The sequence below is a fragment of the Pseudomonas sp. EL_65y_Pfl2_R96 genome, assembly GCF_963970905.1.
Classification (GTDB): Bacteria; Pseudomonadota; Gammaproteobacteria; order Pseudomonadales; family Pseudomonadaceae; genus Aquipseudomonas.
This window is the reverse complement of the sequence record NZ_CAXAQH010000001.1, coordinates 510,080-565,666: the sequence shown is the minus strand read 5'-3', so window position 1 is coordinate 565,666 and position 55,587 is coordinate 510,080. Positions and strand designations below refer to the sequence as shown.

57 protein-coding genes, 2 tRNA genes and 2 pseudogenes (2 of these 61 only partly in view) are annotated in these 55,587 nt (G+C 58.8%); 33 read left to right on the top strand and 28 right to left on the bottom strand.

Features of this window, described 5'->3' with window-relative positions; all coding sequences use genetic code 11:
- The 16 genes and pseudogenes from AACY49_RS02655 to AACY49_RS02580 form a co-directional block, all read left to right on the top strand.
- Positions 1-1,283, top strand: the 3' portion of a protein-coding gene (locus tag AACY49_RS02655) for a phage tail sheath subtilisin-like domain-containing protein (protein WP_339521540.1). It extends 214 nt beyond the left edge of the window; only the last 1,283 of its 1,497 coding nucleotides appear in the window; its start codon lies beyond the left edge, outside the window; the stop codon is at positions 1,281-1,283.
- Positions 1,284-1,350: 67 nt separating this feature from the next.
- On the top strand, positions 1,351-1,698 hold the full coding sequence (locus AACY49_RS02650; protein WP_018926973.1) for a phage tail tube protein: 348 nt from the start codon (positions 1,351-1,353) through the stop codon (positions 1,696-1,698).
- Positions 1,695-1,991 carry a phage tail assembly protein gene (locus AACY49_RS02645; protein ID WP_007907223.1) on the top strand — a complete coding sequence of 99 codons (297 nt, stop codon included), beginning with the start codon at positions 1,695-1,697 and terminating at the stop codon, positions 1,989-1,991. Before AACY49_RS02650 ends, AACY49_RS02645 begins: the two co-directional genes overlap by 4 nt.
- On the top strand, positions 1,937-2,122 hold the full coding sequence (locus AACY49_RS02640; RefSeq protein WP_105340307.1) for a hypothetical protein: 186 nt from the start codon (positions 1,937-1,939) through the stop codon (positions 2,120-2,122). The genes AACY49_RS02645 and AACY49_RS02640 overlap by 55 nt, the downstream gene beginning before the upstream one ends.
- Positions 2,122-3,621: a phage tail protein gene (locus tag AACY49_RS02635; RefSeq protein ID WP_339521539.1), complete on the top strand. Its 1,500-nt coding sequence runs from the start codon at positions 2,122-2,124 to the stop codon at positions 3,619-3,621. The genes AACY49_RS02640 and AACY49_RS02635 overlap by 1 nt, the downstream gene beginning before the upstream one ends.
- Complete coding sequence (locus AACY49_RS02630; RefSeq protein WP_339521538.1) at positions 3,608-4,846, top strand: DNA circularization protein; 1,239 nt, start codon at positions 3,608-3,610, stop codon at positions 4,844-4,846. The genes AACY49_RS02635 and AACY49_RS02630 overlap by 14 nt, the downstream gene beginning before the upstream one ends.
- 3 nt (positions 4,847-4,849) lie before the next feature.
- Positions 4,850-5,893, top strand: a complete 1,044-nt coding sequence (locus tag AACY49_RS02625) for a phage baseplate assembly protein (protein WP_339521537.1) — start codon at positions 4,850-4,852, stop codon at positions 5,891-5,893.
- 185 nt (positions 5,894-6,078) lie between these two features.
- Positions 6,079-6,588, top strand: a complete 510-nt coding sequence (locus tag AACY49_RS02620; RefSeq protein ID WP_339521536.1) for a phage baseplate assembly protein V — start codon at positions 6,079-6,081, stop codon at positions 6,586-6,588.
- Entirely contained in the window at positions 6,588-6,986 is a 399-nt protein-coding gene (locus tag AACY49_RS02615) for a phage GP46 family protein (protein WP_123719829.1), read from the top strand. Before AACY49_RS02620 ends, AACY49_RS02615 begins: the two co-directional genes overlap by 1 nt.
- Entirely contained in the window at positions 6,976-8,019 is a 1,044-nt protein-coding gene (locus AACY49_RS02610; protein WP_339521535.1) for a baseplate J/gp47 family protein, read from the top strand. Before AACY49_RS02615 ends, AACY49_RS02610 begins: the two co-directional genes overlap by 11 nt.
- On the top strand, positions 8,007-8,606 hold the full coding sequence (locus tag AACY49_RS02605) for a YmfQ family protein (protein ID WP_339521534.1): 600 nt from the start codon (positions 8,007-8,009) through the stop codon (positions 8,604-8,606). Before AACY49_RS02610 ends, AACY49_RS02605 begins: the two co-directional genes overlap by 13 nt.
- Before the next feature lie 11 nt (positions 8,607-8,617).
- A complete protein-coding gene (locus AACY49_RS02600) occupies positions 8,618-9,811 on the top strand; it encodes a hypothetical protein (protein WP_339521533.1) in 1,194 nt (397 codons plus the stop codon).
- Positions 9,808-10,344, top strand: a complete 537-nt coding sequence (locus AACY49_RS02595) for a tail fiber assembly protein (RefSeq protein WP_339521532.1) — start codon at positions 9,808-9,810, stop codon at positions 10,342-10,344. Before AACY49_RS02600 ends, AACY49_RS02595 begins: the two co-directional genes overlap by 4 nt.
- A 175-nt stretch (positions 10,345-10,519) precedes the next feature.
- A pseudogene (locus AACY49_RS02590) lies at positions 10,520-10,696 on the top strand (group II intron reverse transcriptase/maturase); the annotation flags it as partial.
- Between the two features lie 145 nt (positions 10,697-10,841).
- A complete protein-coding gene (locus AACY49_RS02585; RefSeq protein WP_339521531.1) occupies positions 10,842-11,405 on the top strand; it encodes a glycoside hydrolase family 19 protein in 564 nt (187 codons plus the stop codon).
- Positions 11,387-11,917, top strand: coding sequence for a lysis system i-spanin subunit Rz (locus AACY49_RS02580; protein WP_339521530.1), 531 nt, complete (start codon positions 11,387-11,389; stop codon positions 11,915-11,917). The genes AACY49_RS02585 and AACY49_RS02580 overlap by 19 nt, the downstream gene beginning before the upstream one ends.
- On the opposite strand, the gene AACY49_RS02575 is transcribed toward AACY49_RS02580, so the two are convergent.
- Together AACY49_RS02575 and AACY49_RS02570 are read right to left on the bottom strand one after the other, a co-directional pair.
- On the bottom strand, positions 11,905-12,870 hold the full coding sequence (locus tag AACY49_RS02575) for a hypothetical protein (RefSeq protein WP_339521529.1): 966 nt from the start codon (positions 12,868-12,870) through the stop codon (positions 11,905-11,907). The genes AACY49_RS02580 and AACY49_RS02575 overlap by 13 nt on opposite strands.
- Positions 12,858-13,871, bottom strand: a complete 1,014-nt coding sequence (locus AACY49_RS02570; protein WP_339521528.1) for a hypothetical protein — start codon at positions 13,869-13,871, stop codon at positions 12,858-12,860. Before AACY49_RS02570 ends, AACY49_RS02575 begins: the two co-directional genes overlap by 13 nt.
- A 622-nt stretch (positions 13,872-14,493) precedes the next feature.
- Here AACY49_RS02570 and AACY49_RS02565 point away from each other — a divergent pair.
- The 5 genes from AACY49_RS02565 to recX all read left to right on the top strand — a co-directional run bounded on the left by AACY49_RS02565 (position 14,494) and on the right by recX (position 18,140).
- On the top strand, positions 14,494-14,955 hold the full coding sequence (locus tag AACY49_RS02565; RefSeq protein WP_339521527.1) for a lysis system i-spanin subunit Rz: 462 nt from the start codon (positions 14,494-14,496) through the stop codon (positions 14,953-14,955).
- A gap of 59 nt (positions 14,956-15,014) precedes the next feature.
- The gene (locus tag AACY49_RS02560) at positions 15,015-15,863 is read left to right on the top strand and encodes an alpha/beta hydrolase family protein (RefSeq protein ID WP_339521526.1); all 849 of its coding nucleotides are present in this window, start codon (positions 15,015-15,017) and stop codon (positions 15,861-15,863) included.
- A gap of 164 nt (positions 15,864-16,027) precedes the next feature.
- Positions 16,028-16,528, top strand: coding sequence for a CinA family protein (locus tag AACY49_RS02555; RefSeq protein WP_339521525.1), 501 nt, complete (start codon positions 16,028-16,030; stop codon positions 16,526-16,528).
- Positions 16,529-16,611: 83 nt separating this feature from the next.
- The gene (gene recA / locus AACY49_RS02550) at positions 16,612-17,664 is read left to right on the top strand and encodes a recombinase RecA (RefSeq protein WP_008072704.1); all 1,053 of its coding nucleotides are present in this window, start codon (positions 16,612-16,614) and stop codon (positions 17,662-17,664) included.
- Between the two features lie 8 nt (positions 17,665-17,672).
- A complete protein-coding gene (gene recX, locus AACY49_RS02545; protein ID WP_258697309.1) occupies positions 17,673-18,140 on the top strand; it encodes a recombination regulator RecX in 468 nt (155 codons plus the stop codon).
- Positions 18,141-18,184: 44 nt separating this feature from the next.
- Here the strand turns inward: recX and AACY49_RS02540 are convergent, their stop codons facing one another.
- Entirely contained in the window at positions 18,185-19,303 is a 1,119-nt protein-coding gene (locus AACY49_RS02540; protein ID WP_258697308.1) for an LOG family protein, read from the bottom strand.
- A 490-nt stretch (positions 19,304-19,793) separates the two neighbouring features.
- Here AACY49_RS02540 and AACY49_RS02535 point away from each other — a divergent pair, with 490 nt between their 5' ends.
- Positions 19,794-19,988: a hypothetical protein gene (locus AACY49_RS02535; RefSeq protein ID WP_258697307.1), complete on the top strand. Its 195-nt coding sequence runs from the start codon at positions 19,794-19,796 to the stop codon at positions 19,986-19,988.
- Here AACY49_RS02535 and AACY49_RS02530 read toward each other — a convergent pair whose 3' ends face one another.
- Positions 19,989-20,414: a quorum-sensing-regulated virulence factor family protein gene (locus AACY49_RS02530; protein WP_258697306.1), complete on the bottom strand. Its 426-nt coding sequence runs from the start codon at positions 20,412-20,414 to the stop codon at positions 19,989-19,991.
- 204 nt (positions 20,415-20,618) lie between these two features.
- On the opposite strand from AACY49_RS02530, the gene AACY49_RS02525 reads away from it, so the two are divergent.
- The 3 genes from AACY49_RS02525 to AACY49_RS02515 all read left to right on the top strand — a co-directional run bounded on the left by AACY49_RS02525 (position 20,619) and on the right by AACY49_RS02515 (position 22,593).
- Complete coding sequence (locus AACY49_RS02525) at positions 20,619-21,362, top strand: tRNA-uridine aminocarboxypropyltransferase (protein ID WP_339521566.1); 744 nt, start codon at positions 20,619-20,621, stop codon at positions 21,360-21,362.
- 142 nt (positions 21,363-21,504) lie between these two features.
- On the top strand, positions 21,505-22,155 hold the full coding sequence (erdR, locus tag AACY49_RS02520; RefSeq protein WP_258697304.1) for a response regulator transcription factor ErdR: 651 nt from the start codon (positions 21,505-21,507) through the stop codon (positions 22,153-22,155).
- Positions 22,156-22,230: 75 nt separating this feature from the next.
- Entirely contained in the window at positions 22,231-22,593 is a 363-nt protein-coding gene (locus AACY49_RS02515; RefSeq protein ID WP_019580981.1) for a diacylglycerol kinase, read from the top strand.
- On the opposite strand, the gene AACY49_RS02510 is transcribed toward AACY49_RS02515, so the two are convergent.
- Entirely contained in the window at positions 22,590-23,516 is a 927-nt protein-coding gene (locus AACY49_RS02510) for a LysR family transcriptional regulator (protein WP_258697303.1), read from the bottom strand. The two genes, AACY49_RS02515 and AACY49_RS02510, sit on opposite strands and share 4 nt — an antisense overlap.
- A 151-nt stretch (positions 23,517-23,667) precedes the next feature.
- Between AACY49_RS02510 and fpr the strand changes: the two genes are divergently transcribed.
- Positions 23,668-24,447, top strand: a complete 780-nt coding sequence (fpr, locus tag AACY49_RS02505) for a ferredoxin-NADP reductase (protein ID WP_003443014.1) — start codon at positions 23,668-23,670, stop codon at positions 24,445-24,447.
- Between the two features lie 105 nt (positions 24,448-24,552).
- Here the strand turns inward: fpr and tsaA are convergent, their stop codons facing one another.
- The 6 genes and pseudogenes from tsaA to rimO all read right to left on the bottom strand — a co-directional run bounded on the left by tsaA (position 24,553) and on the right by rimO (position 29,122).
- Entirely contained in the window at positions 24,553-25,254 is a 702-nt protein-coding gene (gene tsaA, locus AACY49_RS02500) for a tRNA (N6-threonylcarbamoyladenosine(37)-N6)-methyltransferase TrmO (protein WP_339521524.1), read from the bottom strand.
- A 187-nt stretch (positions 25,255-25,441) separates the two neighbouring features.
- Positions 25,442-25,702 (bottom strand): annotated as a pseudogene (locus AACY49_RS02495) (SDR family oxidoreductase); the annotation flags it as partial.
- Positions 25,703-25,738: 36 nt separating this feature from the next.
- Positions 25,739-26,209: a YehS family protein gene (locus AACY49_RS02490; protein WP_258697301.1), complete on the bottom strand. Its 471-nt coding sequence runs from the start codon at positions 26,207-26,209 to the stop codon at positions 25,739-25,741.
- A 75-nt stretch (positions 26,210-26,284) separates the two neighbouring features.
- Entirely contained in the window at positions 26,285-26,995 is a 711-nt protein-coding gene (locus AACY49_RS02485) for an rRNA pseudouridine synthase (protein WP_258697300.1), read from the bottom strand.
- 191 nt (positions 26,996-27,186) lie between these two features.
- Positions 27,187-27,660: an acetyltransferase gene (locus tag AACY49_RS02480; protein WP_258697299.1), complete on the bottom strand. Its 474-nt coding sequence runs from the start codon at positions 27,658-27,660 to the stop codon at positions 27,187-27,189.
- Positions 27,661-27,784: 124 nt separating this feature from the next.
- Complete coding sequence (gene rimO, locus AACY49_RS02475; protein ID WP_258697298.1) at positions 27,785-29,122, bottom strand: 30S ribosomal protein S12 methylthiotransferase RimO; 1,338 nt, start codon at positions 29,120-29,122, stop codon at positions 27,785-27,787.
- A 289-nt stretch (positions 29,123-29,411) separates the two neighbouring features.
- On the opposite strand from rimO, the gene AACY49_RS02470 reads away from it, so the two are divergent.
- Complete coding sequence (locus tag AACY49_RS02470; RefSeq protein ID WP_320391955.1) at positions 29,412-31,313, top strand: potassium transporter Kup; 1,902 nt, start codon at positions 29,412-29,414, stop codon at positions 31,311-31,313.
- Positions 31,314-31,508: 195 nt separating this feature from the next.
- Here AACY49_RS02470 and AACY49_RS02465 read toward each other — a convergent pair whose 3' ends face one another.
- Entirely contained in the window at positions 31,509-31,835 is a 327-nt protein-coding gene (locus AACY49_RS02465; RefSeq protein WP_339521523.1) for a DUF3077 domain-containing protein, read from the bottom strand.
- Positions 31,836-32,405: 570 nt separating this feature from the next.
- Between AACY49_RS02465 and AACY49_RS02460 the strand changes: the two genes are divergently transcribed.
- Both AACY49_RS02460 and AACY49_RS02455 read left to right on the top strand, forming a co-directional pair.
- Positions 32,406-33,173: a MarR family transcriptional regulator gene (locus AACY49_RS02460; RefSeq protein WP_339521522.1), complete on the top strand. Its 768-nt coding sequence runs from the start codon at positions 32,406-32,408 to the stop codon at positions 33,171-33,173.
- Between the two features lies 1 nt (position 33,174).
- A complete protein-coding gene (locus AACY49_RS02455) occupies positions 33,175-33,873 on the top strand; it encodes a hypothetical protein (protein ID WP_339521521.1) in 699 nt (232 codons plus the stop codon).
- Positions 33,874-34,663: 790 nt separating this feature from the next.
- On the opposite strand, the gene AACY49_RS02450 is transcribed toward AACY49_RS02455, so the two are convergent.
- The 4 genes from AACY49_RS02450 to AACY49_RS02435 all read right to left on the bottom strand — a co-directional run bounded on the left by AACY49_RS02450 (position 34,664) and on the right by AACY49_RS02435 (position 39,249).
- Positions 34,664-35,956 (bottom strand): virulence factor family protein, encoded by a 1,293-nt coding sequence (locus tag AACY49_RS02450; RefSeq protein ID WP_339521520.1) that lies wholly within the window; start codon positions 35,954-35,956, stop codon positions 34,664-34,666.
- Complete coding sequence (gene mprF, locus AACY49_RS02445) at positions 35,956-38,598, bottom strand: bifunctional lysylphosphatidylglycerol flippase/synthetase MprF (protein WP_339521519.1); 2,643 nt, start codon at positions 38,596-38,598, stop codon at positions 35,956-35,958. The genes AACY49_RS02450 and mprF overlap by 1 nt, the downstream gene beginning before the upstream one ends.
- A gap of 277 nt (positions 38,599-38,875) precedes the next feature.
- Positions 38,876-38,952 (bottom strand) — tRNA-Met (locus AACY49_RS02440).
- 220 nt (positions 38,953-39,172) lie between these two features.
- Positions 39,173-39,249: transfer RNA gene (locus AACY49_RS02435), tRNA-Met, on the bottom strand.
- 301 nt (positions 39,250-39,550) lie between these two features.
- Between AACY49_RS02435 and dinB the strand changes: the two genes are divergently transcribed.
- Entirely contained in the window at positions 39,551-40,612 is a 1,062-nt protein-coding gene (gene dinB / locus AACY49_RS02430; protein ID WP_339521518.1) for a DNA polymerase IV, read from the top strand.
- A 116-nt stretch (positions 40,613-40,728) separates the two neighbouring features.
- On the opposite strand, the gene AACY49_RS02425 is transcribed toward dinB, so the two are convergent.
- The 4 genes from AACY49_RS02425 to AACY49_RS02410 all read right to left on the bottom strand — a co-directional run bounded on the left by AACY49_RS02425 (position 40,729) and on the right by AACY49_RS02410 (position 45,513).
- Positions 40,729-41,682, bottom strand: a complete 954-nt coding sequence (locus AACY49_RS02425) for a hypothetical protein (protein WP_339521517.1) — start codon at positions 41,680-41,682, stop codon at positions 40,729-40,731.
- 17 nt (positions 41,683-41,699) lie between these two features.
- The gene (locus AACY49_RS02420) at positions 41,700-43,415 is read right to left on the bottom strand and encodes a proline--tRNA ligase (protein WP_339521516.1); all 1,716 of its coding nucleotides are present in this window, start codon (positions 43,413-43,415) and stop codon (positions 41,700-41,702) included.
- A 140-nt stretch (positions 43,416-43,555) separates the two neighbouring features.
- Entirely contained in the window at positions 43,556-45,115 is a 1,560-nt protein-coding gene (locus AACY49_RS02415; RefSeq protein ID WP_258697285.1) for an AmpG family muropeptide MFS transporter, read from the bottom strand.
- 44 nt (positions 45,116-45,159) lie between these two features.
- The gene (locus AACY49_RS02410; RefSeq protein WP_339521515.1) at positions 45,160-45,513 is read right to left on the bottom strand and encodes an MGMT family protein; all 354 of its coding nucleotides are present in this window, start codon (positions 45,511-45,513) and stop codon (positions 45,160-45,162) included.
- 165 nt (positions 45,514-45,678) lie between these two features.
- Between AACY49_RS02410 and AACY49_RS02405 the strand changes: the two genes are divergently transcribed.
- A complete protein-coding gene (locus AACY49_RS02405) occupies positions 45,679-46,686 on the top strand; it encodes a DUF481 domain-containing protein (protein ID WP_258697283.1) in 1,008 nt (335 codons plus the stop codon).
- Between the two features lie 163 nt (positions 46,687-46,849).
- On the opposite strand, the gene AACY49_RS02400 is transcribed toward AACY49_RS02405, so the two are convergent.
- On the bottom strand, positions 46,850-48,373 hold the full coding sequence (locus tag AACY49_RS02400) for a toxin-antitoxin system YwqK family antitoxin (RefSeq protein WP_339521514.1): 1,524 nt from the start codon (positions 48,371-48,373) through the stop codon (positions 46,850-46,852).
- Positions 48,374-48,421: 48 nt separating this feature from the next.
- Complete coding sequence (locus AACY49_RS02395; RefSeq protein ID WP_002554837.1) at positions 48,422-48,631, bottom strand: cold-shock protein; 210 nt, start codon at positions 48,629-48,631, stop codon at positions 48,422-48,424.
- Between the two features lie 354 nt (positions 48,632-48,985).
- On the opposite strand from AACY49_RS02395, the gene dcd reads away from it, so the two are divergent.
- Positions 48,986-49,552: a dCTP deaminase gene (dcd, locus tag AACY49_RS02390; protein ID WP_007904652.1), complete on the top strand. Its 567-nt coding sequence runs from the start codon at positions 48,986-48,988 to the stop codon at positions 49,550-49,552.
- A 107-nt stretch (positions 49,553-49,659) separates the two neighbouring features.
- The gene (locus AACY49_RS02385) at positions 49,660-49,869 is read left to right on the top strand and encodes a hypothetical protein (protein WP_019580966.1); all 210 of its coding nucleotides are present in this window, start codon (positions 49,660-49,662) and stop codon (positions 49,867-49,869) included.
- A gap of 170 nt (positions 49,870-50,039) precedes the next feature.
- Here AACY49_RS02385 and AACY49_RS02380 read toward each other — a convergent pair whose 3' ends face one another.
- The 6 genes from AACY49_RS02380 to AACY49_RS02355 form a co-directional block, all read right to left on the bottom strand.
- On the bottom strand, positions 50,040-50,804 hold the full coding sequence (locus AACY49_RS02380; RefSeq protein ID WP_258697281.1) for an ABC transporter ATP-binding protein: 765 nt from the start codon (positions 50,802-50,804) through the stop codon (positions 50,040-50,042).
- Positions 50,805-50,817: 13 nt separating this feature from the next.
- Positions 50,818-51,936: a succinylglutamate desuccinylase/aspartoacylase family protein gene (locus AACY49_RS02375; RefSeq protein WP_339521513.1), complete on the bottom strand. Its 1,119-nt coding sequence runs from the start codon at positions 51,934-51,936 to the stop codon at positions 50,818-50,820.
- Positions 51,937-51,948: 12 nt separating this feature from the next.
- The gene (locus AACY49_RS02370) at positions 51,949-52,659 is read right to left on the bottom strand and encodes an ABC transporter permease (RefSeq protein ID WP_258697279.1); all 711 of its coding nucleotides are present in this window, start codon (positions 52,657-52,659) and stop codon (positions 51,949-51,951) included.
- Entirely contained in the window at positions 52,656-53,384 is a 729-nt protein-coding gene (locus tag AACY49_RS02365; protein WP_258697278.1) for an ABC transporter permease, read from the bottom strand. Before AACY49_RS02365 ends, AACY49_RS02370 begins: the two co-directional genes overlap by 4 nt.
- Positions 53,385-53,440: 56 nt before the next feature.
- Positions 53,441-54,223 carry a transporter substrate-binding domain-containing protein gene (locus AACY49_RS02360; protein ID WP_258697277.1) on the bottom strand — a complete coding sequence of 261 codons (783 nt, stop codon included), beginning with the start codon at positions 54,221-54,223 and terminating at the stop codon, positions 53,441-53,443.
- Between the two features lie 363 nt (positions 54,224-54,586).
- Positions 54,587-55,587: the final stretch of a penicillin acylase family protein gene (locus tag AACY49_RS02355; RefSeq protein ID WP_339521512.1), read on the bottom strand. 1,450 nt of this gene lie beyond the right edge of the window; 1,001 of the gene's 2,451 nt are visible here — the last part of the coding sequence; its start codon lies off the right edge, out of view — the gene reads right to left on this strand; it ends in the stop codon at positions 54,587-54,589.

The following is a 55,587-nucleotide window of genomic DNA, read 5'->3' as shown; positions in this document are numbered from 1 at the left end:
TCGCCTCGATGTACGAAACCTGGCGCAAGACCGACCCGATCGGCGAGATCTGGTGCCTGCCGCTGCACAACACTGGGGGCAGCATTGCCAAAGGTGTGCTGACCCTGACGGGTGCGGCGACCCAAAGCGGCGTGCTCAACCTGTACGTCGGCGGCGTTCGCGTTCAGGCGGCCATCGTCAACGGCGCCACCGCGGCGCAAGCGGCCACGGCCCTGGCACTGAAAATCAACGCCAGCGCCGATCTGCCTGTCACTGCTGCGGCGGTCGAAGGTGTGGTCACCCTGAGCGCCAAATGGACGGGCGACAGCGGCAACGACATCAGCCTGCAATTCAATCGTCTGGGCAAGAGCAACGGCGAAGAAACCCCGGCGGGCCTGACCTCGGCCATCACCGCCATGACCGGCGGCGCCGGTGTGCCGGATCAAGTGGCCGCCGTGGCGGCGCTGGGCGATGAACCGTTCGAGTTCATCTGCATGCCGTGGTCGGATCTGTCGACCCTCAACACCTGGCAAGCCGTCATGGATGACAGCACCGGTCGGTGGTCCTGGGCCAAGCAATTGTTCGGTCACGTCTACAGCGCCAAGCGCGGCACCGTCGGTACGCTGGTGGCGGCAGGGCAAGCGCGTAACGACCAGCACATGACCATCCAGGCGCTGGAACCGGGCGTCCCGCAACCGTTCTGGGTGCAGGCCGCCGCACTGGCCGCGCGCACCTCGGTGTTTATCTCGGCCGACGCCAGCCGTCCGACCCAAAGCGGCAGCCTGCCAGGTCTCGACCCGGCACCGGCGAGTGAGCGTTTCACCCTGACCGAACGTCAGTCGCTGCTCAACTACGGCATCGCCACCGCGTACTACGAAGGTGGCTACGTGCGCATTCAGCGTTCGATCACCACCTATCAGAAGAACGCCTACGGCCAGGCAGACAACTCCTACCTGGACAGCGAAACCATGCACCAGTCGGCGTTCATCGTGCGTCGCCTGCAAAGCGTGATCACCAGCAAATACGGTCGCCACAAACTGGCCTCCGACGGCACCCGTTTCGGCGCCGGCCAGCCCATCGTCACCCCGAGCACTCTTCGCGGTGAGCTGATCGCCCAGTACGCCAAGCTCGAACTGGAAGGCCACGTGGAAAACGCCGAGCTGTTCGCCGAACACCTGATCGTCGAACGCGATGTTCAGGACCCGAGCCGGGTCAACGTGATGTTCCCGCCGGATTACATCAATGGCCTGCGCGTGTTCGCGCTGCTCAACCAGTTCCGTCTGCAGTACGACGCCGCCGCCTGATCGCTGCGCTTGACTGTGTGAATTCAGCCCACCCCGCGTGGGCTTTTTATTTGAAGGGAGAAACACCATGGGTCAACTGATTGCGGGCACCTGCTACGTCAAAGTGGACGGCGCTCAACTGACCATCAACGGTGGCTGCGAAGCGCCATTGATGGCCGTTAAACGGGAAACCGTCGTGCCGGGTTTTTACAAGGAAACCGACATTGCGCCGTCATTCAAAGTGACGGCGCTGCACACCGCGGACTTCCCGCTCAAGCAACTGATCGCAGGCTCCGACATGACCGTCACCTGCGAATTCAGCAACGGCAAAGTCTACGTGCTGGCCGGCGCCTACCTGGTGGAAGAGCCGGTATCCAAAGGCGATGACGCCACCATCGAACTGAAATTCGAAGGCATCAAGGGGACCTGGCAATGAGCAACGCCGTGAAGCTTCAAGTTGCGATCGAAGCCCACGGCGAGCCCTTGACCGAACTCAACCTGCGCCGCCCGACGGTGCAGGAAGTGCGGGCGATCAAGGCGCTGCCGTACAAGATCGACAAGAGCGAAGAGGTCAGCCTCGACATGGACGTCGCGGCCAAATACATCGCCGTGTGCGCCGGCATCCCGCCGTCGTCGGTCAACCAGCTGGACCTGGCTGACCTCAACGCGCTGAGTTGGGCCGTCGCGAGTTTTTTCATGAGTGCGGCGTCGGCGCCATCACCGACCTGATCGCAGTCGCCTATGACCTGGCCTGGTTCTGGAAGGTTGACCCCGAACAGATGATGGCCAGGCCACTGGATGTGCTCCGCGAATCGCTGGAGCACGCGCAACGGATCAATGCGATGCAGCAGGTGCAGTGATGGCGAACACAGAAACGAAAGAGAAAACCTCGGTGCTGCTCACGGGCATCGACGAACTGTCACCCAAACTCGGTGCCCTTCGGGCAAAAGTCGAAAGCTTCAAGAAAAACCTGGAGCAGACCGGCCTTGGCAAACTGGACATCAGCGGTCTGTTCAAGGGCGGCAGCGTGATCACGCCGTTCGTGGACGGGATCAAGGCGTCTGCTGCGTTCCAGGGCAAATTGGCCGAGGTCAGTGAGACGGCCAAAACGGTCGACATGCCCGCTGCGCCGAAAACCGCCGCGCAGAACCTGAATGTGTTCAGCGCGTCGATGGAAAAAGTCTCCGCCGCCGTGGATGCCGCGCTGTTGCCGGCGGTCGGAGCGGTAGTGGTCGGTCTTGAGCCGTTGCTGACCGGTGTCGGCAGTCTGCTCAACGACAACCCGAAACTGGTCGAAGGCCTGGCGGCAGGGGCCATTGCGTTCTCGGCGATGCAAACCGCCGTGACCGGCGCCACTCAGGTGTTCGATCTGATGAGCATGGTGCTCAAGACCAATCCGATCATGCTGATTGCCATGGGCATTGCCCTGGCGGCCGGTTTGATCATTGCCAACTGGGAACCGATTTCGACGTTCTTCGCCGGGCTCTGGCAAAAGGTTGTCAGTTACTGGGCGCCGATCAGCGGCGTTTTCTCGGCCATTTTTGATCAAGTCAAAGCAGTCGTGAGTGCGGGATTCGATTTCCTCAAGGCGTGGTTTGCCTGGACGCCTTACGGAATGATCCTGAACAACTGGGGGGCCATTGTCGGTTTGTTTGCGGCCATCTGGGATCTGCTCATGGCACTGACCGTGCCGGTGAAGGAGAAACTGCGCAGCCTGTTCGACTGGGTCCCGCTGGACGCCATTGCCGCGGCTTGGGGTCAGGTGCCTGCCGTGTTCTCGGGGTACTGGGAGTCAATCAAGCTTGGGGCGCAGGCGTTTTTTTCCTACCTCAGCGGCCTGTTCACTTGGTCGCCCTTGGACGCACTGAGCGAAACATGGGCATCTGTGGTTCAGTTTTTCAGTGAAAAAGCGGAACAGCTCCGGGCCATTCTGGCGCCGATCCAGGAGATGCTGGGCGGCAGCGTTGGTGGTTTTATTGCCAAAATTACCGGCAAGGTCGAAGACTTCACCGAGGTGCAAAAGAAAACCAATGCCGATGGCAAGGGTGAGTTTGCGCCGGCGGCGGCGTTCATTAATGCCGCTACCGAGCAACCCTCAAACGCGTTGGCGACTCCCGGCAGTTTGCCGCTCAAGTCGTCGATGCAACCCGGTTCTCTGACCCAAAACTCCAACACCCTGATCCAGCAAAGCGCCGCCAACAACCGCACGCAACTCGAAGGCGGCCTGACCGTGCGCTTCGAAAACGCGCCGGCCGGCCTGCGCACTGATCAGCCGCAAACCAATCAACCGGGGCTGTCGCTCAATTCGCGCATCGGCTATCGCTCGCTGTCTATGGGAGGTTCCAATGAACTGGCGTGACCGTTTGTTGCCGGCATCTTTTCGCGGTGTCGGTTTCTGGGTCGATCAGGCGAAAACCCCGGTCGGTAAAAAGGGCCAGTTGCATGAATATCCGCAGCGGGACCTACCGTTTTTCGAGGGCCTTGGCCAGCAGGCGAAGATCCACGATCTGACGGCGTTCATCGTCGGCCCCGATTGCCTGGAGCAGCGCGACAAGCTGCTCAAGGCGCTGGAGGCGGGCAGCGGCGAACTGGTGCACCCGTGGCTGGGGCGCTTGCAGGTCAAGGTCGGCGAGTGCGACATGACCCACACCCGCCAGGACGGCGGGTTGGTGACCTTTGCGCTGAAGTTTTACCCCGATGAACCGCTGCCGTTTCCGACGGCCACGGTCAGCACGCAGAAGGTGTTGCTGGCCAAGGCCGACACCTTGCTGGGCTCGGCAGTGGCGCGGTTCGAACAGGCCATGACCCTGATCAAGGCCGCGCGAATCGGCATCGCCAATCTGCGCAACAGCCTGACCGGGGTGTATGACGTCATCAAGGAACAGCTCAAACCGTTGATCGAGCAGTACCGACAGATCACCGAGCTGGTCAAGGCGGTCAAGGAATTGCCCAAGGAAGTGGCAGCGGAATTCAAGGGATTGCTCGGCGATATCAAATCGCTCAAGGACTTCGCGAAGGAGGGCTATCGTGGCGTGATTGCCGACGTGTCCCAACAGCTCGAAGCCATCCGCAAGGCCGATGCGCCGAAGCTCACCACCGGCAAGGACACCACGGCCGCGGCTCAAGCCATGGCCGATCTGGTGCAGGACACGTTGCTGGTCAAAGTGGCGCAATGGGTTGCCTCGATGCCGGTGGCGTCGAGGCCGGTGAAACTGGTCTCGCAGCCGTCGCTGGATCATCAGACGCTGCAGCCGGTCACCCGTCAGGAAGTGCCGGTCACCGACGATTTGCAGTTGTTGCAAAAGGAGTTGAACGAAGCGCTCCAACTGGCATTGAACAAGGCCAATCCCTCGCACTACCAGGCCATCAATGATGTGAAGCAGGCGTTGAATGCGCACCTCAAGGCGGTGGCGTCATCCGGCGTGCGGCTGGTCAGTAAATCCTTTCAGGAGAGCTTGCCTGCCGTCGTCGTGGCCTATCGGCAATTTGCCGATGCCACGCGGGTCACGGAAGTGACTCAACGCAACGGTGTTGCCCATCCGTTGTTCCTGCCGCCGAACGATGTGAAAGTCTCCGGGGAGTGAGCCATGAACGACATGGATAACCGGGTCACCCTGACCGTCGGCGGCCTGGAATACGGCGGCTGGAAAAGCGTGGAAATCACTGCGGATCTGGAGCGCCAGTTCCGCACCTTTAAACTCAATATCACCTGGCAATGGCCGGGGCAGACCGTGGACAAACGGATCCAGCCCGGTGACGCCTGTGAAGTGCGCATCGGCCAGGATCTGGTGCTGACCGGGTATGTGTTCAAGGCCCCGATCAGTTATGACGGGCGGCAGATCAGCCTGAACATCGAAGGCAGTTCCTGCACCCAGGACCTGGTGGATTGCGCCGCGACCAACCGCCCGAACCAATGGCATGAGCAATCGCTGTTGAGCATCGTCGAAGCGCTGGCGATCACCTACAAGGTCTTTGTGGTCAGTGAAATTCCCGAGACCGCCCGGCTCAGCAGTCACACCATCGTGCCGGGGGAAACGGTGTTTCAATCCATCGACCGCTTGCTGACGTTGTTCCGGGTGTTTTCTACCGATGATGCCCAAGGCCGGCTGGTGCTGGCCAAGCCTGGCAGTGGTGGCCGGGCCAGCGATGCGCTGGAGCTGGGCAAAAATATTCTGTCGGCCAACGCGCCGATGGATTACAGCCAGGTGTTCTCCGAATACCGGGTCATCGGTCAGCACAAGGGCACGGACAAGAAGAGCGGGGCAGCGGTCAGCGAGGTTGAATCGGTGTCCGCCGACCTGAGCTACAAGCGTCGGCGGGTCACGGTGATCAACGAAGGCATGCAGATCAATCCCGATCTGGCCTTGCAGCGGGCCAACTGGGAAAGCGCCACCCGCGTGGGCAAGGCCAAAACCACCACCTATCAGGTGCAGGGCTGGCGGCAATCCAACGGCGATCTGTGGCGTCATAACACGCAGGTCAGGGTCAAGGACCCGGTGCTGGGGTTCGATGACGACATGCTGATCTCCAAAGTGACGTATTCGCTATCGGCGCAAGGCTCGGTCACCACCCTGCAAGTCGCACCGCCGCATACCTTCGACGCCAATCCAGAGCCCCCGAAGAAAACCTGAGCTCGACACTTACCCTAAATGGCATCTGGAATGCCAATGCTGTGAACAACGCCGAACCCTGTGGGAGCGGGCTTGCCCGCGAAAGCGGTGTTCGCTGCAACGCTCCTTTGCCTGACATACCGCCATCGCGGGCAAGCCCGCTCCCACAGGTTTGTCTGTGTTTCGCCGACTCTTGAGAACAACCCATGAGCCTACTGACACGCCTTCTGGCGCGCGGCACTGTCGTGCTCGCCAACTCGGCCACCAAGCTTCAATCGCTGCAAATGCGCCTCACCGCCGGTGAAGTGAACGACGACGTGGAGCACTTCGAACCCTACGGTTTCACCAGCAATCCGCTGGCCGGCGCCGAAGGTATCGCCACGTTTCTCGGTGGTGATCGCTCCCACGCCATCGTGCTGGTGGTCGCCGACCGTCGCTATCGCCTCCAGTCCCTGGCCGCTGGCGAAGTGGCGATCTACACCGATGAAGGCGACAAGATCCACTTCAAGCGCGGGCGGATCATCGACATCGAAACCGCCACCCTGAACATCCGCGCCAGCAGCGCGGTGAACATCGACACGCCGACCCTGACCCAGACCGGCAAGATCGTCTCCCAAGGCGATCAGATTGCCGGTGGCATCAGCCAGATCAAGCACGTGCATGGCGGCGTACAAGCGGGCAACGGCCAGACCGGCGTACCGGCGGGAGGGCAGTGATGTTGATCAGCCAAAACCTCCACGCCGCCCTGACCCGCTCAGTGCTGATCAGCCTGTTCACCTGGCGCCGCGCCGCCGATGACGATGCCCTCGACGACGAAGAGCGTTTCGGCTGGTGGGGCGACACCTTTCCGACGGTGGCCGACGACCGCATCGGTTCGCGGCTGTGGCTGCTGCGCCGGGTCAAGCTGACCCGACAAACCCAGATGGACGCCGAGTTCTATGCCCGCGAAGCCCTGCAATGGCTGATCGACGACGGCCATTGCAGCGCCATCGACATCATCAGCGAACGCCTCGACGCCCAGCGCCTGAACCTGCGCACGGTCCTGACCCTGGCCGACGGCGAGCGCCTGGACATCAACCCTGATAACAGTTGGCAGGTGATCTATGCCGTTTGAAACCCCTTCGCTGCCGGTGCTGATCAAGCGCACCCAAAGCGACCTGGCCAGCGATTCGCTGCGCCAGTCCGATGCGCAAGTGCTGGCCCGCACCCTCGGTGGCGCCGCCTATGGCCTGTATGGCTACCTGGACTGGATCGCCGAGCAGATCCTCCCGGACAAGGCCGATGAATCGACCCTGGAACGGATCGCCGCACTGCGCCTGAACCAGCCGCGCAAAGCCGCACAAGCGGCCAGCGGCAGCGTCAGCTTTAGCGCCAGCGCCGGTGCCGTGCTGGACGTCGACACCCTGCTGCAATCGAGCGACGGTCGCACCTACAAAGTGACCGCCGCGCGCACCACCAGCAACGGTCTCAACACCACCACCATCGCCGCGCTCGAGGCTGGCAGCCTGGGCAATGCCGAGGCCGGTCTGGCGCTGATTCCGGTGCAGCCGATCCTGGGCGTTGCCGGCAGTAGCTTCACCGTGCTGGCGCCGGGACTGATCGGCGGCATCGCTCGGGAGAGTCTGGAATCCCTGCGTTCCCGGGTTATCAGTTCCTATCGCATCATTCCCCACGGCGGCTCGGCGCAAGACTACGAAACCTGGGCGCTCGAATGCCCCGGCGTGACTCGGGCCTGGTGTCGAGGCAGCTACCTGGGCCCCGGCACCGTCGGTCTGTTCATCATGCGCGATGACGACCCGCAACCGATCCCGACCGACGCGCAACTGGCCGAAGTCCAGGCCTACGTCGAGCCGCTGCGCCCGGTCACCGCCGAGGTGCATGTGCTGTCACCGGTGCAAGTGCCGGTCACTTACAGCTTGCGCCTGACCCCAGACACCACTGCTGTTCGCGCCGCCGTCGAAGCGCAACTGCGCGATCTGCATAACCGCGAAGCGGGCCTCGGCGACACGTTGCTGTTGACCCACATCGCCGAAGCCATCAGCAGCGCCACCGGCGAAAACGACCACAAACTCTTGTCGCCGACCGCCGATGTAGCAGCAGCCAATAACCAGTTGCTGACCTTCGGAGGTTGCGTATGGCAGGCATAAGAACCGCCGCGCAATACCACGCCCAACTGCGCAGCCTGCTGCCCAGTGGACCTGCCTGGGACCCCGAGCGGGTGCCGGAACTGGAAGAGGTGCTCGAAGGCGTCGCCCAGGAACTGTCCCGCATCGACGGCCGTGCCGCTGACCTGCTCAATGAAATGGACCCAGCCGGCGTCAGCGAACTGGTGCCCGACTGGGAACGGGTGATGAACCTGCCCGACCCGTGCCTGGGCGCCACCCCGTTGTTCGATGACCGCCGGCTGGCCGTGCGACGCCGCCTGCTCGCGGTCGGCAGTCAAGCCATCGGCTACTACCTCGATATTGCCAAGAGCCAGGGTTACCCCAACGCCACCATCAGCGAACTCGAAGCTCCGCGAATGGGACGGGCAAGGTTTGGCGCGGCGCACTTCGGGACGTGGCAGGCGCAGTTCATGTGGACACTGAACACCGGCGGGCGATTGCTGCTGGGGCGGCGTTTTGGCGCGAGTTATTGGGGCGAGCGCTTCGGGGCGAACCCGGGCAACGCCCTTGAATGCTTGATACGCCGGCAGATTCCGGCACACACCGTTGTACACATTAATTATGACTGAGAGGTAAGAACATGGATTTTCCAATTAGTGCGCCCGGCATTGGGCTGGTAGGCGGCAAATTTGTAGATGAAGACCCATTGCTTGGGACGCCGGGATCCTTGATTCCTTCCCAGTGGGGCAATGCCGTTACCGAAGAAATTTTGAATGTGATCCTCGGTGGCGGCCTGGTACCGAATGAAGACAACAATGTTCAGCTTGTCGCGGCAATTCGTCTTCTCAATAAACAACCTGTCTTGCTTACCGATACTGGGGCAGCGAACGCCTATGCTGCGGCCAATACACCAGCTCTGACCGCTCTTCCTGTCAAAGGCTATGTGCAGCGCGTTGTGATCGCCCACCCGAACACCGGTGCATCGACCTATGCGCCTGATGGACTTGCAGCGAAACCGATTTACGGGCTCGGTTTGCAACCGCTTCAGGGGGGAGAATTACCCATTGGCGTGGCTGTGCTGATGTACCTGGTGCAGGCCGGTGTCAACGGAGGCAACGGTGCCTGGATCATTATTGAGTCGTTGGGCGGTGCGTCTCAGATTGCTCCAGCCACGCAAAGCCAGCACGCCATGCAGTTGGGCCAGGCTGTTGGCCGACTGCTCAACATCCAGACCATTACTGTCAGCGGCACTTATACCAAAACGTCTGGAACGAACAAGATCCGCGTTCGTGGTTGTGGCCCCGGCGGCGCGGGTGGTGGTACTGCTGCAACTAGCGCAAGCCAAGCGGCGTCGGGTGGTGGTGGTAGTGCAGGTGCGATCGGGGAGGGCATTTATGACGCCTCCGGGTTTACTACACAAACTGTTGTGCTGGGTTCGCCGGGCACCGGAGTTGTTGGGGCTGCAGGCGGTAACGGTGGCACTTCAACTTTTGGCAGCTTGCTCACCTTGCCCGGCGGAATCGGCGGAGGGGTGGGCCCGGCGCAGTCTTCCTTTTCTAACGCTGGCGGTTTGGGGGGGGCGCCAGGAAGTGCCCCAACTGGTGCGAATATCTTTGGCACACCCGGTGACGGCGGCGGGACCGGTGCCGCATTCCAAGTCAGTAGTGCAGTAGGGGGGATGGGGGGTAAATCACCATTTGGCGCTTCCAGGGACTTCGGCGGAGTCTCAGGGTATGGGGTCGGTGGCAGTGGCCAAAGGGCCACTGCAACTTCCGGGGCAAACAACGGCAACAATGGAGCCCCATCCATTTTTATTGTGGAGGAATACGCATGAGAATTTTCGCGCGCATTGAAAACGGCATTGTTATTGAACTCTTCCCACCTGTACCAACGCCGCCAGAGCTATTGGAAATCCTGCCGGAAGACGGTGATATCCGCCCGATATTTGGCTATCCCCTTGAGGTATGGCAAGAGGTAACGGGGCTGGACCCTGAACCACAACAGAACTGGACGTTCTCTGATGGGGTTTTTACAGAGCCTGCACCGCACATACCGACGCCTGCTGAAATGTTGGCAGCGCAAAGTTTGAAGCTGCAGCTCGCCACCCAGCTTGCCGCCGCTCAAAAGACCGCGCTGGCGAACCGTATTAGCGTGCTGACTGATGCCATTGACCTGGAAATGGCAACGCCTGAGGAGGAGGCCGAGCTTGTATTGCGCTCGGCGCAGCTAAAACAGTGGAAGACGTACGCCATTCTTCTAGGTCGGGTCACGACCCAAGCGGGCTGGCCGCCTGATGTAGATTGGCCTGTAGAGCCAGCAGGCAGAATGGACCTGACTGTTTCAGCTGCTGCCCCACCTAACGCTTGAGTTTAAGGCGTCCCGCAAGCCAGCCAAGTTGCCGGTTTTTTGGCGCTCCAGGCTTGGCGCGTTGCGCGAAGCGCAACCAGCCTGGCTATGGTGGTCACTCTGGTGACTTGGAGGTGAAAGTCCTCTACACACCCGGCAAGGGGAAGTGTTAGCCAGAGGCGGTTCTCGGACTACCCACAAACTTCGCTGCATCATCTGGCGTCAATGGAAGCAGCCCTCGACGAGGGCGCGCAACCTGATGCGCCTGGGGATCGATGAAAGGCGCGCTAGCACATCAGCGTCCAATGGCCGAGGTCCGTGGTGGAACTCGGGAGCGCCACACATGAATCAGGCGTTGCCGAAGAAACTGTGAGATCGACTGGGGCTGGTCTCGATACTGGATACGACAAACCGGATTAACTGCATAGCCTGAACCGCCGTATACGGAGCCGTATATATGGTGGTATGAGAGGACGGCGGTTGTAAATCCGCCTCCTATTCGATCCTGGAGAAAAGTTATGCCCATCACCCCGCAGCAACTGCTGCTGATCCTCCCCAACGCCCGCCAAGTTGCGGGCTTTTTTGTGCCCGTGCTCAACACCGCTATGCGCAAGTACCGGATCATCACGTCCGTGCGTATAGCCGCGTTTATCGCCCAGGTTGGGCATGAGTCTGGCCATCTCAACTATGTGAAGGAGCTGGGCAATAACCAATACCTGAGTAAATACGATACCGGCACGCTGGCCGCCCGCTTGGGCAACACTCCGGAATCCGACGGCGACGGTCAAAAATACCGTGGCCGCGGCCTGATCCAGATCACCGGTCGCAACAATTACCGCCAATGCAGCCTCGGCCTGTTCGGCGATGAACGCCTGTTGGCCTTGCCTGAACTGCTGGAGCAACCGCAATGGGCGGCTGAGTCCGCCGCGTGGTTCTGGGAGCAGAACGGCCTGAATGAACTGGCCGACCGCGACCAGTTCAATAGCATCACTCGCCGTATCAACGGCGGGCTTAACGGGTTGCAGGATCGCCTGGAACTCTGGGCGCGGGCGAGGGCGGTGTTATGCCAGCCTTCGGCCTGATTTCCTGGCGAGTGATCGGCATGCTGGTGCTCGCCGGTTGTTCGGCGGCTCTGGCCTGGCAGTTTCAGGACTGGCGCTACGGCCGGCAACTGGCGGAGCAGGCCGGGCTGCACGCGGGGGCCCTTAATCAACTGACTCAAGCGGCCGCCACCGAGCAACAGGCCGAGCAGGAAAAGCGTCTGGCCCTGGAGCAACAGCTTTCGGTCAGTGAACAAACCCATTATCGAGCGCTTAGCGATGCCGAACGTGATCAAGGTCGCCTGCGCGATCGTCTTGCCACTGCTGATGTGCGCCTGTCGGTCCTCCTCGATGCCCATGACGCTGCCTCAACCTGTGCAGTGCCAGCCGCCTCCGGCGCCGGCGGCATGGATCATGGCGCCCCGCGAGCCCGACTTGACCCGGCGCATGCTCAACGAATTATCGCCATCACCGACGCCGGCGACCGGGGACTGATCGCGCTGGCTGCATGCCAGGCGTACGTGCGGGAGTTTCAAGGGAGTCAACGAAAGTAGCGATCTCGTAAGCAGTTGTCACCAACATCCAATGCAACGTTCCACCCGCCCTGGGTCAAGCTTTGCGGCCCTGTTAGCCCTGCGATGGGCTTGTTCATAGCGAAAGTTCTTTGAGCTGATATTTTAAAGTTTGCGGATTTCCATACTTCTATCATTTCAGGGGAGCATGATCCTATGCGGATTTTCATGTCTGTTAAGTCATCGTAATCGCTGAGAACTTTTGCAAATCCTTTGAGTACGCCGCCTGCAACTGCCACAGGATCAATGCCGTCGCAGTAAGATAATACGACTTCCTTTGGTCCGCAATTGAAGATCGCTAAGCCGATAATCTCCCCATCTTCAATTATTGAAACCCATTTGTAAGAGATGTATTTGAGGGTGGGGTTGTATCTGTACTTAAGATATTCTTTTTTGGAATAGAATCTCCCATTGAAGCCGGTTTTAAATGGAGTGATGTCCCCTTCTAAGCTGTAATTCCCGACATCAATCTGCCGGCCAGTCTGAATGATGGCGGTATTAGCTTGGGAGTTAAGTTTGCTGGCTGAATTTATACTGCGAACAAGTATTTGAAAGCCTTCAAAATATTGCCACTTGGCTCCGCGAAAGAAGTTATGAGCAGATTCTGTACCGCCAAAAGATAAACAGTTCTTGCGGTTGCGATCTGTCCATAACCTGTAGGTGGATGCACCGGCCAGCGAGGTTGAGGCGAACCAGTTCGACCCAAAGAACAAGCTACCACTCTCGCCATCATACTGGTATGGGATCTCTTCAATTCCCATGGTTCCTACTATTTCTCCAGCAGCATCAAGATAAATGTGGAGGTCAGAGTATGGACTGTCGAAGTAATAGTGTTTAAGGAATTCTAGGTGCTGCAAGTTTCCATGCTCGTCGAATTTGTCGGCGAATTTTTTGATTGCTTCAAAATTTGAAGCTGTTGCAATTATCTTTTCCATTGTTTTGCACCGAGGATTTTTGGTGTGTCACTGAGCAAAAGCGGTTTGATGCCCATCTTTGCCGCGAGCTCTAACGTCATCTCGAGCCTGGCTATGGTCTGCTTTGTTCTGTCAGCGGTTTTAGACGATGGCGACTGCCCTTCGATTAGCTCGGATGAGTGATACATCATGGTGAACACATTCAGCTGGTTATCCTTGAACAAAGATGTGATTAGCGATTTGTAATCATCATTTTTCATAAGATAGTTAGGCCGGAAGGATAGCGCCGTTGGCAAAGCTCGCTTTTGGACGCGTCGTCGCTCAATGAACCATGATTTACCGGGGTAATTGAATTTAACTGCGGGGTGCGCTTTCCTGAGAAGCGGCACAGGAACCTGCAATACTCGGTAAGAGTTCGAGCGGCCTGGCTTGGATAGCCGGGATCTTGAGGGATAGTAAGGGGTTTTCGGGCATGTTCCGTCGTTTTCCTTGATGAACTCGCTCACTCCTTTCATTTGCGTCTGAGAGACACCATGTGTCATAGATGAATCAACGGCATAGCCATTATCTTCAAGGAAATCCATGGTTCTATGGTCGATCGCCCATCGCCCCGCGCGATGACTGGTCGGGAATCTTCCTGTGACTTCATGAATTTTGTTATGCAGGGATTTGAGCTTCGCTGTGAGAAGGTCATCGGGCAACTCGGATTGGAATCCGTCGATCCAGTGCTCGTCAACCTGGTGCTGGTTAGGGTTTTGAAACGGTGGTGTGCTCCACACGTGAAGGTGAGAGGCAATCTCGCAAGGGCCGGCGGCTATCTGGCGCTGAATTTCCTGCTGGCACTCTGGGTCGTTCAAAACCTCATAGGTACAGAAATGGGTCAGATGAAATCCGTATCTAGAGGCGATTTCGCTGGATAGCTTCATCGATGGAACGACATTGGTCAGCAAATTGGTTTTCTTATCAAACCAATCCACCTCGGTGTCGATGGAAATTACAAGATATTTTTCTTCACGGTCCATGTAATTTTTTGCACCTTACTTGGAGGATGGGTAAACATGCTGGCCAGTATTCGGGCAGACGCTAGACGTAGTTAAGGCAGCGCAAGACCAATGACGCTGTCCGGTTCGCGGCTGCGAGGCTTCTATTTTCTTCTCCATCCCTAAGGTCTGGCGAATGTGGTAGCGAGAATACCAGCGTTGAATCGGCGATTCACTACTGCGATGGGGGATTGTGTTCGGTCGGCAGAACGCCGGTATCGATCTACAACCGCGAGCGTCCGCACCTGTCTTTGAAATACAAAACGCCCGATGTGATGCGATGCATCGGGCGTTGGGGTGAAACAGGTGTAAACCTATTTCAGGACTAGACATGATGAACAGGAAGCGGATAGAGGCGGCACAGCGGGGTTAGAAGGCCAACATCTTAAACGCCCGATACTTGCACGGAACGCTGTGACGTAGATCCGACAGGCATAAGCAGGAAGGTCGCGCGAATTACCCTGGGAGATCTGTGCGTTTGCCATTGTGCTACCGAGCGTCGAGAGGCGTCGGGATGAGCGTGCAGAAGTCAGCCGAGGCCATAGTAAGTGGCGAATAACCCCGTCACCAAGGGCCGAACAGGTATGCGCTGGTACTGGTGCTGATGACGGCAGGTGAGGTGCGGACGGTGCAGGGATGGCGCTACGGCAAGCAGCTAGCCGAGCAGGCGGCGCTCCACCGGGCCGATCTGGACATCATCGACAAGGCGGCTATCGCGCAGCAGCAGGCAGAGCAGGGTAAACGTCTGGTGCTCGAGCAGCGGCTTTCGTCCAGCGAGCGATCTCACTACAAGGAGCTGAGCGATGCTCAAACCAATCAAGCGCGCCTGCGTGATCGCCTTGCCACTGCTGATCTGCGGCTGTCAGTCCTTCTCGATGCCTCGGATCCAGTCGGTGGTTGTTCAGTGCCCGCCAGTACCGGTTCCGGCGGCGTGGTTCATGGAGGAACGCGCGCCCGACTTGACCCAGCGCATGCTCAACGAATTATCGGAATTACCGACGCCGGCGACCAAGGACTGATCGCTCTGACAGCATGCCAAGCGTATGTGCGAGAACTGCATAAATAGGGATTGTGCCTAGTTTATGCGAACAGCAAATTTAACATCTTAAGATAGGGATAATGAACATGATGAAGAAAGGTTTGCCACTTATATTGGCCCTAATAGTCAGTGCCGGAACAGCATGGGCTGAAGATGTTCTGACAGCAACCCGCAAGGCTAGCGACATGGCAGCGAGTGCTGTATTTCCTTCGAGCATGGTGACGACAGACTATGTAGAGGCCAACGCGGCTGGCGAGCCGTACCTGATAAAATGCACCGCTCAAGCGAATCGCATCATCCTTTACCTGCACACCTGGGATGCTGATTATCAGAGCGTCAAAACGGTTTTTCCCGAGCTGGTGGGTCTGAGTCGTGCCTGCATTGTTTCACCGAACTTCAATGGGCCAAACACTACTCCGCAAGCAATGGGTTCTGACGATTCGCTGGCGCGTATCGATATCGTCCTGCAGGAAGTGCAGTATAAGACAGGCCTGTCACGCATCTATATAGCTGCGGCGTCAGGCGGTACGATGGCGGCCCTGAATTACATGGGCAAGTATCCGGGCAAGGTGCACCTGGCATCGTTGTGGCTGGTGATCCACGATTTGGCGTCGATCTACACCACGACTCAGGATCAGCAGCTCAAGGACAACATGCTGACAGTCCTTGGCGCTCCACCGTCCGGCCCGAACGATCCTGCCTATCTGGCAAGGTCGCCGCGGGCTCGGTTGGAGACAGTCAAAGGTCCTTCCAGGCTCATGCTGAACGTGGGCACACTGGATGTCAGCACACCCGCCGCTCAAGCTGATATGGCAAAGGCGCAGATCAATTCTGTGGCACCTGATGTTGGCGTTTCCATAAAGGCTTGGCCAATTGCACATACGTTTGATGCATCATCTCGGCTGGAGGCAATCAAGCAACTGCTCCTCGAGTAATGGATGAGCAGTTCTGGTCTGGTGTGACCCGGACTGATTGCCTTGCAGGCCTGTCAGGCCTATGTCAGGGCTCTCGCTCGCTAACATTTTGATCGATCCCAAACCTTGCAAGCGCGATCCGCTCGTGTACGGTAGGCCTCATTCCGCTCGATCAGGAGAGAGTCGTGAAAGATATCACTCAGCTGGCCGCTGAACTTGGCAGGCGCTTGCAGGTTCTCAATGCCCACGTCACTGCCGCCGAGTCCTGCACCGGAGGCGGGATTTGCGAGGCGATCACCCGCATTCCGGGCAGTTCGGCGTGGTTCGAGGCCGGTTATGTCACTTACTCCAACCGCCAGAAAACCCAGCAATTGAATGTCCCGGCCGAGTTGTTTTCAACCGTCGGGGCGGTCAGTCGCGAGGTGGTCGAGGCCATGGTTCGCGGCGCGCAGGAAAAAAACCGGGCGCGTTTTGCCGTGGCGGTCAGCGGTGTGGCGGGGCCGGATGGCGGTTCGCCGGGCAAGCCGGTGGGCACGGTGTGGCTGGCCTGGGGTGTTGGCGAGCAGGTGTTCAGCGAGGTTCAACACTTCCCCGGTAACCGCGACGAGGTCCGCCGACAAACGGTGAAGGCCGCGCTAGAGGGGCTGCTGCGGCATGCCGCGGGAGAAATCTCAAATCAGGGGTAGGCGATCCTGAAACGCTGTGGAATAATACTGGCTACTTATACAGGTGTTGGCCGTCAGGCCTTATTGATTACGTGAGGACTTTAATGGACGACAACAAGAAGAAAGCCTTGGCTGCGGCCCTGGGTCAGATCGAACGTCAATTCGGCAAGGGTGCCGTAATGCGTATGGGCGATCAGGACCGTCAGGCGATCCCGGCCATTTCCACGGGCTCTCTGGGTCTGGACATCGCGCTCGGCATTGGCGGCCTGCCAAAAGGCCGTATCGTTGAAATCTACGGTCCTGAATCCTCCGGTAAAACCACCCTGACACTGTCGGTGATCGCCCAGGCTCAAAAAGCCGGCGCGACCTGCGCCTTCGTCGACGCCGAACACGCCCTCGACCCTGAGTACGCCGGCAAACTGGGCGTCAACGTCGATGACCTGCTGGTTTCCCAGCCGGACACCGGTGAGCAGGCCCTGGAAATCACCGACATGCTGGTGCGTTCCAACGCGGTTGACGTGATCATCGTCGACTCCGTGGCCGCTCTGGTGCCAAAGGCTGAAATCGAAGGCGAAATGGGCGACATGCACGTGGGCCTGCAAGCCCGTCTGATGTCCCAGGCGCTGCGTAAAATCACCGGTAACATCAAGAACGCCAACTGCCTGGTAATCTTCATCAACCAGATCCGCATGAAGATCGGCGTGATGTTCGGTAGCCCGGAAACCACCACCGGTGGTAACGCGCTGAAGTTCTACGCCTCGGTTCGTCTGGACATCCGCCGTACTGGCGCGGTGAAAGAAGGTGATGAAGTCGTTGGTAGCGAAACCCGCGTCAAGGTTGTGAAGAACAAGGTGGCTTCGCCGTTCCGTCAGGCCGAGTTCCAGATTCTTTACGGCAAGGGCATCTACCTCAACGGTGAGATGATCGACTTGGGTGTTCTGCACGGTTTCGTCGAGAAATCCGGTGCATGGTATGCCTACGAAGGCACCAAGATCGGTCAGGGTAAGGCCAACTCGGCCAAGTTCCTGGCGGACAACCCGGAGATCGCCGCGAAACTTGAGAAGCAGCTGCGCGACAAATTGCTGTCTCCAGCGCCGGATGTCAAAGCATCGCCGGTCAAAGAGACTGCTGACGACCTGGCTGACGCTGATATCTGATCGATCCGATGACCGCCGTACTCGATACACTCGTCGCGGTGCGGCGAACCGCAATGGACCTGCTCGCGCGACGCGAGCACGGTCGAGTCGAGCTGACGCGTAAACTGCGTCAGCGCGGCGCCCTCCCTGAAATGATCGACACAGCACTCGACCGCTTGACGGAAGAGGGCCTGTTGTCCGAATCCCGTTACCTCGAAAGCTTCGTTTCCTACCGTGCTCGTTCCGGCTATGGCCCTTTGCGAATTCGCGAAGAGTTGAGCCAGCGCGGCCTGCAACGCACCGACATCGAACTGGCTTTACGCGAGAGTGGTATCGACTGGCAGGAACAACTGGAAGACACCTGGCGCCGCAAGTTTGCCGGGCATTTACCGATAGACGCCCGGGAACGCGCCAAGCAGGGCAGGTTCCTGAGTTATCGGGGATATTCCATGGAAATGATCAGCCGCTTGTTCAGCGGCCGAGGGATGGACGATTGACTGAAGCGGCTCGCTATTTCGATAGCGGGCCGTTTTTTTTTGCCTCACGTTACCTTGGACGGTTTCCGTGTGCGTTGTTGCGCCTGGGGTTTGGACTGGGCCCAGTTTTCCGGCAGGTTGATGTAATCCACCAATTCCCGCAGACGGCCGTGATCACGGGCGTTGAAGGTGAAGGACAGTCGCGCCAGATGGCTGAACTGCGCTTCGTCGTGCTCCTCGCCGCTGTAGGTGTGTTGATGGAAATGATCGCTCAGGCACAGGTCGGCGAATGCTTGCTGCATATGTTCGAGTGCCGGGTCGCTGAGCTTGTGGTTCATACGAATCACGAACTGATGCTTGAGCCAGCGGCTGGAGTGGAAGTTGCTGTAAAACTGGTTGATCTGCTCCACCGCTTCTTCGGCACTGTAGACCATGCTCAACAGCTTCATGTCGCTCGGCAGGATGTAGCGATTTTCCTCCAGTTGATGGTGAATGAAATCCAGCGCGCCTTGCCAGAACGTGCCGCCCGGCGCATCCAGTAGCACCACGGGTACCAGCGGGCTTTTGCCGGTCTGGATCAGGGTCAGTACTTCCAGCGCTTCATCCAGCGTGCCAAAACCGCCTGGGCACAGGACCAGTGCGTCGGCTTCCTTGACGAAGAACAGCTTGCGGGTAAAGAAAAAGTGGAAGGGCAGCAGGTTGGCGGTGCCATTGACCGTGGGATTGGCGTGTTGCTCGAAGGGCAGGGTGATATTGAATCCCAGGCTGTGTTCCAGGCCGGCACCCTCATGGGCCGCCGCCATGATGCCGCCACCGGCACCGGTGATGACCATCATGTCCGAGCGCGCCAGAGCGGCGCCCAATTCACGGGCCAGACCATACAACGGGTGTTCTATGGGGGTGCGGGCCGAGCCGAAAACAGTGACTTTGCGTCGCCCCTTGAACTGCTCCAACACACGGAAGGCATGCTCGAGTTCGCGCAGGGTTTGCAGGGTGATCTTGGCATTCCAGCGGTTGTGATCTTCCTGGGCCATGCGCAGCACGGTCAGGATCATGTCGCGGTAAATCGGGATGTTGGGGCTGTTGGGTGAAACCAGGTTGAGTTGTTCTTCGACCTTGCTGGTGAGGTCGTGGCCGCTTTCTTGAAAATGACGGCTCAGGAGGTCATTCGGTTGGTAAGGCATTCAACTTCTCCTTCTGCACAGAACCCTCGGCCCGACCAAACAATCGCCGGTGCCGCGACACCCCTTGTGTCGCTGTCTGCCCAAGCCCATGCCTGGGCGCTCCATCTGACTCGGTTGCAATCGAGCCATCCATACGGGCTCTGTTTATCCCTTGAATGAAAGAAACGTTCGCACAATAAGACCTGCAATGGGCAGCCCCTTTTCTGCCCTGAAAAAAATCAACGTGAACACTTTGAATTTAGACCCTCGCAACGATTTTCGCTGGCTTGATCATTGCGCCGCAAAGTCTTTCCTGGCAACCGCTTATTGACGATTTGCAAGGTGCTCTCACCGCTCGTCTGAACGCAAGCCGTATGTCCTGCGCTCTGATTTACTAAGTGACAGGCGTGACACGACAACTTTGCGTCAATGGCAGGACGCAACGTTCTAGCAATTCAGGGATTTATCGCGTGGTCAACAGTGATCAATGCGTGCAGGGAGGCGGGAAACCATGCCCAGAGTCACTCTGGAGATCGATGCGCAACTGTATCGATTACTGAAAGCATCGGCCGAGGCCCACCATTTGAGTCTCGAAGAAGAGTGCTGCCGACGTCTGGAGGGCGGGGACCGGCGTTCGCGCTACTTGCAGGCGCTGTTGGCAGAACTGCGCGCCGAGGATGAACAGCGGCGCGCCAATTCCAGGTGATTACTTCTTCTTCGGTGGAGTCGCTTTCGGGCAGTCCGATTCCTGGAAGCTTGCGGAGCCGACCGGGCGGTTGGTCTTCACCTCGGTGAAGTCGTAGCGCATGATCGCGCCCTTGGCCATCAGCTTGCGGAACCCTTCGTTTCTGCAGACGGAGGCGCCAAGCTGGAAGTACACCGCTTTCGGATCGGCGCGCATTTTTTCGGCGTGGCTGCTTTGCACGCTCAAGTGGTTGATCAGCACGTTGCCTTCGGCAGTGTAGCCCTGATCAAGAATGTCTTCGTTGATCGCCCGTGGAGTGCCAACACTGCTTTGTGCGGCGACGTTTCGCAGCTCTCTGTTCAGATTCTGCTCACTCAAGGACGCAGCCTGAGCGCTGAAGGACGACGCCAGCAAAACGGCAGCGGTGGGAACGATAAGGCGCAGCATGAAACTCTCCTGGTTCAGTGACTGGTGGTTCGACCCGTCACGTGACTGTGCGTTCAGTGGCGGCGAATTATAGGGGAGGTGGCCCGGACGGTACAGGCTTGCGCCGAACCCTCTGGTAAACTGCCGGCACTTTTTGCCTTGCCGAGTGTTTTTTGTGTCGATTTTCCTTAGCCGTCGGCGTTGCCTGCGATGAGTCAAACCCCTATGCACTTTGCGAAGAACGCCGTAGCCCGCTTGCGCGACGAGCGCGAAGAGGCGGGCATCAAGCCGATTCAGGCCCGTGGCTGGCGGGCAACCCGTTGCCGCGCCTGTCGCGTGATCGAGAGCCACTGCCTGTGCGCCTGGCGCCCGCAGGTCGACACCCGCAGCGGCGTGTGCCTGATCATGACCAACAAAGAAGTGTTCAAACCGAGCAACACCGGTTGGCTGATTGCCGATGTGGTGCGCGACAACCATGCGTTCATCTGGTCGCGTACCGAGGTCGATGAACAACTGCTGGCGCTGTTGGCCGACCCGCAATGGCAGCCGTATCTGGTGTTTCCGGGGGAATACGTCGAGCCCGAGCGAGTCACCCACAGCGTCGCGGTCGATAGCACCAAGCGCCCGCTGTTCATTCTGCTGGACGCCACCTGGACCGAAGCCCGGAAGATTTTCCGTAAAAGCCCCTATTTCGATGCGTTGCCGATTCTGAGCCTGCTCCCCGAGAAGCTTTCACGCTACCGATTGCGCAGGTCCACGCGCAGCGAGCACCTGTGCACGGCCGAAGTGGCAGCGCTGTGCCTGGATCTTGCCGGCGATACCGACGCTGCCTCGGCACTGGACGCCTATTTTGATGTGTTCAGCCAGCATTACCTGGACGCTAAACATCAGCTGGATATGAATGTTGAAACACCGGCCCACGCCGAGTTGATGCCCTTCGTGCAGCACACGGCGCCCGTGGTCTGCTGAACGTCGCCCATACTGCAAAGAACGAGGTTCGTTGGCAGCGCCATGCAACTTGACCACCCCGGCTTCGCTGGGCATGCTTGGCGCCGTTTTGGCGAGGCCTGAATGCATCGGGCGTCCCATGAAAAACAGGATCATTTGAAAAATGGCCACATACGAAATCCTGATTGCCGATGATCACCCTCTTTTTCGTAGTGCCTTGCATCAAGCGTTGACCCTGGGCCTGGGCCCGGATGTCCGCCTGGTGGAGGTGGCGAGCATTGCCGAACTGGAAACCCGTCTTGACGAGAAGGCCGACTGGGATCTGGTGTTGCTGGACCTGAACATGCCGGGGGCTTACGGTTTTTCCGGATTGGTGCTGTTGCGTGGGCAGTACCCGCAGATTCCGGTGGTGATGGTGTCGGCTCAGGAAGAAGCGTCGATCATGGTGAAATCCCGTGAGTTCGGCGCCAGTGGCTTCATTCCCAAGTCCAGTGACCTGAGCGTCATTCAGAAAGCGGTGCGCGCGGTGCTCGATGGCGACGTATTCTGGCCGCCCCAGGCCTTCGAAGCGGTCAGCGTTTCCGACGAAGCCAAGGCTGCCAGCGAAGGCCTTGCCAGCCTGACACCCCAGCAGTTCCGGGTGTTGACCATGGTCTGTGAAGGTTTGCTGAACAAGCAGATTGCTTACGAATTGAGCGTTTCCGAAGCGACGATCAAGGCCCACGTCACAGCGATTTTCCGTAAGTTGAATGTGCGGACCCGGACTCAGGCGGCGCTGCTCCTGCAACAACTTGAGTCAATTCCGAGTCACTAAAGCACTACGTATTCACGCTTTTTTGACTTTGCTTCATCTAGCTTTCCCACTCCTTTTTGGTCAGTTGCTTACTCTATGTCACCTTTCAAAGGCCAGACCGGCCTAAAACGCATCCTCAACGCCTCCGGTTACTCCCTGGACGGCCTGCGCGCGGCCTTCACCGGTGAAGCGGCCTTTCGCCAACTGGTGTTGCTCAATGCCATCCTGATTCCGCTGTCGTTTTTCCTGAATGTCAGTCGTGTCGAGCAGGCGCTGCTGATTGCAGTCTGCCTGTTGGCGCTGATCGTCGAATTGCTCAACTCGGCGGTGGAAGCGGCCATCGACCGTATTTCCCTCGAGTTGCACCCGCTGTCCAAGAACGCCAAGGACATGGGCAGCGCTGCTCAATTGGTGGCGTTGAGCATGATCGCCCTGGTGTGGGCGGTGATCCTGCTTTAAGCGATGGTGGGCAGGACGATCTCGTCGCTGCGCTGAACCCCGGCGGTGAACGCGCGGCACAAGTCGAGGAATTCGCGCATCGCCGATGTCTGATATTTCTGTTTGTGCCAGATGAAATAGAACTGTCGCGCCAGGTCCAGATCCGGTGTTTCCACCGGCACCAGGCTGCCGCGACGGAACGCATCGCGCAGCGCCAGGCGCGAAATGCAGCCAATCCCCAAACCTGACTCCACCGCGCGCTTGATCGCTTCGGTGTGTTCCAGCTCCAGGCGAATGTTCAGCGCGCTACGGTGGTGACGCATGGCCTGGTCGAACGTCAGCCGTGTGCCCGAGCCTTGTTCACGCAAGATCCAGGCTTCGTGGCTCAGCGCCTCCATGGTGGCTGTGCCGCGTTTGGCCAGCGGATGCTGGGGCGCGCAGAACACCACCAGCTCATCTTCGACCCAGCTCTGCACTTCGATGTCCGGATGGCTGCAGTCGCCTTCGATCAGACCCAGATCAATTTCATAGTGAGCCACCTGTTGCACGATGTTGGCGGTGTTCTGCACATGCAGCTTCACTTGGCTTTCCGGGTGACGCTGCATGAAGCTGCCGATCAGCAAGGTCGCCAGGTAATTGCCGATGGTCAGGGTCGCGCCGACCGCCAGGGAGCCGAAACCGGATTTGCCATTGAGCAGGTCTTCGATTTCCTTGGCCTGATCGAGCAGGGCCACCGCTTGTGGCAACAGCTGTTTGCCGAGGGCGTTGAGGCTCAGCCGTTTGCCGGCGCGGTCGAACAGCTGGCAGCTGCACTGGCGCTCTAGCTCGGTGATCGAGGTGCTCGCCGCCGATTGTGAGAGGTTGAGCAGACCCGCGGCACGGGATACGCTTTCCTGCTGAGCGACGGCGACGAATACTTGAAGTTGACGGAGAGTAAATCGCATATCGATATAACCGATAACCCTTATCTTAATAATCCATTTAACAGATATTGTCGCTGCCATTAGAATGCGATGCAATTGCGCACAACAGCTCATCTTTCGCAGAGCAGGCGCAGAGCATGCGCAGACAAAATCTCCCAGGAGTCCCACGTACATGAGCAACATGAACCACGAGCGTGTCCTCAGTGTTCACCACTGGAACGACACTCTGTTCAGCTTCAAGTGCACCCGCGATCCGGGCCTGCGCTTCGAGAACGGTCAGTTCGTGATGATCGGCCTGCAACAACCCAACGGCCGGCCGCTTATGCGCGCTTACTCGATTGCCAGCCCGAACTGGGAAGAGCATCTCGAGTTCTTCAGCATCAAGGTGCCTGATGGCCCGCTGACTTCCCAGTTGCAGCATCTGAAGGAAGGCGACGAGATCATCATCAGCAAGAAGCCTACCGGTACGCTGGTGCTGGACGACTTGAAGCCTGGCAAACATCTGTACCTGCTCAGCACCGGTACCGGTCTGGCGCCGTTCATGAGCGTCATCCAGGACCCGGAAACCTACGAGCGTTTCGAAAAAGTGATCCTGTGCCACGGCGTGCGTTACGTCAATGAAGTCGCTTACCGCGAATTCATCACCGAGCACCTGCCGCAGAACGAGTTCTTCGGCGAGGCCCTGCGTGACAAGTTGATCTACTACCCGACCGTGACCCGCGAGCCGTTCGAAAACGAAGGCCGCCTGACCGACCTGATGCGCAGCGGCAAGCTGTTCAGCGACATCGGTCTGCCACCGATCAACCCGCAGGACGACCGCGCCATGCTGTGCGGCAGCCCGAGCATGCTCGACGAAACCAGCGAAGTGTTGAACAGCTTCGGCCTGAAAGTTTCGCCACGGATGCGCGAGCCGGGTGATTACCTGATCGAGCGTGCGTTCGTCGAGAAGTAAGAACACCGCATCACTGAAAAGCCCCCATTGCCTGTGAAGGCAATGGGGGCTTTTTTATGCCGGACACAAACCTTGTAGGAGCTGTCGAGTGAAACGAGGCTGCTCCTACGCGTTGGAGACGGGAATGACTTCAAGGACGCGGATCAGGTCAGGCGTGGGGTAATGCCAGCGCACATCCACATCCCAGAACTGCGCGCCGTATTCCCGCTCAGGCGCAGGAATCTGGTAGGCCGGGCGTGGGTCTTGTGCCAGGCATTGCTCGATCAGCTCGACCAAGGGCTCTTCAAGGCGCTGAGCGTGGCTGTGAGCCTGTTGCAGCGCTGAGTCCGTCCACTGCACGGGAATCAACGGTGGCGGGGTGCTGGCGATGCTGTTGGACGCTGTGTCGATGATGTCGGCGTAGGGCACGTAAGGTTTGATGTCGAGAACCGGCGTGCCGTCCAGCAAGTCGATGCCGGAGATCCACAGCCGATTGGCTTCGACCTTGTCCAGTTTGACCACCGATTGACCGATGCCATTGGGGCGGTGCGTCGCGCGGGTGGCGAACACGCCCATGGATTTGTTGCCGCCCAGGCGCGGAGGGCGGACTTTCAGGCGTGGCTTTTCTTCCAGGGCCTGATGGAACAGGAACAACAGCCAGACATGGCTGACCTGCTCCAGCCCCTGCACCGCATCACCCTGATCGAACGGCGCCACCAGTTCCAGCACGCCCCGAGCGGCCGGGGCCAGTTGCGGTTGGCGCGGAATGGCGAACTTCTCCTTGAAACAGGAGCGCACGAAGCCGATGGGGGAAACGCTGTAGGTCATGGTCTGGGGTCAAGGCGGGGGATTAGGGCGGCATGATAACCCGAGCGGTCGCGAGATCGGTGGCGCTTGTCAGTCCGCCATCGCGAGCAGGCTCGCTCCCACATTTGATTTGCGGCGGGCACAAATGTTGTGGTCACAGCGGGCCTCTGTGGGAGCGAGCCTGCTCGCGATGGACGCGCCACCAATCTCAGAGACTAAACCCGCCGTCCAAAGGAATGACATTCCCGGTCATATACGCCCCGGCCGTACTCGCCAGACTGATCGCCAACGCCGCCATCTCTTCCTCCCGCCCCCAGCGCTTCATCGGAATCAACGCTGTGTCCTCGGCCAGTGCCTGCTCATCGTTGCCAATGTGCTGAGTCATCTTGCTCGGGAAGCGTCCCGGCGCAATCACGTTGACGTTGATGTGCTGGCTCACCAGCTCCCGCGCCAGGATCCGCGACAGTTCCTACACAGCGTTCACAGATCAGATCCGTCTCGCACGTTATTGCGGGCGCACGCGCAGGGTCAGGCCCTTGAGGAAGTTGCGCAGCAACTGGTCGCCGCACGGGCGGTAGTTGGTGTGGCCGAATTTGCGGAACAGCGCGCTCAGCTCAGGCTTGGATACCGGGAACTCGGCGGCCTTGAGGATGGCGTGCATGTCGTCTTCCTTCAACTCGAAGGCCACGCGCAATTTCTTCAGGATGATGTTGTTGGTCACCGGCACTTCGATCGGCTGCGGTGGACGGCTTTCGTCTTTGCCGCGCTTGAAGATCACCAGACCGTCGAGGAAATGCGCCATGACCTCGTCCGGGCAGCGTACGAAGCCTTCCTCGTCTTCCTCTTTCTTGTCGAGGTACGTCAGCAGGTCTTCCATGGACACGTCCATGCCGCCGAGCTTGATGATCTCGATGACTTTCTTGTCGCTGATGTCGAGCATGTAGCGCACGCTGCGCAGTACGTCGTTATGAATCATGTGTGCAGTCCTGATAGTTCGCTGTGGGCGCCGCATAAAGCTGCAGCGCCGAAATGTGTGGCGGCGGGAAAAGTCTTAGAACTTCTCTTTGCCGGACAGGTAGCGCCATTGCCCGGCGGGCACTTTGCCGATGGACACGCCGCCGATGCGGATGCGGCGGATGGCGACGACCTTGAGGCCGACGGCCTGGCAGAACAGGGCAATCACACCCGGTTGTGGGTTCTTCATGGCAAAGCGCAGACGGTTTTCGTTTTGCCAGCTGGCTTTGACCGGCGGCAGTTCCTTGCCCTTGTAGGTCAGGCCGTGGTTCAGGCGGTTGAGACCGTGAGCCACCATGTCGCCTTCAACTTCGACCACATATTCCTGCTCGATTTTGCTGGCGTCGGCGGTGAGCTTGCGCAGGATCTTCCAGTCCTGGGTGAACACCAGCAGACCGCTGGCGTTGGCCTGCAGGTCGGCGCTGGCGGTCAGGCGCAGGAAGTGGCCCTTGAGCGGACGTTTGCCATAGCGGTGTTCTTCGCTCAGGGTCGCGGCGCTGAGGGTCGCCATGGCCGTTTCCGCGTCCATGCCCACAGGGACATTCATCAGGATGGTCACCGGCTCTGGTGCGGTGGCCTTGGCTTCGGGATCAAGTTCGACTTTCTGGGTGTCGACCTTGAACTGCGGCTCGTCGATGACTTCACCGTCCACGGTGACCCAGCCGCCCTCGATGAACAGCTCAGCCTCCCGACGGGAGCAGCCGACGAGTTCGATGAGGCGTTTGGAGAGACGAATCGGGTCAGTCATGACAGGGCCGTAACAAAAAAGGGGTGGGCATTGTACCTGCCTGGCGCCGGTTAATCGCGGGTCCATTTGCCTCATGTGCTTTTAATGTGGGAGCGAGCCTGCTCGCGAAAGCGTCATGAGCTTCAACATCAATGTCGATTGATAGGCCGCTTTCGCGAGCAGGCGCGCTCCCACAAGGGTTTCATGTTGTGTCAGCCGCTGCGCGTACGTTGTTGCGCCTGACGCAAACGCATGTGCAGCAACGGATAGGGCTGGCCCATGCCGTCATGCTCGGAGCGACCGATCACTTCGAAGCCTTGCTTGAAGTAAAAGCCCAGGGCCTGCGGGTTCTGCTCGTTGACGTCCAGCTCATCGGCGTTCAGGTGTTCCAGGGCATAGCGCAGCAATTGCTTGCCCAGGCCCTTGCCACGGTGGTCTGGATCGATGAAGAGCATTTCGATCTTGCCCGCCGCGATGCCGGCGAACCCGGTAATGCGCTGGCGCGAGTCTTTGGTGCAGATCAGCATGACGGCGTCGAGGTAGCGGGTCAGCACCAGGTTCTTCAGCAGTTCGATATAGGTGTCGGGCAGAAAGTCATGGGTAGCGCGCACCGAGGCTTCCCACACTTGGGTGAGTTCTTCGTAGTCGCTCTGTTTCGGTGTGTGAATGACCGAATGTTGGCGCATGGCCGCTTGCTCCTTCTGTTAAGAGCCGTTTCCGTAATGCTGCGAGCTTTTTCTCCCACAAAACGATAGACGTAAAAAAGCCCCGCATCTCTTCAAGAGGGCGGGGCTTTTTGTATTTTTGCGTTTAGATCTGTTCAGCCCACAGGTCGTATTCGTCGGCGTCAGTCACTTTGCACCAGACTTTGTCGCCTGGCTTCAGGTTGCTGCCGTTGTCGATGAACACGTTGCCGTCGATTTCCGGGGCATCGAAGAAGCAACGGCCGACTGCGCCTTGCTCGTCGACTTCATCGACCAGCACTTCGATCTCACGGCCGATGCGCATTTGCAGGCGCGCCGAGCTGATGGCCTGCTGGTGCGCCATGAAGCGCTCCCAGCGGTCTTGCTTGACGTCGTCCGGAACGATTTCCAGGTCCAGATCGTTGGCCGGTGCGCCTTCAACCGGCGAGTACTGGAAGCAGCCGACGCGGTCGAGCTGGGCTTCGGTCAGCCAGTTCAGCAGGTACTGGAAGTCTTCTTCGGTTTCGCCGGGGAAGCCGACGATGAAGGTCGAACGGATGATCAGGTCCGGGCAGATCTCGCGCCAGTTCTTGATCCGCGCCAGGGTCTTGTCTTCGAAGGCCGGGCGTTTCATGGCTTTGAGGACTTTCGGGCTGGCGTGCTGGAACGGGATGTCCAGGTACGGCAGGATTTTCCCGGCGGCCATCAGCGGGATCAGCTCGTCGACGTGCGGGTACGGGTAAACGTAGTGCAGGCGCACCCAGACGCCGAGGGTGCTCAGGGCTTCGCAGAGTTCGGTCATGCGGGTTTTCACCGGCGCGCCGTTCCAGAAACCAGTGCGGTATTTCACGTCGACGCCGTAGGCGCTGGTGTCCTGGGAAATCACCAACAGCTCTTTGACGCCGGACTTGACCAGGCGCTGGGCCTCGTCGAGCACGTCACCGACCGGGCGGCTGACCAGTTTGCCGCGCATCGACGGGATGATGCAGAAGCTGCAGCTATGGTTGCAGCCTTCGGAAATCTTCAGGTAGGCGTAGTGGCGCGGGGTCAGTTTGATCCCTTGGGGCGGCACCAGGTCGATCAGCGGGTTGTGATCCTGACGCGGCGGCACGACGTCGTGCACGGCGTTGACCACTTGCTCGTACTGCTGCGGACCGGTCACCGCCAGCACACTTGGGTGCACGTTGCGGATATTGCCTTCTTCGACACCCATGCAGCCGGTCACGATGACCTTGCCGTTTTCCTTGATGGCTTCGCCGATCACTTCCAGGGACTCGGCCTTGGCCGAGTCGATGAAGCCGCAGGTGTTGACTACCACGACGTCGGCGTCCTGATAAGTGGACACAACGTCATAGCCTTCCATGCGCAGTTGGGTAAGGATGCGCTCGGAGTCGACCAGTGCTTTCGGGCAACCCAGGGATACGAAGCCAACCTTTGGATTGGCCGGCGCAGGAGTGGTGGACATGTCTAACCTCGGTATTTGTGACGCCTCCAGCCGAAGACGGCAAGGCGACAGACGGGCGCTATCTTGCACCCTCTGGTCAAAAAGTGCGCAATTCTAACGATGGGCAGCGCACTTGACCAGCTTTATGCAGGGAAATACGACGAGTGCTGCGTTATGCTTCGCGCCGTTACGCTTTACCGATTTTTGCAGTCAATAAAAGGTCTGTAACGACAAGTAAAAAAGTGCATGCTGCACGACAAAGCATAGTGCTTCTTCGATGAAGTCCGGGTCTGAGTAGTAGGAGTGATGGATGGGGCAGGCAAGTAGTCAGGCGATAGCCGGCGGGCATTCGGCGGCGAAGCCGATCAGCATGCTGGTCGCGGCGGTCGGGGTGGTTTACGGCGATATCGGCACGAGCCCGCTGTACACCCTCAAAGAGGTTTTTGCCGGGCATTATGGGGTTCCGGTCAACCATGACGGAGTATTCGGGATTCTGGCACTGATCTTCTGGTCGCTGATCTGGGTCGTTTCGATTAAATATGTGCTGTTCATTCTTCGCGCCGACAATCAGGGTGAAGGCGGGATCATGGCGCTGACGGCACTGGCTCGTCGTGCTTCGACGCCTTATCCGAAGTTGCGCGCGCTATTGGTGATTCTGGGATTGATCGGTGCTGCGCTGTTTTATGGCGATAGCATGATCACCCCAGCCATTTCCGTTCTATCGGCGGTGGAAGGGCTGGAACTGGCGTTCGAGGGGCTGGAGCGCTGGGTCGTACCATTGTCGCTGATCGTGTTGGTGGGGTTGTTCCTGATCCAGAAACACGGCACGGACCGCATCGGCAAGCTGTTTGGCCCGGTGATGGTGTCGTGGTTTGTGGTGCTGGGTGTACTCGGCATCAGCGGGATCATCAAACATCCTGAAGTACTCAATGCACTCAATCCGGTGTGGGGTGTGCGTTTCTTCATTGTGCATCCGGGCATGGGGGTGGCGATTCTCGGCGCGGTCGTGCTGGCCTTGACCGGTGCCGAAGCGCTTTATGCAGACATGGGCCACTTCGGCCGTAAGCCGATCGCTCGTGCCTGGTTCGCGCTGGTGCTGCCGGCGTTGGTGCTGAACTACTTCGGTCAGGGCGCCTTGTTGCTGGAAGACCCGGAAGCTGCACGTAACCCGTTTTACCTGTTGGCGCCAGGCTGGGCGTTGATTCCTCTGGTGATCCTGTCGACGCTGGCCACCGTCATCGCCTCGCAAGCGGTGATCTCCGGTGCGTTCTCGTTGACCCGTCAGGCGATTCAGTTGGGCTACATCCCGCGCATGCGCATTCAGCACACCTCCAGTGCCGAACAGGGGCAGATTTACATTGGTGCAGTGAATTGGGCGCTGATGGTCGGGGTGATTTTGCTGGTGCTGGGGTTTGAGTCTTCCGGTGCGCTGGCCTCGGCCTACGGTGTCGCCGTGACCGGGACCATGCTGATCACCAGCATTCTGGTGTCGGCGGTGATGCTGCTGCTTTGGAAATGGCCGCCGGTGCTGACGGTGCCGATATTGATCGGCTTCTTGTTGGTGGACGGGCTGTTCTTCGCCGCCAACGTGCCGAAGATCATTCAGGGTGGTGCCTTTCCGGTTCTGGCGGGGATCGTGCTGTTTATCCTGATGACCACCTGGAAGCGCGGTAAAGAGCTGCTGGTCGATCGTCTGGACGAGGGCGGGCTACCGCTGCCGATCTTCATCAGCAGTATCCGCGTGCAACCGCCGCATCGGGTCCAGGGCACGGCTGTGTTCCTTACCGCTCGCCCGGACGCGGTGCCTCACGCGCTGTTGCACAACTTGCTGCATAACCAGGTGCTGCATGAGCAAGTGGTGTTGCTGACGGTGGTGTACGAAGACATCCCGCGCGTCCCGCCGCAACGGCGTTTCGCGGTCGATTCCTACGGCGAAGGGTTCTTCCGGGTGATCCTGCATTTCGGCTTCATCGACGAGCCGGATGTGCCGCAAGCGCTGAAGCTGTGTCATCTCGACGACCTGGACTTCAGCCCGATGCGCACCACTTACTTCCTCAGCCGCGAGACGGTCATCGCCTCCAAGCTCGAAGGCATGGCCCGCTGGCGAGAGGCGTTGTTCGCCTTCATGCTGAAGAATGCCAACGGTAATCTGCGCTTCTTCAACCTGCCGTTGAATCGGGTGATTGAACTGGGTACCCAGGTCGAGATGTAAGCCCCCATGAAAAAGCCCCCGTTGCCATGAAGGTAGCGGGGGCTTTTTTGTGGTCGATGACTTGAGTCCACTGACAATCCCCTGTGGGAGCGAGCCTGCTCGCGATGAGGACCTGTCAGCCAACGCAGATGTTGAATGTAATGGCCTCATCGCGAGCAGGCTCGCTCCCATAGGGGATCTGCGGTGTTGGCACCTTTACTTGCTTTCAGGCAGCTCTTCTTCAGATTCAGTCATTGTCCGAGCAGGTCGCGGGGTCAGCACCTTCACTACATCATCAATCACCGCCTTACCCATCGCCGTCAGATAATGCGCGGCCCAGGCGTGGCGGTCAGTGTCTTTTGCGTAGGCGGCATCCTCGGAAAATGATTTGGCGAGGAACAGCAGATCGGAGGCTTGTGACAATGCATCAACGATGGGGACGCCGGCGCGGACGTTGAACAACGCCTGATCCGAGCAGTAGATGAGCGGGGTGAAGCCGATGGTTTTTAGTTCTGAAATCGCGGACGAATCAATTTTAGTCATAGTCAAAATCCTAGTCGAGGAGCTGACACATTCGTTTCCAAGCGAATGGGTGACAGCTGTACGCAGGTTGGAAAACCGGGAACTAGGAACCGGCACGCCCGAGGACGTCCCACGCACAGCTGCCATAACTCATGATCACAAAACGCATGCAATCATGACGGGGCGCTGTTGCGGCTAGTATCCGACGGGTTTCCAAGCCCGATCGCTGAATGGTCAGCGACGTCCGGAGAGTATCCCGTCGAAGAAAAGTGCAACAAGGCGGCAAAGTGCCCAAACGCGAGATTCGGAGTTTGCCTACAAGGTCTGCGTCCGTCATCCGATATTGCGACACCTTAAGTAAACGAAACTAAACGCGGTGAGGGATTTTACAAGTCGCTGGAGTTTTTGCTTTGTTGCAGCAGACGAGTGAAACCGGAATTGTCACTATCCCACCTGTTCGCGAATTGGCAGACGATCTGCAGGTTTCCCAGTGAAAACTGATAAATATCGAAAGGACTTGACGGCTCGATATTTCCAATGAGACAAGTGTCCACGTTTCATGGAATGTGGACACTTGGAGTTTTTAGCTTCATGAAGAGTCAAGACATTTTGCTTTTGTTCAAGATGGCCAGCCTGCACGCCCAGGAAGAAAATCTTTTTGGGAAGATGGAGTTTGAGTCGAATTCGAACATGGTTGAGGAATTGTTGAAGCCCCAGCAGCTAAGTCGAATGACGGTTGGGGGGCGAGTGGGGCCGCCGCTAGTCACCTACCCCGCTGATGATGAAGACACTGTATTCCACCGCCAGGAATTCGACTCACCCTTGGGTGATGAGCATGGGTGGGAAGGGTGGCTGGAGCCGGTATCTTCTCCGCTGCTGGCGAGTTGGAGTGAAGGTTACTCGTTGCGTGCGTTGTCTGCGTCCCTTGGGCTAAGCAAAAGCGAGATTTCAAACTCTATAGCCAGGTGTCGTGAGTCCGGAATGCTCACCAATGACTACGACACCGGCCTTCCGAAAGTTAATCGGCGAGAGCTGCTGAAAATCACCGAGCACGCTCTGAAATACTTTTTCCCCGTGAAGCCGGGCGCGATGGTTCGCGGTATTCCAACAGGCTTCGCAGCGCCAGCCCTGTCCAAAAGCATCAAGAGTGCTGGCGGGTTGATTCCGGTTTGGCCCGATGCTCTCGGAACTGAGCGTGGTCAGGCGATAGAGCCGCTCTACAAGACGGTGCCGGAGGCGGTGAAGAGGGACAGAATCCTTTATCACTATCTTGCGCTTGCTGATGCGATCCGTCTTGGTGGCCCGCGAGAGTGTGGTGTGGCGGTTAACATTCTAAAAGCAGGGATGGGGCTGAAATAACATGTCATCAAACGCGGATCACAACTATGAGCTCATAGAATTTGTTGCAGACGGCTTGGGGGAGGCGTTTCTCGCAGAGGTTGCCTTTGTCGGTGGTTGCACCACGGCCATGCTGGTTACTGATACTGCTGTGCTGGACGATATCCGTTTCACCGATGATGTTGACTTGGTGATCGAGCTGGCAGGCATTAGCGCTTGGCAACACCTCATAGAACGGCTGGCGGCCAAGAGCTTCAAGATCACCGGTGAGGATGAAGTCAACTGTCGTTTCCGCTTCAACGACGTCGTCGTTGACGTGATGCCTTCTGATCCCGAAGTTCTCGGATATGCCAACCGTTGGTTCGTGGAGGGGCTGGCGAGGGCCGATAAATTTACGTTGCCCAGCGGTACCGTAATCCAGATATTTAAACCGACCTACTTTCTTGCGACGAAACTAGAGGCCTTTAGCGGTCGTGGTGAGGGCGACCCCTACCACAAAGACGTCGAAGACATAATCATCTTGATTGATGGTCGTACAGAGCTTTTGGAAGAAGTTCGCCAAGCTGAGTCTGAACTCAAAGAATTCATCACGACTGGAATTCGAGAACTCACGGTGCTCAGGGGTATCGACTACGTGATTGAAAGCTCGGGCTCGGTGCAGGCTAATCCGGGCAGAGGGCGAATCATTCACAAGCGCATGAAGGACCTGGGCAACGCATGAGATACGGCACCAGATCAGTAATAGGTCGGACTAGGAAAGCCAATCATGACTGTGCTGGAGTTCTCTGCGATGGCGACAGAGGGCTATTCGTCATTACGGACGGTACGTCGAAGCCCGGCAGTGGTCAGCTGGCTGAATGCTTCGTAAAAGGTGTTTTAGCGGCCTGCCCGAAACACATGGATCGGGAGGGCGATATCACTGAGTACGGAGCAGTTGAGCGGGTACTTGGTTCAGTGCTGGCCGAGCTTCACTCCGTTTTGTTTGCGGACCAGACTGGGGCCACGTGTTACCTGATCGGTTTCGCTGCTCATGGGAAGCTCACGCTTGCGTATGAGGGTGACTGTTCGTGTGGTGTAGTGACACCGGCAGGCACGATCGAGTGGATTACGCCGCCCCACTGCAAGGCCAATTGGAGGCGCGATCGTTCGCACCGTGAGCTGGCGCAAGATCCGGCTCGAAACTGGATAACCCGATGCCTGAAGGTTAATCGTACCCCGGACCCTGACTTTGTTTTTCACCCATTGGCCGTCGGTGAGCGACTGGTGTTCGTAACCGATGGCTTCTGGGCGGAGTTAACGGAGTCGCAGCAAAGCAGCTTGCTGGCAGCACCGGATAGCGACTTTATCGGTGTTGAAGATGACGTAACGTGGATAGATGTTCAGCTTTAGCCATGGAAACACAGAACATCCACATGAAGTCCGGCTAGCGGGTAGCGCCTCATGTTTGTACATGTAAAAAAAGCCCCCGCAACCATAAGGCTGCGGGGGCTTTTTTGTGAGCGCGGCTCAGATCACTCCTGCGCCGCCGCCTTCGCTTGACGCTTCTCGATGGCATCGACCAGGCGCTGGGCCAGTTTCGGGTAGTTCTCGTCGAAGTGATGGCCGCCAGGCAGTTTCATCGCTTCGCCCACGGCGGTCTTGTCGGTGCAGCCGCTCTCGTCGACTTCTTCCTCGCCGTAGATGCACACCACTTTTGCAGGCGGCAGCTTGGCCATTTCCGGGCCGGTGGCGGCTTCTTTGCCGGCGTTGCCGAGCCAGCCTTCGACTTCGATTTCGAAGCTGCCGGTGCGGGCGAAGGCCAGCAGGATGATTGCATCGACTCGCTGCTGCTCGGCTTCCGGCAGGCGGTTGTAGATGGCGGGCAGGACGTCCGCGCCGAACGAGTAGCCCGTCAGGATGAAGCGCTTGGTGCCCCATTTCTGCCGGTAGTGCTGCATCAGTTCGGTCAGGTCCAGAGCGCTTTGCTCCGGGCTCTTGTGCTGCCAGTAGTAGCGCAGGGTGTCGATGCCGACCACTGGGTAACCGATCTTCGCCATCTCGCCGGCCACGTCGCGGTCCAGGTCGCGCCAACCGCCGTCACCGGAAAGGAACAGGGTGACGGTGTCCTTGGCTTGACCGGCCGGGACTTCGACCACCGGGATCTGCAGGCCGCCAGCGGCTTTATCGCCGCCGACGAGGATTTTGCGCAGTTCGTTGTTCAGCACTTGCGGCAGGTTGATGTCGTAGTCGCTGATGCTGGTTTCGGCATTGGGTTGGTCGCGCACGAAGCCGGCGCTGGTGTCGTCCGGGTTGTCGTTCCAGGCCACCAGCCAGTGGCCGTGAGCGGCACTTTTTGGCAGCAGGTGAGTGCAGCCGGGTTTTTCCAGGGCCAGGTCAACCGAAATGGCCTGAGTCTTGTCGTCCTTTTGTTCGGACAACCAGCGCCAGGCCAGTACAGCGCCAGGGCCGATACCGCTGACCAGGGTTGCCGGGCCTTTGAGTTCTCTTAAACCCGATTGCAATGCGCGGCTTTGCAGCAGGCAGTCTTTGGGCAAAATCACCTGAACAATCTGCGCCGAGCCGCTGCGGCTCAGGGTCATCAATTGTTTGTCGCTGAGCTTCTGCTCTTCATTGACCGCCACCAGCACCTGGGCGCGCGGCGTGGTGCCGGGGATGACGCGGGTCATCGCGGCGCCATCGGCTGGCGTCAGCAGTTCGAGGGTCGGTTCTGGCGCCGGGCGTTTGAGGTACCAGTAACCGCCACCGACAATCAGGGCCAGCACTACCAGTGTGGCCAGTACGTACCGCAGGGAGCGTTGAATCATCAGCGTTTCACCAATCCAGTCAAGCCGCCCGCAATCAGGGCAGCAGTGTCGGCCAGGGCCACCAGCGGATCGAGTCCGGCGGGCACAGCCATATAACGGGGTTCCCAGTCGGGCTGGAACTTGTCTTTGAAGCGGCGCAAACCTTGGAAGTTGTACAACTGCTCACCACGGCGGAATACCATCGAGCCCAGGCGCTGGGTCAGTGGCGCGCCTCGGCGGGGTTGCAACCCCGACAACGGCACCATGCCCAGGCTGAAGCGCGCGTATCCATGATTTTTATAATGTTGAATCAGGCCGACCATCATGAACTCCATGGTCAGCTTCGGCGCGTCGGGGTGCGCGCGCATCAGGTCGAGGCTGGCCAGTTCATGGCCGTAGGTCTCGAGCAGGTTGGCGAACGCCACCGGGCGCCCTTCGAAACGAATCACCGCGACACGGAAGTGCTTGAGGTAGTCATCACTGAAACGCCCGAGCGAGAAGCCTTTCTCGCGCACGTTCTTGCCGGTCAGCCAGGCATCGGAAATCACCTTGAGCTCGTCCATCGGCGCTTGCCCTGGCTCATGGATCTCCAGCGACAGGCCGTCACGGGTGCCGCGGTTCCAGGTGTAGCGCAGGTCCTTCATCTCTTTGCCTTTGGCCTCGAGATCGAAACGCTTGAGGTCGACCCGGGCTTCCTCGCCGAGCTTGATCGCGCTCAGGCCGATGTCCATGTAGTACGGCAGGTTCTCGGCGCGCACTTGATAAAACACAGGGCGGGCGTGGTGGATATCGCACAGGTCGCGGAACTGCCAGATCATTTCCGCCCGTTGCTGGGTCGGGCCGATCGGGTCATACAGCGCCACCAGGCTGCGGCCACGGCGAGCGTACATCAGAAACGCCTCGTCGTTGGGGTGAAACAGTAGCGCCTTGTCACCGGTCAGGGCCAGGCCGCCATCCGGTTGGGAGGAGGCCATGAGAACCTTTACCGCGCGGTCCAGTTCATCGGGCGTTGGCAGATGGATCACCGGGCGCGCAGTGCGCAGCAACCAGGTCAGCGACACCACCACCAGCAGGACCGCGGCGCCGAGCAGCGAGCGCAGGCCCCGCGGGGCGTCGGCGTCAAGGGTGAACTGCCACCAGAGTTGATGGCTGTAGGGAACGTCCTGATAGGCGAACAGCAGCAGCCAGATCGACGCGCCGAGTACGCAGAGGCTGGACACTAGATACAGCGGCGAAAACGGCAATTCGGTCAGGCGACTGGGGCGGTAGAACGAGCGCCGGAAAACCCCCAGCAAGCTCGCCGTCAGGGTCATCAGGCAGGCCTCTTCCCAGTCGAACCCTTTGAGCAGAGAGAGCACCGCGCCGACCAACAACAGAATGGTGGTCAGCATCCATGCGGCCGACAGGCGGCGACGCAGCCCCTGAGCCAGCAGCAGGCAGAGAACGCCCACCAGGCTGGCGCCGAAGTGCGAGGCGTCGACCAGGCGATGGGGGATCAGAAAGCCGATGTGTTCAAGGCGGGTATCGATTTCCGGCGTCACGCCGGAAAACAGCAGCACCACGCCGGACAGGAACACCAGCACCGCCAGAATCGGCGCGGCCAGACCTGATGCGGCACGCAGGGACTGGCGCGTTTGAAACAGGCGCTGGCCTTCGTTGATCAGCAGCAATACGCAAGCCACCAGCAGTGGCAACACCACGTAGATCAGGCGGTAGAGCAGCAGGGCGGCAGCCAGTGGCGCGGCGCCGAGCTTGTCGGCGAAGGCGGCCAGCAAAATCGCTTCGAACACCCCGACACCGCCCGGCACATGGCTGAGCACGCCAGCGGCCAGGGCCAATAGATAGACCAGCAGGAACGCACCGAAGGGTGGCGCTTCCGGCAGCAACAGATAGAGCACCGTCGCGGCGGCGGCCACGTCTAGGGCAGTGATGACCAGTTGCAGGAAGGTCAGGCGACGACCTGGCAGGCGCAAGGTGCGGCGGCCGACCTTGACCAGCAGGTTGTCCGGGTAAGGCTGTTCCGGCAGGCGACGGCGATAGATACCGATGGCCAATACCGTGGCGAGCAGTAGCACGGCCACTGCAATCGCACCCAGCAAGGTCTGGGAGAAACCCAGGGCCACGGAGGCGGCAGGCAGGTTGCTGAGCGTGGCGAGGGCGGCCAGGGGCGGCAGGGCGCAACCGAGCGAGAGGCTGGCAAACAGCGTCATATGCGCGACTTCCGAAGCGCCCACGCCATGACGTGCATATAAACGGTAGCGAACCGAGCCGCCCGATAGCAGCGAAAGACCGATGGCATTGCCGATAGCGAAGGCGGTAAAACCGCCCAGTGCCAGTATTCGCGGCGCCAGCGTCGCGCCGGCATAACGGCTGGCTGACCATTCATAGCCCAGCAGAATGATGAAACCGATGACGGTCGCACCGAACGCACCCAGCAAGGCCGGTTTCGGCACCTCCAGGATCGAGTCGTGCAGCGCGTACAAATCGAGTTCGCTGAGCAGGTGACGACAGGCAATCAGCGCGATGGCGAACAACAGCAACGTGACTGCCAGACCGATGGGTTGACGGTATTTGCTGATTCGATCCAGCAAGCGCAGACGCTCGGCTTTGATCGGTTGTGTCGCTGTGACGGTGTCTTGTGGATCAGACGAGTTGGCGCGCATCAATCACCTCTTGGATTGTGCGCGACAGGATGGGGGTATCCGGCCAAGTTACCAATCCCTGTAGAAAAAAATAATCACAAATATTAACGCCTCTCACCGGCTGTCGGCGATGGCGCGTCATCAGTCGTACAGGGTTCTGTCTGCGATTTAGTCAGGTTTGAACTCACAGTCTGGCGATCCCGAACGACTCACTGCACAGTGACAGATCATTGTTGCGAAAGGGCTTTTTCAACAGATACAAAAAAGGCCACTCTTTCGAGTAGCCTTTTTTGATGTTTGGTTGCGGGAGCCGGATTTGAACCGACGACCTTCGGGTTATGAGCCCGACGAGCTACCAGACTGCTCCATCCCGCGTCTGTGTGGCGGCATTCTACAGGCGAACGCCGGAGTGTCAACCGTTAATCCAAGGATAGATCAAATAAGCGTGAATCAGCGGCGAACGGTCGCGGGGGAGACCTAAGTTTCGGAATCAGAACGATTTCTTTTTTCTGTGCCGTGAGGCATCGACCGCTATTTTTTATAAAACGGGCGCGCACAAAAAAGGCCACTCTTTCGAGTAGCCTTTTTCGATGTTTGGTTGCGGGAGCCGGATTTGAACCGACGACCTTCGGGTTATGAGCCCGACGAGCTACCAGACTGCTCCATCCCGCGTCTGTGTGTCGGCATTCTACAGAGGATCGCCGGGCTGTCAACCTTCAATCTCGGTAAAACCTGTTCCTGTTCAATCGCTTAGGTGAAAACAGGGGTCGACGACCGGGCTGAAACGCAGGCGGGGCAAGGCTTTCGACTCTATCGAGGGAACTCTTTCGATTGAGAAAATAAATTCCTCCGGTGCTTTTCCTACGAGTTGAAAAGAACATTCAGACTACTGGTGCTATATACAGGTGTCAGTGAGATACTGCCGGCAAGACATACCAATACTTCATTTCTTCGCCATGAACACCGCTTTTATATGACGCAGCGAAAAATCATCCACGTCGATTGTGACTGCTTCTACGCCGCCATCGAGATGCGGGACGACCCGCGCCTGGCCGGTAGGCCATTGGCGGTGGGCGGCTCGGCGGATCGGCGTGGGGTGATTGCCACCTGCAACTATGAAGCGCGGGCTTATGGCGTACGCTCGGCCATGTCTTCCGGGCATGCCTTGAAGCTGTGCCCGGATCTGACCATCGTCAAGCCGCGCATGGAAGCCTATAGAGAAGCGTCGAAGGAAATTCACACGATCTTTCGCGATTACACCGACCTGATCGAACCGCTTTCCCTGGATGAGGCGTACCTCGACGTGTCGGACAGCGCGCATTTCGGCGGCAGCGCCACGCGAATCGCCCAGGACATTCGTCGTCGGGTGTCCAACCAGTTGCACATCACCGTGTCGGCCGGTGTGGCGCCGAATAAGTTTCTCGCCAAGATCGCCAGTGACTGGAAGAAGCCCAACGGCTTGTTCGTGATCACGCCGGATCAGGTGGAAGATTTTGTCAGTGGTTTGCCGGTGAGCAAGCTGCACGGTGTTGGCAAAGTGACCGCCGATAAACTGGGCAAGCTCGGCATCGCCGATTGCTCGCAATTACGCGAATGGAGCAAATTGGCGCTGGTGCGAGAATTTGGCAGCTTCGGCGAGCGACTCTGGAGCCTGGCCCGTGGGATCGATGAGCGGCTGGTGCACAACGACAGTCGTCGGCAGTCGATCAGCGTCGAAAATACCTACGACGTGGACCTGCCGGATCTGGTGAGTTGTCTGGATAAATTGCCTGAGTTACTGGAGTCCCTGAATGGCCGCATGGCACGGATCGACAGCAGCTATCGACCGGGTAAGCCGTTCGTCAAAGTGAAATTTCATGATTTTACCCAGACCACGTTAGAGCAAGCCGGGGCAGGGCGGGATCTGGGGAGTTATCAGTTGCTGCTGACACAGGCCTTCAATCGTGGCGGGAAACCGGTGCGGTTGTTGGGGATTGGGGTAAGGCTGGAGGATTTGCGGGGCGGGTTTGAGCAGCTGGAGTTGTTTGAGCGGTAGTTTGGGGGGGAATTTAAGGGCCTCATCGCGAGCAGGCTCGCTCCCACAGTTGACCGAGTTGTTCAGACGAACGCGGTCTAATGTGGGAGCGAGCCTGCTCGCGATGCTTTTAGGCTTTAATTCGGCCCCGGATCCGCCACCAGTCGCCCGGCATCCTTGGTCAGTGACTTGAGGAACTCGGCCTGCAACTCGGGATCGTTGCGGGTCAGTTCGATCAGGCTCTGTTCCAGCTCACTGGCTTCTTCTTCCAGACCCAGTTCCGACAGGCGTTTGACCCGGTGCACCCACTGGCTCACTTCGTCGTCTTCGAGGTCGTCGTAAATCAGCCCATGGGCTTCGAGCAGCTTGCCGCGCAAGGTGTTGCTGATCGCCAGGGACGAGTCGGTGTGCACATCGTCCTTGTTGTCCTCGACACTGATCTGCAGCTTGTCCAGATGGTTGAGGTCATGTTCGGCGAAAGGGCTGTCCAGCAGGTTCAGGCGCAACACGCCGTTGCGGTCGGTGCTCAGCTCGAACGTGTTCTTGCCAGCCTTGACCTGCACCGGGCGCTCGCTCCACGGCAGGCTCGAGTATTCCGTGCGCTTGTCGCGCTGGACTTCGTCAATACCCGCCAGGTTCTGTTGCGCCCGGCCATGGGACTGCACGTTCATGAACGGGTTGAGCCCGGCGAAACCATAGCTGAGCCAGTCCTTCGTCACGCTGTCCGGCAGATTGCCGAGGGCGAACACGTTGACCACGTTCGCACCGATCCCGGCTACCACCGCCACCGCGCCCAGCGGAATCTCGTAGACCTCCCGCCAGGGTTGGTAAGGCGTGTAGCGATCATAGTGACGCGTAACTTCGAACTCGGTGACTTCGAAGGTTTTCTGCTCGTGGATTTTCACCCGACGTTGCGGCAGCTCAAGCACCTTGGGCTCGCCGACATCGATCTGCAGGCTGTGATCGAGCAATTTGCGCTCGACCCGTTCCTCGTGTTCGCTGCGTTGTGACATCTGATTGGCACAGCCGCTGACCAGCAGCGCGCCGCACAGGGCGGCGGCACCGAGGCCTAAGGTGTTTCGCTTGAACATGACGTCTCTATCTGGTGTCAGCGGCGGATACGGGCCTGGAGGAAAGACAGCACGTCAGCGACCGGCAGCGCTTGCGCCTCGGCCTCGGTGCGGCTCTTGTATTCCAGATTGCCGTCGGCGAGGCCGCGGTCACTGACCACGATCCGGTGTGGAATGCCGATCAGCTCCATGTCCGCGAACTTGATGCCCGGGCTGGTTTTCTTGTCGCGGTCGTCCAGCAGCACTTCGAAGCCTGCGGCAGTCAGTTCTGCGTAGAGCTTGTCGGTGGCTTCGCGAACCTGTTCGGTTTCGTAGCGCAGCGGTACCAGAGCAACCTGGAACGGGGCCAGAGCGTCGCTCCAGATGATCCCGTTCTCGTCGTTGTTCTGTTCGATGGCGGCGGCCACCACGCGAGACACGCCAATGCCGTAGCAGCCCATTTCCAGGGTGACCGGCTTGCCGTTCTCGCCCAGCACTTCGCACTTCATCGCTTTGCTGTACTTGTTGCCCAGCTGGAAGATGTGCCCGACTTCGATGCCACGCTTGATTTCCAGGGTGCCTTTGCCGTCAGGGCTCGGATCACCGGCCACGACATTGCGCAGGTCGGCGACGGTCGGAACCGGCAGATCGCGCTCCCAGTTCACGCCGAAGTAGTGTTTGTCGTCGATGTTGGCACCAATGCCGAAGTCGCTCATCAGCTCGACGGAACGGTCGATGATGATCGGCAGCGGCAGGTTCAGCGGGCCGAGGGAACCGGCGCCGGCGCCAATGGCGTCGCGCAGTTCGGCTTCGCCAGCCATGACCAGCGGGCTGGCAACGCCAGGTTGGTTGGCGGCCTTGATTTCGTTCAGCTCGTGGTCGCCACGGATGATCAGGGCAATCAGTTTGCCTTGTTCTTCAGCGTGCACCACCAGGGTCTTGATGGTCTTTTCGATAGGCAGATTGAAGCCTTCGACCAGTTGCGCAATGGTCTTGGCGTTCGGCGTGTCGACCAGGCGCAGCTCTTCGGTAGGCGCGGCACGAGAGGTTTCCCGCGGTACGGCTTCGGCCTTTTCGATGTTCGCTGCGTAGTCGGAACCGTTGCTGAAGACGATGTCGTCTTCGCCGGATTCGGCCAGCACGTGGAATTCGTGGGAGCCGGCACCGCCGATCGAGCCGTTGTCGGCTTCAACCGGGCGGAATTTCAGGCCCAGGCGGGTGAACACGTTGCAGTACGCCTGGTGCATGCGGTCGTAGGTGATCTGCAGCGATGCCTGGTCGGCGTGGAAGGAGTAGGCGTCCTTCATGATGAATTCGCGGCCGCGCATCAAACCGAAGCGTGGGCGGATTTCATCACGGAATTTGGTCTGGATCTGATACAGGTTGATCGGCAGCTGTTTGTAGCTGCTCAACTCGTTACGCATCAGGTCGGTGATGACTTCTTCGTGAGTCGGGCCGGCGCAGAAGTCGCGGCCATGGCGATCCTTGAAGCGCAGCAATTCCGGGCCGTATTCTTCCCAGCGACCGGATTCCTGCCACAGCTCAGCCGGTTGAGTACTCGGCATCAACACTTCGAGAGAGCCGGCGGCGTTCATTTCTTCACGCACGATGGCTTCGACCTTGCGCATCACTCGCAAGCCCATCGGCAGCCAGGTGTACAGGCCCGAGGCGAGTTTGCGGATCATGCCGGCGCGCAGCATCAGCTGATGGCTGATGACGACCGCATCGGAAGGCGTTTCTTTCTGTGTGGCGAGCAAAAATTGACTGGTGCGCATGGTTGGCCGTTGTCGGTTGCTGATATCGAGAAGTGACGGAGCATTGTACGGGCGAGATCTGCCGGCGTACAGGAGTGCGGCCGGCTGTGTGGCTGGAGGGCGAGAATCCGCTCGCCCTCATGCTTGCTGCGTAATAGAGCCTACGATTCTTCCGTGACGGGAGTCTGAACCGGTTCCGGCGTCGGTGTCGGACCTGCGCGGCGGTTTTCCTGGAACCAGTGCAAGGCGATCAACAGCAGGGTCGGAACGCCCAGCAGGGCGGTGATCAGGAAGAACTGGTGATAACCGAATTTCTCCACCATAACCCCTGAGTAGCCGCCGATCAGGCGGGGCAGCAAGAGCATGATCGAGCTCAGCAGGGCGTACTGGGTGGCGGAGAATTTGAGGTTGGTCAGGCTCGACAGGTAAGCGACAAATGCCGAAGTCGCCAGGCCCGAGCTGAAGTTATCCAGCGAAATGGTGACGATCAGCATCTGCAGATTGGCCCCCATGTCCGTGAGCATCAGGAACAACAGGTTGGTGGCGGCCGATGCAGTGCCGCCGATGAACAGGATGGGCAGAATGCCGAAGCGCACGATCAGCAGGCCGCCCATGCCGGCACCGACCAGCGTCATGATCAGGCCGAAAACCTTGCTGACACTGGCAATCTGGTCCTTGGTGAACCCCTGGTCGATGTAGAACACGTTGGCCATCACGCCCATGACCGTATCGGACATCCGATAGGTGGCGATCAGCCCGAGCAGCAGCAGCGCCTGCCAGCGGTAACGCAGAATGAAGTCGTTGACCGGGGTCAGCACCGGCGCCAGGCCACGGCGGCCCATGGCCGACAAGCACAGGGTGGTGAGCGTGGTATAGAGGATCGCTCGCAGGAACGCGCGGTCTTCGAGCAGCAGGTCGAGCAGGCTTACACCGTTGAACAGTACGCTGGCGAAGTCAGTGTTGTAGAGCTGGGTGAACATGGCCGGTACGGACACCAGCAGCACGATCAGCACGAACACTGACGCCAATTGGTGCACAAAGCTGTAGCGGCCGGCCTGAAGCTGAGTGCGCAGTGGCACCGGCGGTTCGCGCATGAACAGGGAGGTCAGCAGCGCCGGGATCATCAAGATGCCGAACAGCACGTAGGTGCCGGTCCACGCCGCATGCTTGTAGTTGAAACCGGTGGAGCCGAAGCCTTCGGCGAAGAACAGTGCGCCGGCCGTCGCCAGCAGGGCCGCGACCCGATAACCGGCCATGTAGCTGGCCGCCAATGCAGCCTGGCGGGTGTCGTCGGCGATTTCCAGGCGATAGGCGTCGACGGCGATGTCTTGCGTCGCGGAGGCGAAGGCGACGATCACGGCGATGGCGATCAGCCAGGACAGGTGCTTTTGCGGGTCGCAGAAACCCATGCCGATCAGGCCGAGGATCACCAGTGCCTGGGCCAGAACCAGCCAGGAACGTCGTCGACCCAGCTTACCGAGCAGTGGCAGGCGCCATTGGTCGAGCAGCGGGGACCAGACCCATTTAAAGGCGTAGGCCAGGCCGATCAGGCTTGCGTAGCCGATGGTTTCGCGGGCAACACCGGCCTCGCGCAGCCAGACTGAAAGCGTCGAAAACACCAGCATGTAGGGCAGGCCGGCGGCGAAACCAAGCAGCAACAACACGAGCGTCGAAGGGCTGGCATAGGCGGCGAGCGCGGCGCGCCAGGTTTTACGGGGCATGGGCTGGAGTCTGCCTCAAGAGTTACGGAAACAAAGCGCGCACTCTAACCGCTGTGCTCTACCGGGCGCCAGCCATGGCGCTGAATATCAACACGATTGTTCTGGATACTGATGCCTTCCATGCGCAACCGGGCCCGTTGTTCATCCCCCGAAGGGCTGCCCACAGGCAGGCTGATCCGACCGCCGGCAGCCAGCACACGGTGCCAGGGCAATTTAGTGTCGCCGGGCAGTTGGCTCAATGTTCGCCCGACCCAGCGGGCGGCACGGCCCAGTCCCGCCAGCTCGGCAAGCTGGCCATAACTCACGACTTTGCCCTCGGGTACTTGCGCCAGGGTCAGGTAGAGCGCCGTGCGTCGGATTTGCGCCGCGCTTTCGGTTTCAGCGGTTGAGTCGGTCACGTCCCGGGCTTCCTGAAAAATGCGTATTGACCGTCTGTAGGGTAAATCCTGGATCGGCCGTTGAGAACTGAACTCAATAGAAATAGTCGGGTCAGTGCTTGCTAGGGCCCTATTCGTAAGAATAATGCCGACTTTTTTTCGCAAAGTTGAGCCTTCCATTCGCTTATGTTGTCCAGAACCTTGCTGTGCCTCGCTGTCGTCAGTGCTTCCACTCCCTTGCTCGCCGACACCGTGTGGTTGAAGAACGGTGACAAGTTGAGTGGCAAAATCACCGTGTTCGACGGTGGCAAGCTATTGATCCAGACCCAATATGCCGGGGCGGTGCCGATTGACTGGAAAGAGGTGAAAACCCTGGAAAGCGATCAGCAGTTGCTGGTCAAACAGGATGCCTACACCGGCGAAAAGGCCAAGGCGCTACACGCGGCAGAAGATGGCAAGGTCACCCTGGCCAACGGCGAGACGCCCAAGACGGTTGAGCTGGCGAGTATCCAGCAGATCCTCAAGCCGAAACCGGTGGTCGAGGATTTGGTGTGGAAAGGTAATGTTGATATGGCGCTGGATTATCGGCGGGCCGAAAAAGATACCGATGATTATGACGTCGGCTTCAAGACTATCGCGCGTCATGGTCGATGGCGTCATACGGCGGAAGGTGAGTACAGCCGCGAGTTCCAGGATGACGTCGTCACCACTGACAACTGGCGTGCCGAGTATTCTCTCGACCGATTCCTCACCGAGAAGTGGTTCTGGCAAGGGCGTTTGAATTACAAGCGTGACAAGGTCGAAGACCTGTCCCGTCAACGCGTGGTCGGTACCGGTCCCGGCTATCAGTTCTGGGATGATGAATTGGGCGCTTTCTCCCTTGGATCCCTGCTCAACCATACGGATTATGAGTACAGGGATGGTGGCAAGGATCAATTCTATTCCTTGGCCATGAAGTGGAACTACAACCGCTACCTGATCGGCAAGAAGGTCGAGTTCTTCACCAGCGGCGAAGTTGGCAAGCCGTTGTCGGGCGTGGCGGATTACGCCCTCGATACCGAGGTCGGCCTGCGCTACAAAGTCACCGATTGGGCGTCGCTGAACCTGAAGGCCGAGAAAGACGTCATCAGCGGTACCGAGGATGCTGACTTGAGCAAGACTCGCTATACGGCGGGGTTTGGCGTGGCCTGGTAACACGCTGAAAGATCAAAAGATCGCAGCCTTCGGCAGCTCCTGCGCAGGATTGAGGTCCATCCTGTAGGAGCTGTTTAGGCTGCGATCTTTTTTTGCCACACAAAACACTCAGCATAAAAAATGCTTTTGAGGGCGAGGTTTTATTGGCGTGTCGCGTGCTCAGTTAAAGGCTCGTGCATTCGCCTTGGCGGACACCGGCGTCGTAGTGACATTCAGCACTCAAGCGGCCGTCCGGCCCCCAGAAACGGCTGACGCCCTGTTGGAGACCGTCCTTATATTCCGCTGACGAATTCATCTGACCACTTTCGTACCAGGTGAGGGCAGTGCCCTCAAGCTTTCCGTCCTTGTAGATCTTGTGATCCTTGAGTCGGCCAGTGCCATACCACTCTTTGAAGTCACCTTGCTCGCGGTGTTGTTCATCCCACTGCCATTGCACGGTTTGCACGCCCTGATCGGTCCATGTTGCGTAACTACGCTGCACGTTTTGTTCGTCGTTGAAGTCCTTCTGTTTCTCTTTTCCATTGGGGTGGTACTGGATATGCCAGCCCAAGGGCATGTTGTCGACATAGTCCCCGCTGCTTTGTAGCGTGCCGTCCGGGTAGTAAGAAAGGCTTGGGCCAACCTTTTTTCCGTCGACGAACTGGCCGCGATGCTCGATCGTGCCGTCGGGGTAGTAGCCGAAAATCGGACCGTCCAGTACATCGTTGCGATAGCTGACGCGACCGATCACTGCGCCGTTTTCGTCATATTCCAAATACTCACCGTCCACCCGCTGGCCCGAGTGCCAGTTGTAGGACTCTGATTTCTTGCCGTTATCGTGGTAGGTGGTTTCCCAGCCTTCCAGTTCATCGTTCAAGTAATGGGCGCGTTTAGTGACAATACCGCTGTCTGAGTAGGTCAGCATTTCGCCCTGACGCTTGCCGTTCATGTCGTACTTGAAGGTTTGGCCGATTTTTTTGTCTGGGTAGTAGGTTTTCGAATCAAGGACGGGCTTGCCTGAAACAAAGTCCTTGGCGTCGACGAAGTAGTCGCGACGCACGGTGCCAGATTCGACGTAAAAGACCTTGGCGTGCCAGGCCTTGCGCTTGCTGTCGTAGGTCAGCGGCATCGGCAAGAAATAAGAGGCCTGGCCCTTTGTTGTTGGCGCATATTGCTCATCCAGATACAGCTTGCCGTCCACCAGTGATGCCGTCAGTGCGCTGCATTCTTCTGGCGTGCAGGGGCGCACCTTTTCGAAAAAGGCCCGTTTGCCGTCGCACTCCGAAAGCGTCAGCAGCAGTGGGGTTTCATCGTCGATCAGTTGCTGAACTTCGTCGAGGAGCCTGCCAAACGATTCATTGGGAACGCCCACCGATTCTGGTGTGAGGTAGACCTCGTTGCTGCCGCAGGCATGCGCTGTGGAGAGCGTCAGCAATGCCGCAGCTCTCAACTGGGCCTGGGGAACGCCCTGTATTTCCGGGCCTTTGCCGATATACGTTGCGTGAGGGTTCATGCCGATAATGATCGTCGGATGATCGGGGTGGGGAGTATCGGCGTGAGCCGAGAGGGGGAGTGCAAGTGCAATCAGCGTTGCGCCCAGCGACGTCCATTGTGTGAATTGCATCCTGCTGCTTCCATGTGGTTTTTTCAGGCGGCGAATCTTATAGATGACAAGCGGTGGGTGTAAGGGGGAAATAGACGCCCACAAAAAAGCCCCGCTTTTAAGGGCGGGGCTTTTTACTAAAGCAGTTACAAGTTAGATAACTTGAACTTCTTCAGCTTGCATGCCTTTCTGACCGCGGGTAGCGATGAAAGAAACCTGTTGGCCTTCTTTCAGGCTTTTGAAGCCGTCGGATTGGATAGCTTTGAAGTGAACGAACAGGTCGTCACCGGATTGTGGAGTGATGAAGCCGAAGCCTTTTTCATCGTTGAACCACTTAACGGTACCGGTTTGGCGATTAGACATGGTGTAACTCCTTGAACAAAGATAACTGCGACTCAGGAAGAACCCTGGCCGAGACTGAGTGCAAAGAGCAGGAAAAATTCTTGTAGATGGTTGGATCGAAATTCAACATATCGTGTAGAGATTCTCAGTGACACAAGCAGCACAGTGGCGCCACCTTAACCCTTTTTCCGGAACGTGCCAATGGTTCTTGCGAAGGTTTCTCTGTTTTCATGACTGACGGTGCGTCGTACAACGGTGACGGCCCGGAATTCACGGGGGATCGGCGAGAATTGTCTCCCGGACTTTGAACCCGGAGCGCCTGCCCGGTAAGATGCCGGACAGAATTTTTCCACCTCGCTATTCAGGACACCCGCCATGAGCATCAAATCGGACAAGTGGATTCGCCGCATGGCGCAGGAACACGGCATGATCGAGCCTTTCGTCGAGCGCCAGGTGCGCGGCAGCGACGATAGCCGTGTGATCTCCTACGGCGTGTCCAGCTACGGCTACGATGTGCGTTGCACCAATCACTTCAAGGTGTTTACCAACATCAATTCGGCGATCGTCGACCCGAAAAACTTCGATGCTGGCAGCTTCGTCGACATCCACAGCGACGTGTGCATCATTCCGCCGAACTCCTTCGCTCTGGCCAGCACCGTCGAATACTTCCGCATCCCGCGTAACGTATTGACCATTTGCCTGGGGAAAAGCACCTACGCGCGTTGCGGCATCATCGTCAACGTCACGCCGCTCGAGCCTGAGTGGGAAGGTCACGTGACCCTGGAGTTCTCCAACACCACCAATCTGCCGGCGAAAATCTACGCGAACGAAGGCGTGGCGCAGATGTTGTTCCTTGAGTCGGACGAAGAGTGCGAAGTTTCCTACAAGGACCGTGGCGGCAAGTACCAGGGCCAGCGCGGCGTGACCCTGCCGCGGACCTGAGTCAACCGTCTGACAACCCGTTGGAATTCCTGAGCGAGCGTACACTCTATGGGGTGTACTGCTCCGATTCGCGCAAGGTGGATCGGGCCATCGCTCAGGAGTGCTTCATGAAGATCGATCCGCGAATAAGTGCCGAACTGGCAAGGCTTGAACCCAATCAGGTTGGCGTGCTGGCCTGGTCCTTGTTGGCACATCCGCCCGTCAGCATGGCAGGGGGCATCCCCCATCAGCCTGATCCCGACACCCCCAACGAAGATCCGACAGAACCCGGAGAGCCCACCCTGCCGGATGAGCCGCCTCCCGCACCTGTGGTCTAAGGCCTGTCGCTGAAATCCGCTCCTGTAGGAGTTGCCGAAGGTTCGGGCCGCGTTCGGACGATCTTTGGTGGGTTGCGAGATTTCACAGCCGAAAAGCCAGATCAAAAGATCGCAGGCTTCGCCAGTTTCTACAGAGCGATCTGTAGCCGTGGGCGAAACCTGCGATATTTTTATTTCAGGTTGCCGCTCAAGAACTGCTTCAACCGCTCACTCTTCGGATTGCCCAGCACGTCTTCCGGCGCACCTTCTTCTTCCACCAGCCCCTGGTGCAGGAACAGCACCTGGCTCGAGACCTTGCGGGCGAAGCTCATTTCGTGGGTGACCATGATCATGGTCCGGCCTTCTTCGGCCAGGCCCTGGATCACCTTGAGCACTTCGCCCACCAGTTCCGGGTCCAGCGCCGAGGTCGGTTCGTCGAACAGCATGACTTCCGGTTCCATGGCCAGCGCGCGGGCAATGGCTACCCGTTGTTGCTGGCCACCCGACAGGAACGCCGGGTACTGATCCGCCACACGCGCCGCCAGGCCAACCTTGTCGAGGTAACGTCGAGCACGGTCCTCGGCTTCTGCCTTGCTGCAACCGAGCACCCGTCGCGGGGCCATGGTGATGTTTTCCAGCACCGTCATGTGGCTCCACAGGTTGAAGTGCTGGAACACCATGGCCAGGCGGGTGCGTAGCCGTTGCAGCTCATCGGGGTCGGCCACGTGGATGCCATGGTGATCCTTGACCATGCGGATGTTCTGGCCGTCGAGGCTCATGGTGCCGTCGTTGGGTTGTTCGAGAAAGTTGATGCAGCGCAAAAAGGTGCTTTTGCCCGAGCCGCTGGCGCCGATCAGGCTGATGACGTCACCGGTCTTGGCCTTGAGCGAAACGCCTTTGAGCACCTTATGATCGCCGTAGCTTTTATGCAGGTCTTCGATGGTCAATTTGTACATGGGACATGCATCCTCAAGGCGAAAGTAGGTAGCCGCTGCGATAGGCTTCGGTGCCCGCGACGTGGGCGATCACCATGCCGGCAGTGGCCATGCGCCGCAGCGAGCGGGCGTACATCAGCCCGGCGGCGGTGCAATGAACGGGGGTGACGCGATCATTGATAGGGTCGATGACTTCGGCGATCAGTTGCCCGGCCTCCACGTATTCCCCGGGCAGGGCCGTGAACACCAGCAATCCGCCCACGGGTGTCGATACCGGTTCGACACCGGCCAGCGGCGTGGCCGGGTAGGGCAGTTCCGGTAATGGCGCCGGCTCACCGTCAATCGCACCGAAGTAAATCAGATAATCGATCAGGGCCTGGCAATCGAGGCTGGCCAGCGGGTGATTGACGTCGCCCTGACCGCGTAATTCGACGGTGACCGAAAAACTGCCCAGCGGAATATCGAAGTGTTCGCCGAAGCGCTCCTTCAACTGCCACCAGAGCAGGGTGAAGCATTCATCGAACGACTGGCCACCCGAATCGGTGGCCAGCAGGCTGGCTTCGGCACCAATGTACCGCGCCAGCGGCTCGACCTGAGGCCAGGCCTCGGGTGTGGTGTAGAGGTGCGCGACGGCTTCGAAATCGCAATGCAGGTCCAGCACCATGTCCGCATCGCAGGCCAGCCGTTGCAGGGTCAAGCGTTGGGATTGCAGTTGAGTGGCGGCGGTCTGCCGCGTCAAAGCCTTGCGCAGGCTGTCGCGGATCAGTTCAAGGTTGCGTTGCGGGTCGTCACCGAGCAGACCTTCGATCTCGTAGCCGACTTCTTCACTCAAGTCGACGAACCAGCGATTGAAGTTCTGCCCGCTTTCCAGCTCGTAGCGGCCCAGTGGAACGTCCATCAACACTTGTTCCAGGCCAACCGGGTTGGCCACGGGCACCAGCACGATTTCGCTGCGCAACCGGCCAGCGGCTTCCAGCTCCGCCAGACGTTGCTTGAGGTGCCAGGCCACCAGCATGCCGGGCAGTTCATCGGCGTGCAGGGAGGACTGGATATAGATCTTGCCTTTGGCCGCCTGGGGGCCGAAGTGGAAGCTGTGAATCTGTCGCACGGTCCCCGGCAGAGGGGCCAGCAGGTCATGAATCTGGTGGCGCATGTACGAATTGTCCTAGTGAGTCGGCCCGAGGAAAGCCAGCCATCGGCGTTCGGCGAGGCGGAACAGGCCGACCAGCGCAAAGGTAACGGTCAGGTAGATCAGCGCGGCGATGCCGAACGACTGAAAGGTCAGAAAGGTCGCGGAGTTCGCATCACGAGCGACTTTCAGGACATCCGGGATGGTCGCGGTGAACGCCACGGTGGTCGAGTGCAGCATCAGAATCACTTCGTTGCTGTAATAAGGCAACGAACGACGCAGGGCTGACGGCATGATCACGTAGGCATAGAGCTTCCAGCCCGACAGACCGTAAGCCTTGGCCGCCTCGACTTCACCGTGCGCCATGCTGCGAATCGCCCCGGCGAAGATCTCCGTGGTGTAGGCGCAGGTGTTCAGGGCGAAGGCCAGGATGGTGCAGTTCATCGCATCGCGAAAGAACGCATCCAGTACCGGTTGGGCGCGCACGGCGGCCAGGCTGTAAATCCCGGTGTAGCAAATCAGCAACTGGATATACAGCGGCGTCCCGCGAAACAGGTAGGTGTAGAACTGCACTGGCCAGCGGACGTAGACCTTGGGTGAAACCCTGGCGATGGACAGCGGGATCGACACCAGAAAACCGATGAAGATCGACGCGCTGAGCAACCACATGGTCATGGCCAGGCCGGTGATGTGGTAACCGTCGGTATAAAGGAAGGGCTTCCAGTAATCCTGCAAGAGTTCGATCATCGTACGGCCTCCCGGGAGCCGGCGGCGTAGCGGCGTTCAAGTTTGCGCAGGACGAAATTGGAGGCGCTGGTGATCAGTAGGTAAATCACCGCGGCCAACACCAGGAAGTAGAACAGTTGATAGGTGCTTTTGCCGGCGTCCTGAGCGGCTTTGACCAGGTCGGCGAGGCCGATGATCGACACCAGCGCAGTGGCCTTGAGCATCACCATCCAGTTATTGCCGATACCCGGCAGGGCAAAACGCATCATTTGCGGGAACACCACGATCCAGAAGCGCTGGCCACGCTTGAGGCCATAAGCGGTTGCGGCTTCGACCTGACCCCGTGGCACGGCAAGGATCGCCCCGCGAAAGGTTTCGGTGAAGTACGCGCCATAGATAAAGCCCAGGGTAATGACCCCGGCGCTGAACGGGTTGATCTCGATGTATTCCCATTCCATGAAGTCGGTGAGCGACGTCAGCCAGGTTTGCAGGCTGTAGAAAATCAACAGCATCAGCACCAGATCCGGCACGCCGCGAATCAGCGTGGTGTAGACCTGCGCCGGCACGCGCACCAGTTTGACTTTGGACAGTTTGGCACTGGCGCCCAGCAAGCCGAGCAAGACGGCGACCAAGAGCGACAACACCGATAATTTGATGGTCATCCAGGTGCCTTCCATCAACAAAGGACCGAAGCCCTTGAGGCTGAAGGCGGAGAGCCCCAGATTTTGTAATAGGGTTTCGAACATAAATCAGCAACCTGATCGGATAAAAAAAGCGCCCATCGCGAGATGGGCGCCGGGCATTACTTGCCGCTGTACAGATTCAGATCGCCAAAGTGTTTCTTCTGAATGGTGGCGTAGGTGCCATCGTCGTGTAACGCTTTGATACCTTTATCCAAAAGTGCCTTGAGGTCTTTGTTACCTTTAGAGATACCGATCGCTGTTTTGGCTGGCAGCAATTCGCTGTCCACCGGCTTGCTGATTTCGTAATCGGTGCCTTTTGGTGACTTCAAGAAGCCCAGTTCGGCCTGCAGCATGTCCTGGATCGCCGCATCGAGGCGACCGGAAGTCAGGTCGGAATACACCTGATCCTGGTTCTGATAGGCCTGGGTTTTCACGCCAGCCTTGTCCAGAACGGCTTTGGCGTACGCTTCCTGGATGGTGCCTTGCTCGTAGCCTACGGTTTTACCCTTCAGCGAGGCGACGTCTTCGGTCAGGCCGGAACCTTTCTTGAACACGTAAGCGGTTGGGCCGGAGAACAGCTCGCTGGAGAAGTCGATGACTTTTTCGCGGGCGGGGGTGACGGTCATCGAAGAGATCACACCGTCGAATTTATTGGCCTTGAGGCCCGGAATCATGCCGTCGAAATCGCTTTCGACCCACTTGCACTTGACCTTCAGCTCGGCGCAGATCGCATTGCCCAGGTCGATGTCGAAGCCTACCAGGCTGCCATCGGCTGCTTTGGACTCGAACGGCGCGTAGGAAGGGTCAACGCCAAAACGCAATTCTTTGTATTCCTTGGCCAGCGCGGAGCCGGCAGCCATGCACAACGCCAGTGCAGAAAGGGTCAGCAATGCTTTTTTCATTATTCAATCCCTAAGAACCAATATGAGCGCTTGTGGCGCAGAAGTACTGTTACTGAAAAGCGTAAGACCTATTAAAAGTAGCAATTTCCGAACCAGAGTCCCGAACAAGCGTTTAAAAGGTAGTACAAGAAGTGGCAATGCGGGATTTGTGCACGAAAACGGGCGCCGCCAGATCTTTGCGTCTGGATGGTGCGCTGTGTGGGCCAGGGGGCTAGCCCTGATCAGCCAGTCAAGGTGCAGAACCTGTGGGAGCGGGCTTGCTCGCGAAGGCGGTGTGCCAGGCAACATTGATGTCGGCTGACACTCCCTCTTCGCGAGCAAGCCCACAGTTGACCGTGCCAGGCGCCAAATGTGGGAGTGGGGTTACTTGCCGGGCGTCAACGTCAACCGCGTTTTGCCATACACCTTGTCAAAGTTCTGCGGCTGCATCGGCAGGCTCATGTATTGCCCCTTGAGCCATGGATCGACGCTGTCGAGATAGTGCGGGCTGGCGGGGTTGCCGGATTGGCCGGTACCGTTCTGGCCCATCAGCGGTTCTGTCTGGCCGAAGTCGACGATAAAGCGCATGGCGGGCGCCAGCGTGGTGTTGAAGTCCTGTCCCCAGGTGAACGCGGCAGTATTGAGCGTGGTGTGGTCGCCGCCGGCCGCCAGCGGACCGCGCACGGTCTGGCCACTGGCGTTCTTCCACTCGTAGCGGTGCAGTTTGCCCCACTGCCAGGCTTTGTGGTCGCCGCCCAACTGGCTGTCACCCGCGCTGATCGCCGAGGCCAGGCTACGGGCGAGAATCGCCGGTTTGTCTTCTTTCTGCGCAGTGCGCACGTCATCCCAGAACGGACTGTCCTCACGGCCCAGCAGGTGATCGGCCTGAGCTGCGTAGGACAACTTGCCGTTGACGATAAAGGCTTTCCACGCCGGGCTGCTTTCCGGGCCCAGTTCGTCGAGGAAAATCTGTTTCGTGCTTTCCTGCAGGAACAGCTCGTAAATCGCCGCGTCGGCGGAGGTCGGGCTCAGTTTGCCGTCGAAGGCCATCAAGCGTGTGTACGTCTCGCGAGCCTTGCCGCGGTCCGCAACCGGCAACGCTTCGATGGCCTGCTTGAGTGGCTGAGCCATGCCCGGCGCTTCAAACATTTTCTTCAGTTTGGCGGCGAAGGTGGTGGTCTGGTCGTATTGCATGGCGATCAGGCTGCGAGTGTCGTGTTTGCCCACGCCCGCCAGTTCGGCCATGCGTTCGCCGCGCTCCGGGGCGGACCAGGAATTGGACAGCTGCATGCCGTAACCATGGGGAATGACCCGCTGGTTGGCGGTGCCGAGCCAGCCCTGAGCCGGGTCCTGGTCATACGGGTGGAGCATCGGGTCGGCGTAAC

Coding starts and splice junctions, on each gene's coding strand:
- AACY49_RS02650 (WP_018926973.1), top strand. CDS start 1,351: ATGGGTCAACTGATTGCGGGCACCTGCTACGTCAAAGTGGACGGCGCT.
- AACY49_RS02645 (WP_007907223.1), top strand. CDS start 1,695: ATGAGCAACGCCGTGAAGCTTCAAGTTGCGATCGAAGCCCACGGCGAG.
- AACY49_RS02635 (WP_339521539.1), top strand. CDS start 2,122: ATGGCGAACACAGAAACGAAAGAGAAAACCTCGGTGCTGCTCACGGGC.
- AACY49_RS02630 (WP_339521538.1), top strand. CDS start 3,608: ATGAACTGGCGTGACCGTTTGTTGCCGGCATCTTTTCGCGGTGTCGGT.
- AACY49_RS02625 (WP_339521537.1), top strand. CDS start 4,850: ATGAACGACATGGATAACCGGGTCACCCTGACCGTCGGCGGCCTGGAA.
- AACY49_RS02620 (WP_339521536.1), top strand. CDS start 6,079: ATGAGCCTACTGACACGCCTTCTGGCGCGCGGCACTGTCGTGCTCGCC.
- AACY49_RS02615 (WP_123719829.1), top strand. CDS start 6,588: ATGTTGATCAGCCAAAACCTCCACGCCGCCCTGACCCGCTCAGTGCTG.
- AACY49_RS02610 (WP_339521535.1), top strand. CDS start 6,976: ATGCCGTTTGAAACCCCTTCGCTGCCGGTGCTGATCAAGCGCACCCAA.
- AACY49_RS02605 (WP_339521534.1), top strand. CDS start 8,007: ATGGCAGGCATAAGAACCGCCGCGCAATACCACGCCCAACTGCGCAGC.
- AACY49_RS02600 (WP_339521533.1), top strand. CDS start 8,618: ATGGATTTTCCAATTAGTGCGCCCGGCATTGGGCTGGTAGGCGGCAAA.
- AACY49_RS02595 (WP_339521532.1), top strand. CDS start 9,808: ATGAGAATTTTCGCGCGCATTGAAAACGGCATTGTTATTGAACTCTTC.
- AACY49_RS02585 (WP_339521531.1), top strand. CDS start 10,842: ATGCCCATCACCCCGCAGCAACTGCTGCTGATCCTCCCCAACGCCCGC.
- AACY49_RS02580 (WP_339521530.1), top strand. CDS start 11,387: ATGCCAGCCTTCGGCCTGATTTCCTGGCGAGTGATCGGCATGCTGGTG.
- AACY49_RS02575 (WP_339521529.1), bottom strand. CDS start 12,870: ATGGAAAAGATAATTGCAACAGCTTCAAATTTTGAAGCAATCAAAAAA.
- AACY49_RS02570 (WP_339521528.1), bottom strand. CDS start 13,871: ATGGACCGTGAAGAAAAATATCTTGTAATTTCCATCGACACCGAGGTG.
- AACY49_RS02565 (WP_339521527.1), top strand. CDS start 14,494: ATGACGGCAGGTGAGGTGCGGACGGTGCAGGGATGGCGCTACGGCAAG.
- AACY49_RS02560 (WP_339521526.1), top strand. CDS start 15,015: ATGATGAAGAAAGGTTTGCCACTTATATTGGCCCTAATAGTCAGTGCC.
- recA (WP_008072704.1), top strand. CDS start 16,612: ATGGACGACAACAAGAAGAAAGCCTTGGCTGCGGCCCTGGGTCAGATC.
- recX (WP_258697309.1), top strand. CDS start 17,673: ATGACCGCCGTACTCGATACACTCGTCGCGGTGCGGCGAACCGCAATG.
- AACY49_RS02540 (WP_258697308.1), bottom strand. CDS start 19,303: ATGCCTTACCAACCGAATGACCTCCTGAGCCGTCATTTTCAAGAAAGC.
- AACY49_RS02535 (WP_258697307.1), top strand. CDS start 19,794: ATGCCCAGAGTCACTCTGGAGATCGATGCGCAACTGTATCGATTACTG.
- AACY49_RS02530 (WP_258697306.1), bottom strand. CDS start 20,414: ATGCTGCGCCTTATCGTTCCCACCGCTGCCGTTTTGCTGGCGTCGTCC.
- AACY49_RS02525 (WP_339521566.1), top strand. CDS start 20,619: ATGCACTTTGCGAAGAACGCCGTAGCCCGCTTGCGCGACGAGCGCGAA.
- erdR (WP_258697304.1), top strand. CDS start 21,505: ATGGCCACATACGAAATCCTGATTGCCGATGATCACCCTCTTTTTCGT.
- AACY49_RS02515 (WP_019580981.1), top strand. CDS start 22,231: ATGTCACCTTTCAAAGGCCAGACCGGCCTAAAACGCATCCTCAACGCC.
- AACY49_RS02510 (WP_258697303.1), bottom strand. CDS start 23,516: ATGCGATTTACTCTCCGTCAACTTCAAGTATTCGTCGCCGTCGCTCAG.
- fpr (WP_003443014.1), top strand. CDS start 23,668: ATGAGCAACATGAACCACGAGCGTGTCCTCAGTGTTCACCACTGGAAC.
- tsaA (WP_339521524.1), bottom strand. CDS start 25,254: ATGACCTACAGCGTTTCCCCCATCGGCTTCGTGCGCTCCTGTTTCAAG.
- AACY49_RS02490 (WP_258697301.1), bottom strand. CDS start 26,209: ATGATTCATAACGACGTACTGCGCAGCGTGCGCTACATGCTCGACATC.
- AACY49_RS02485 (WP_258697300.1), bottom strand. CDS start 26,995: ATGACTGACCCGATTCGTCTCTCCAAACGCCTCATCGAACTCGTCGGC.
- AACY49_RS02480 (WP_258697299.1), bottom strand. CDS start 27,660: ATGCGCCAACATTCGGTCATTCACACACCGAAACAGAGCGACTACGAA.
- rimO (WP_258697298.1), bottom strand. CDS start 29,122: ATGTCCACCACTCCTGCGCCGGCCAATCCAAAGGTTGGCTTCGTATCC.
- AACY49_RS02470 (WP_320391955.1), top strand. CDS start 29,412: ATGGGGCAGGCAAGTAGTCAGGCGATAGCCGGCGGGCATTCGGCGGCG.
- AACY49_RS02465 (WP_339521523.1), bottom strand. CDS start 31,835: ATGACTAAAATTGATTCGTCCGCGATTTCAGAACTAAAAACCATCGGC.
- AACY49_RS02460 (WP_339521522.1), top strand. CDS start 32,406: ATGAAGAGTCAAGACATTTTGCTTTTGTTCAAGATGGCCAGCCTGCAC.
- AACY49_RS02455 (WP_339521521.1), top strand. CDS start 33,175: ATGTCATCAAACGCGGATCACAACTATGAGCTCATAGAATTTGTTGCA.
- AACY49_RS02450 (WP_339521520.1), bottom strand. CDS start 35,956: ATGATTCAACGCTCCCTGCGGTACGTACTGGCCACACTGGTAGTGCTG.
- mprF (WP_339521519.1), bottom strand. CDS start 38,598: ATGCGCGCCAACTCGTCTGATCCACAAGACACCGTCACAGCGACACAA.
- dinB (WP_339521518.1), top strand. CDS start 39,551: ATGACGCAGCGAAAAATCATCCACGTCGATTGTGACTGCTTCTACGCC.
- AACY49_RS02425 (WP_339521517.1), bottom strand. CDS start 41,682: ATGTTCAAGCGAAACACCTTAGGCCTCGGTGCCGCCGCCCTGTGCGGC.
- AACY49_RS02420 (WP_339521516.1), bottom strand. CDS start 43,415: ATGCGCACCAGTCAATTTTTGCTCGCCACACAGAAAGAAACGCCTTCC.
- AACY49_RS02415 (WP_258697285.1), bottom strand. CDS start 45,115: ATGCCCCGTAAAACCTGGCGCGCCGCGCTCGCCGCCTATGCCAGCCCT.
- AACY49_RS02405 (WP_258697283.1), top strand. CDS start 45,679: ATGTTGTCCAGAACCTTGCTGTGCCTCGCTGTCGTCAGTGCTTCCACT.
- AACY49_RS02395 (WP_002554837.1), bottom strand. CDS start 48,631: ATGTCTAATCGCCAAACCGGTACCGTTAAGTGGTTCAACGATGAAAAA.
- dcd (WP_007904652.1), top strand. CDS start 48,986: ATGAGCATCAAATCGGACAAGTGGATTCGCCGCATGGCGCAGGAACAC.
- AACY49_RS02385 (WP_019580966.1), top strand. CDS start 49,660: ATGAAGATCGATCCGCGAATAAGTGCCGAACTGGCAAGGCTTGAACCC.
- AACY49_RS02380 (WP_258697281.1), bottom strand. CDS start 50,804: ATGTACAAATTGACCATCGAAGACCTGCATAAAAGCTACGGCGATCAT.
- AACY49_RS02375 (WP_339521513.1), bottom strand. CDS start 51,936: ATGCGCCACCAGATTCATGACCTGCTGGCCCCTCTGCCGGGGACCGTG.
- AACY49_RS02370 (WP_258697279.1), bottom strand. CDS start 52,659: ATGATCGAACTCTTGCAGGATTACTGGAAGCCCTTCCTTTATACCGAC.
- AACY49_RS02365 (WP_258697278.1), bottom strand. CDS start 53,384: ATGTTCGAAACCCTATTACAAAATCTGGGGCTCTCCGCCTTCAGCCTC.
- AACY49_RS02360 (WP_258697277.1), bottom strand. CDS start 54,223: ATGAAAAAAGCATTGCTGACCCTTTCTGCACTGGCGTTGTGCATGGCT.